At 37.2% G+C, this 57,671-nt stretch carries 58 protein-coding genes, 1 pseudogene and 1 other annotated feature; of the genes and pseudogenes, 41 read left to right on the top strand and 18 right to left on the bottom strand.

Annotated elements, in window-relative coordinates; translation table 11 throughout:
• Nucleotides 1-158: 158 nt before the first annotated feature.
• The 6 genes from J2Y03_RS13305 (at nt 159) to aspA (ending at nt 5,894) form a co-directional block, all read left to right on the top strand.
• Entirely contained in the window at nt 159-647 is a 489-nt protein-coding gene (locus J2Y03_RS13305; RefSeq protein ID WP_310194857.1) for a TVP38/TMEM64 family protein, read from the top strand.
• A gap of 117 nt (nt 648-764) precedes the next feature.
• Nucleotides 765-1,490: a 5-oxoprolinase subunit PxpB gene (pxpB, locus tag J2Y03_RS13300; RefSeq protein ID WP_132090997.1), complete on the top strand. Its 726-nt coding sequence runs from the start codon at nt 765-767 to the stop codon at nt 1,488-1,490.
• A gap of 4 nt (nt 1,491-1,494) precedes the next feature.
• Nucleotides 1,495-2,262 carry a LamB/YcsF family protein gene (locus tag J2Y03_RS13295; RefSeq protein WP_310194853.1) on the top strand — a complete coding sequence of 256 codons (768 nt, stop codon included), beginning with the start codon at nt 1,495-1,497 and terminating at the stop codon, nt 2,260-2,262.
• Nucleotides 2,259-3,209, top strand: a complete 951-nt coding sequence (locus J2Y03_RS13290) for a 5-oxoprolinase subunit C family protein (protein WP_310194851.1) — start codon at nt 2,259-2,261, stop codon at nt 3,207-3,209. Before J2Y03_RS13295 ends, J2Y03_RS13290 begins: the two co-directional genes overlap by 4 nt.
• A gap of 157 nt (nt 3,210-3,366) precedes the next feature.
• A complete protein-coding gene (locus J2Y03_RS13285; RefSeq protein WP_132090988.1) occupies nt 3,367-4,257 on the top strand; it encodes a YitT family protein in 891 nt (296 codons plus the stop codon).
• Nucleotides 4,258-4,469: 212 nt separating this feature from the next.
• A complete protein-coding gene (gene aspA, locus J2Y03_RS13280; RefSeq protein ID WP_310194848.1) occupies nt 4,470-5,894 on the top strand; it encodes an aspartate ammonia-lyase in 1,425 nt (474 codons plus the stop codon).
• A 74-nt stretch (nt 5,895-5,968) separates the two neighbouring features.
• Here aspA and J2Y03_RS13275 read toward each other — a convergent pair whose 3' ends face one another.
• A complete protein-coding gene (locus J2Y03_RS13275; protein ID WP_310194845.1) occupies nt 5,969-6,439 on the bottom strand; it encodes a CBS domain-containing protein in 471 nt (156 codons plus the stop codon).
• Between the two features lie 149 nt (nt 6,440-6,588).
• On the opposite strand from J2Y03_RS13275, the gene J2Y03_RS13270 reads away from it, so the two are divergent.
• On the top strand, nt 6,589-7,008 hold the full coding sequence (locus J2Y03_RS13270) for a MarR family winged helix-turn-helix transcriptional regulator (RefSeq protein WP_132090979.1): 420 nt from the start codon (nt 6,589-6,591) through the stop codon (nt 7,006-7,008).
• A 159-nt stretch (nt 7,009-7,167) separates the two neighbouring features.
• Here the strand turns inward: J2Y03_RS13270 and J2Y03_RS13265 are convergent, their stop codons facing one another.
• The 3 genes from J2Y03_RS13265 to J2Y03_RS13255 form a co-directional block, all read right to left on the bottom strand.
• Nucleotides 7,168-7,521: a hypothetical protein gene (locus J2Y03_RS13265; RefSeq protein WP_132090976.1), complete on the bottom strand. Its 354-nt coding sequence runs from the start codon at nt 7,519-7,521 to the stop codon at nt 7,168-7,170.
• 81 nt (nt 7,522-7,602) lie between these two features.
• Nucleotides 7,603-8,616 (bottom strand): aspartate--ammonia ligase, encoded by a 1,014-nt coding sequence (gene asnA / locus J2Y03_RS13260; RefSeq protein WP_310194840.1) that lies wholly within the window; start codon nt 8,614-8,616, stop codon nt 7,603-7,605.
• A 182-nt stretch (nt 8,617-8,798) separates the two neighbouring features.
• Nucleotides 8,799-9,005, bottom strand: a complete 207-nt coding sequence (locus J2Y03_RS13255; protein ID WP_310194837.1) for a methionine aminopeptidase — start codon at nt 9,003-9,005, stop codon at nt 8,799-8,801.
• Nucleotides 9,006-9,120: 115 nt separating this feature from the next.
• Here J2Y03_RS13255 and J2Y03_RS13250 point away from each other — a divergent pair, with 115 nt between their 5' ends.
• The 4 genes from J2Y03_RS13250 to J2Y03_RS13235 all read left to right on the top strand — a co-directional run bounded on the left by J2Y03_RS13250 (nt 9,121) and on the right by J2Y03_RS13235 (nt 11,888).
• Nucleotides 9,121-9,288, top strand: a complete 168-nt coding sequence (locus tag J2Y03_RS13250; protein ID WP_165903099.1) for a hypothetical protein — start codon at nt 9,121-9,123, stop codon at nt 9,286-9,288.
• Nucleotides 9,289-9,391: 103 nt separating this feature from the next.
• A complete protein-coding gene (locus J2Y03_RS13245; protein ID WP_310194833.1) occupies nt 9,392-9,739 on the top strand; it encodes a PadR family transcriptional regulator in 348 nt (115 codons plus the stop codon).
• Nucleotides 9,720-10,358, top strand: coding sequence for an HAAS signaling domain-containing protein (locus J2Y03_RS13240; protein ID WP_310194831.1), 639 nt, complete (start codon nt 9,720-9,722; stop codon nt 10,356-10,358). Before J2Y03_RS13245 ends, J2Y03_RS13240 begins: the two co-directional genes overlap by 20 nt.
• 69 nt (nt 10,359-10,427) lie before the next feature.
• The gene (locus J2Y03_RS13235) at nt 10,428-11,888 is read left to right on the top strand and encodes a DUF4153 domain-containing protein (RefSeq protein WP_310194828.1); all 1,461 of its coding nucleotides are present in this window, start codon (nt 10,428-10,430) and stop codon (nt 11,886-11,888) included.
• A 68-nt stretch (nt 11,889-11,956) separates the two neighbouring features.
• On the opposite strand, the gene J2Y03_RS13230 is transcribed toward J2Y03_RS13235, so the two are convergent.
• The gene (locus tag J2Y03_RS13230) at nt 11,957-12,748 is read right to left on the bottom strand and encodes a TIGR00266 family protein (protein ID WP_132090958.1); all 792 of its coding nucleotides are present in this window, start codon (nt 12,746-12,748) and stop codon (nt 11,957-11,959) included.
• A gap of 713 nt (nt 12,749-13,461) precedes the next feature.
• On the opposite strand from J2Y03_RS13230, the gene J2Y03_RS13225 reads away from it, so the two are divergent.
• The 7 genes from J2Y03_RS13225 (at nt 13,462) to J2Y03_RS13195 (ending at nt 22,464) form a co-directional block, all read left to right on the top strand.
• Complete coding sequence (locus tag J2Y03_RS13225; RefSeq protein ID WP_310194824.1) at nt 13,462-15,210, top strand: SulP family inorganic anion transporter; 1,749 nt, start codon at nt 13,462-13,464, stop codon at nt 15,208-15,210.
• 23 nt (nt 15,211-15,233) lie between these two features.
• Complete coding sequence (locus tag J2Y03_RS13220) at nt 15,234-15,590, top strand: ArsR/SmtB family transcription factor (protein ID WP_310194823.1); 357 nt, start codon at nt 15,234-15,236, stop codon at nt 15,588-15,590.
• Nucleotides 15,591-15,726: 136 nt separating this feature from the next.
• Entirely contained in the window at nt 15,727-16,167 is a 441-nt protein-coding gene (locus J2Y03_RS13215) for a cobalamin-dependent protein (protein WP_310194820.1), read from the top strand.
• 5 nt (nt 16,168-16,172) lie between these two features.
• Nucleotides 16,173-17,552: a radical SAM protein gene (locus J2Y03_RS13210; RefSeq protein WP_310194817.1), complete on the top strand. Its 1,380-nt coding sequence runs from the start codon at nt 16,173-16,175 to the stop codon at nt 17,550-17,552.
• A 237-nt stretch (nt 17,553-17,789) separates the two neighbouring features.
• Nucleotides 17,790-17,990: a cold-shock protein gene (locus J2Y03_RS13205; RefSeq protein ID WP_007083969.1), complete on the top strand. Its 201-nt coding sequence runs from the start codon at nt 17,790-17,792 to the stop codon at nt 17,988-17,990.
• A 171-nt stretch (nt 17,991-18,161) separates the two neighbouring features.
• Nucleotides 18,162-19,367: an exonuclease SbcCD subunit D gene (locus tag J2Y03_RS13200; protein ID WP_310194815.1), complete on the top strand. Its 1,206-nt coding sequence runs from the start codon at nt 18,162-18,164 to the stop codon at nt 19,365-19,367.
• Nucleotides 19,368-19,371: 4 nt separating this feature from the next.
• The gene (locus J2Y03_RS13195) at nt 19,372-22,464 is read left to right on the top strand and encodes an SMC family ATPase (RefSeq protein ID WP_310194813.1); all 3,093 of its coding nucleotides are present in this window, start codon (nt 19,372-19,374) and stop codon (nt 22,462-22,464) included.
• A 71-nt stretch (nt 22,465-22,535) separates the two neighbouring features.
• On the opposite strand, the gene J2Y03_RS13190 is transcribed toward J2Y03_RS13195, so the two are convergent.
• Nucleotides 22,536-22,853, bottom strand: a complete 318-nt coding sequence (locus tag J2Y03_RS13190) for an antibiotic biosynthesis monooxygenase family protein (protein ID WP_310194810.1) — start codon at nt 22,851-22,853, stop codon at nt 22,536-22,538.
• Nucleotides 22,854-22,953: 100 nt separating this feature from the next.
• Between J2Y03_RS13190 and J2Y03_RS13185 the strand changes: the two genes are divergently transcribed.
• Nucleotides 22,954-23,676 (top strand): YwaF family protein, encoded by a 723-nt coding sequence (locus tag J2Y03_RS13185; protein WP_310194808.1) that lies wholly within the window; start codon nt 22,954-22,956, stop codon nt 23,674-23,676.
• A gap of 109 nt (nt 23,677-23,785) precedes the next feature.
• On the opposite strand, the gene J2Y03_RS13180 is transcribed toward J2Y03_RS13185, so the two are convergent.
• The gene (locus tag J2Y03_RS13180; RefSeq protein WP_310194806.1) at nt 23,786-24,208 is read right to left on the bottom strand and encodes a hypothetical protein; all 423 of its coding nucleotides are present in this window, start codon (nt 24,206-24,208) and stop codon (nt 23,786-23,788) included.
• A gap of 165 nt (nt 24,209-24,373) precedes the next feature.
• On the opposite strand from J2Y03_RS13180, the gene coaW reads away from it, so the two are divergent.
• Both coaW and selB read left to right on the top strand, forming a co-directional pair.
• The gene (coaW, locus tag J2Y03_RS13175; RefSeq protein ID WP_310194804.1) at nt 24,374-25,180 is read left to right on the top strand and encodes a type II pantothenate kinase; all 807 of its coding nucleotides are present in this window, start codon (nt 24,374-24,376) and stop codon (nt 25,178-25,180) included.
• A 71-nt stretch (nt 25,181-25,251) separates the two neighbouring features.
• Nucleotides 25,252-27,150, top strand: a complete 1,899-nt coding sequence (gene selB / locus J2Y03_RS13170) for a selenocysteine-specific translation elongation factor (protein WP_396954204.1) — start codon at nt 25,252-25,254, stop codon at nt 27,148-27,150.
• 23 nt (nt 27,151-27,173) lie between these two features.
• On the opposite strand, the gene J2Y03_RS13165 is transcribed toward selB, so the two are convergent.
• Complete coding sequence (locus tag J2Y03_RS13165) at nt 27,174-28,622, bottom strand: TerD family protein (protein ID WP_310194801.1); 1,449 nt, start codon at nt 28,620-28,622, stop codon at nt 27,174-27,176.
• 227 nt (nt 28,623-28,849) lie between these two features.
• Here J2Y03_RS13165 and J2Y03_RS13160 point away from each other — a divergent pair, with 227 nt between their 5' ends.
• The 4 genes from J2Y03_RS13160 (at nt 28,850) to J2Y03_RS13145 (ending at nt 33,939) form a co-directional block, all read left to right on the top strand.
• Nucleotides 28,850-29,554: a sigma factor-like helix-turn-helix DNA-binding protein gene (locus J2Y03_RS13160; RefSeq protein WP_310194799.1), complete on the top strand. Its 705-nt coding sequence runs from the start codon at nt 28,850-28,852 to the stop codon at nt 29,552-29,554.
• Between the two features lie 30 nt (nt 29,555-29,584).
• Nucleotides 29,585-30,172: an ATP-dependent Clp endopeptidase proteolytic subunit ClpP gene (clpP, locus tag J2Y03_RS13155; RefSeq protein ID WP_310194798.1), complete on the top strand. Its 588-nt coding sequence runs from the start codon at nt 29,585-29,587 to the stop codon at nt 30,170-30,172.
• A 149-nt stretch (nt 30,173-30,321) separates the two neighbouring features.
• Nucleotides 30,322-30,783: a MarR family winged helix-turn-helix transcriptional regulator gene (locus J2Y03_RS13150; RefSeq protein WP_310194795.1), complete on the top strand. Its 462-nt coding sequence runs from the start codon at nt 30,322-30,324 to the stop codon at nt 30,781-30,783.
• A 3-nt stretch (nt 30,784-30,786) separates the two neighbouring features.
• Nucleotides 30,787-33,939: an MMPL family transporter gene (locus J2Y03_RS13145; protein WP_310194794.1), complete on the top strand. Its 3,153-nt coding sequence runs from the start codon at nt 30,787-30,789 to the stop codon at nt 33,937-33,939.
• 35 nt (nt 33,940-33,974) lie between these two features.
• On the opposite strand, the gene J2Y03_RS13140 is transcribed toward J2Y03_RS13145, so the two are convergent.
• Nucleotides 33,975-34,853: a cupredoxin domain-containing protein gene (locus J2Y03_RS13140; RefSeq protein ID WP_310194791.1), complete on the bottom strand. Its 879-nt coding sequence runs from the start codon at nt 34,851-34,853 to the stop codon at nt 33,975-33,977.
• Between the two features lie 148 nt (nt 34,854-35,001).
• The gene (locus tag J2Y03_RS13135; protein ID WP_310194788.1) at nt 35,002-35,133 is read right to left on the bottom strand and encodes a hypothetical protein; all 132 of its coding nucleotides are present in this window, start codon (nt 35,131-35,133) and stop codon (nt 35,002-35,004) included.
• A 160-nt stretch (nt 35,134-35,293) separates the two neighbouring features.
• Nucleotides 35,294-35,513 (top strand) — a binding site (T-box leader).
• Nucleotides 35,514-35,560: 47 nt separating this feature from the next.
• Here J2Y03_RS13135 and proS point away from each other — a divergent pair.
• From proS to J2Y03_RS13105, 6 genes are all read left to right on the top strand, one after another.
• Nucleotides 35,561-36,991 carry a proline--tRNA ligase gene (gene proS / locus J2Y03_RS13130; RefSeq protein ID WP_310194785.1) on the top strand — a complete coding sequence of 477 codons (1,431 nt, stop codon included), beginning with the start codon at nt 35,561-35,563 and terminating at the stop codon, nt 36,989-36,991.
• Nucleotides 36,992-37,374: 383 nt separating this feature from the next.
• A complete protein-coding gene (locus J2Y03_RS13125) occupies nt 37,375-37,938 on the top strand; it encodes a GNAT family N-acetyltransferase (RefSeq protein ID WP_310194955.1) in 564 nt (187 codons plus the stop codon).
• A gap of 132 nt (nt 37,939-38,070) precedes the next feature.
• Complete coding sequence (gene hmpA, locus J2Y03_RS13120) at nt 38,071-39,312, top strand: NO-inducible flavohemoprotein (protein WP_310194784.1); 1,242 nt, start codon at nt 38,071-38,073, stop codon at nt 39,310-39,312.
• Nucleotides 39,313-39,403: 91 nt separating this feature from the next.
• Nucleotides 39,404-40,180 carry an SGNH/GDSL hydrolase family protein gene (locus J2Y03_RS13115; protein WP_310194780.1) on the top strand — a complete coding sequence of 259 codons (777 nt, stop codon included), beginning with the start codon at nt 39,404-39,406 and terminating at the stop codon, nt 40,178-40,180.
• A 13-nt stretch (nt 40,181-40,193) separates the two neighbouring features.
• Nucleotides 40,194-41,105 carry an ABC transporter ATP-binding protein gene (locus J2Y03_RS13110; protein WP_310194778.1) on the top strand — a complete coding sequence of 304 codons (912 nt, stop codon included), beginning with the start codon at nt 40,194-40,196 and terminating at the stop codon, nt 41,103-41,105.
• Nucleotides 41,098-42,078, top strand: coding sequence for an ABC transporter permease (locus J2Y03_RS13105; protein ID WP_310194775.1), 981 nt, complete (start codon nt 41,098-41,100; stop codon nt 42,076-42,078). The genes J2Y03_RS13110 and J2Y03_RS13105 overlap by 8 nt, the downstream gene beginning before the upstream one ends.
• Nucleotides 42,079-42,116: 38 nt before the next feature.
• On the opposite strand, the gene J2Y03_RS13100 is transcribed toward J2Y03_RS13105, so the two are convergent.
• Together J2Y03_RS13100 and J2Y03_RS13095 are read right to left on the bottom strand one after the other, a co-directional pair.
• Entirely contained in the window at nt 42,117-42,323 is a 207-nt protein-coding gene (locus J2Y03_RS13100; protein WP_396954203.1) for a YheC/YheD family protein, read from the bottom strand.
• Nucleotides 42,324-42,536: 213 nt separating this feature from the next.
• Nucleotides 42,537-43,760, bottom strand: coding sequence for an NAD(P)/FAD-dependent oxidoreductase (locus J2Y03_RS13095; RefSeq protein WP_310194771.1), 1,224 nt, complete (start codon nt 43,758-43,760; stop codon nt 42,537-42,539).
• Between the two features lie 288 nt (nt 43,761-44,048).
• Here J2Y03_RS13095 and J2Y03_RS13090 point away from each other — a divergent pair, with 288 nt between their 5' ends.
• Entirely contained in the window at nt 44,049-44,636 is a 588-nt protein-coding gene (locus J2Y03_RS13090; protein WP_310194769.1) for a hypothetical protein, read from the top strand.
• Between the two features lie 63 nt (nt 44,637-44,699).
• Here J2Y03_RS13090 and tatA read toward each other — a convergent pair whose 3' ends face one another.
• Together tatA and J2Y03_RS13080 are read right to left on the bottom strand one after the other, a co-directional pair.
• Nucleotides 44,700-44,915: a twin-arginine translocase TatA/TatE family subunit gene (gene tatA, locus J2Y03_RS13085; protein WP_310194766.1), complete on the bottom strand. Its 216-nt coding sequence runs from the start codon at nt 44,913-44,915 to the stop codon at nt 44,700-44,702.
• 32 nt (nt 44,916-44,947) lie between these two features.
• Nucleotides 44,948-45,970 carry a M42 family metallopeptidase gene (locus tag J2Y03_RS13080; RefSeq protein ID WP_310194954.1) on the bottom strand — a complete coding sequence of 341 codons (1,023 nt, stop codon included), beginning with the start codon at nt 45,968-45,970 and terminating at the stop codon, nt 44,948-44,950.
• A 235-nt stretch (nt 45,971-46,205) separates the two neighbouring features.
• Between J2Y03_RS13080 and J2Y03_RS13075 the strand changes: the two genes are divergently transcribed.
• Entirely contained in the window at nt 46,206-46,517 is a 312-nt protein-coding gene (locus J2Y03_RS13075) for a hypothetical protein (protein WP_310194764.1), read from the top strand.
• A gap of 34 nt (nt 46,518-46,551) precedes the next feature.
• On the opposite strand, the gene corA is transcribed toward J2Y03_RS13075, so the two are convergent.
• A complete protein-coding gene (gene corA, locus J2Y03_RS13070) occupies nt 46,552-47,511 on the bottom strand; it encodes a magnesium/cobalt transporter CorA (protein WP_310194953.1) in 960 nt (319 codons plus the stop codon).
• 141 nt (nt 47,512-47,652) lie between these two features.
• Entirely contained in the window at nt 47,653-48,816 is a 1,164-nt protein-coding gene (locus J2Y03_RS13065; protein WP_310194951.1) for a TIGR04053 family radical SAM/SPASM domain-containing protein, read from the bottom strand.
• Nucleotides 48,817-49,174: 358 nt separating this feature from the next.
• Here J2Y03_RS13065 and J2Y03_RS13060 point away from each other — a divergent pair.
• A pseudogene (locus J2Y03_RS13060) lies at nt 49,175-49,318 on the top strand (NlpC/P60 family protein); the annotation flags it as partial.
• A gap of 135 nt (nt 49,319-49,453) precedes the next feature.
• Nucleotides 49,454-50,083, top strand: a complete 630-nt coding sequence (locus J2Y03_RS13055) for a TVP38/TMEM64 family protein (protein ID WP_310194761.1) — start codon at nt 49,454-49,456, stop codon at nt 50,081-50,083.
• Here J2Y03_RS13055 and J2Y03_RS13050 read toward each other — a convergent pair.
• Entirely contained in the window at nt 50,080-50,430 is a 351-nt protein-coding gene (locus J2Y03_RS13050; RefSeq protein ID WP_132090818.1) for a hypothetical protein, read from the bottom strand. The genes J2Y03_RS13055 and J2Y03_RS13050 overlap by 4 nt on opposite strands.
• Nucleotides 50,431-50,545: 115 nt before the next feature.
• Here J2Y03_RS13050 and J2Y03_RS13045 point away from each other — a divergent pair, with 115 nt between their 5' ends.
• From J2Y03_RS13045 to trhA, 3 genes are all read left to right on the top strand, one after another.
• Nucleotides 50,546-50,989 (top strand): GNAT family N-acetyltransferase, encoded by a 444-nt coding sequence (locus tag J2Y03_RS13045; RefSeq protein WP_310194758.1) that lies wholly within the window; start codon nt 50,546-50,548, stop codon nt 50,987-50,989.
• A 244-nt stretch (nt 50,990-51,233) separates the two neighbouring features.
• Complete coding sequence (locus J2Y03_RS13040) at nt 51,234-51,407, top strand: hypothetical protein (protein ID WP_165903095.1); 174 nt, start codon at nt 51,234-51,236, stop codon at nt 51,405-51,407.
• Nucleotides 51,408-51,426: 19 nt separating this feature from the next.
• Nucleotides 51,427-52,074 carry a PAQR family membrane homeostasis protein TrhA gene (gene trhA / locus J2Y03_RS13035; RefSeq protein WP_310194757.1) on the top strand — a complete coding sequence of 216 codons (648 nt, stop codon included), beginning with the start codon at nt 51,427-51,429 and terminating at the stop codon, nt 52,072-52,074.
• A gap of 157 nt (nt 52,075-52,231) precedes the next feature.
• Here trhA and J2Y03_RS13030 read toward each other — a convergent pair whose 3' ends face one another.
• Nucleotides 52,232-54,298 (bottom strand): peptidoglycan D,D-transpeptidase FtsI family protein, encoded by a 2,067-nt coding sequence (locus J2Y03_RS13030; RefSeq protein ID WP_310194754.1) that lies wholly within the window; start codon nt 54,296-54,298, stop codon nt 52,232-52,234.
• Nucleotides 54,299-54,802: 504 nt separating this feature from the next.
• Here J2Y03_RS13030 and J2Y03_RS13025 point away from each other — a divergent pair.
• The 3 genes from J2Y03_RS13025 (at nt 54,803) to J2Y03_RS13015 (ending at nt 57,500) form a co-directional block, all read left to right on the top strand.
• Nucleotides 54,803-55,591 (top strand): TerC family protein, encoded by a 789-nt coding sequence (locus J2Y03_RS13025; protein ID WP_132090806.1) that lies wholly within the window; start codon nt 54,803-54,805, stop codon nt 55,589-55,591.
• 163 nt (nt 55,592-55,754) lie between these two features.
• Nucleotides 55,755-57,092 carry a hemolysin family protein gene (locus J2Y03_RS13020; RefSeq protein ID WP_310194751.1) on the top strand — a complete coding sequence of 446 codons (1,338 nt, stop codon included), beginning with the start codon at nt 55,755-55,757 and terminating at the stop codon, nt 57,090-57,092.
• Nucleotides 57,093-57,236: 144 nt separating this feature from the next.
• Nucleotides 57,237-57,500 (top strand): hypothetical protein, encoded by a 264-nt coding sequence (locus J2Y03_RS13015; RefSeq protein WP_310194749.1) that lies wholly within the window; start codon nt 57,237-57,239, stop codon nt 57,498-57,500.
• Nucleotides 57,501-57,671 lie beyond the last annotated feature (171 nt).

Genomic DNA, 57,671 nt, shown 5'->3' with positions numbered 1-57,671 from the left:
GGAAAAAAATCATTTCTTTTATAGCTATCATATTTGCCATTTTTTTAGTGGTTCAAAATACCGAGGTTTTCCGATTACTTAGAAACGGAGATATAGACTCAATCATACTTTCATTGAAAGATACCAATTTTTCAAAATTTTTCTTTACCTTTTTCATCATGGTAATCCAAAATTCATTTACGATTATTCCACTGATTATTATCATCACTTTAAACTATGCATTGTTCGGTTTTGTTAATGGTCTAATTTGGAGTTGGTTCACAAGTATTATTGCTGCGGGTATATGGTTTTTTGGAAGTCGTTATTTTTTTAATGACTGGGTTCAGAAAAAATCAAATCCTGAACTATTAACGAAGATGGAGCAGAATGGGTTGCTTTTTGTGTTCCAGGCGCGAATTATTCCATTCGTTCCTACAAGCCTAATCAATATTCTTAGTGGATTAAGTTCGATTACATTTAAACATTTTATTATCGGGACAATGTTTGGGAATCTTATCTTTTTCTTTGTGTTATCCCTCATACCTGCAGGATTAATGGAGGGTAATATGGAGCAAAATATTCTCCTAGGTATAGCAATCATCCTGGTAGGATTTGTGTTTTTCTTTCGGGTTAAGAAAAAACAGAAAAGAAGAAAACAAGTCAATTAAAATAAGCAAATGCTCTGGGCTATGAAGTCTAGAGCATTTTTTTATTGCATTATCTCAATGTATTAAATAAAGTAAATAGTGATATCAAAAATTTCGAATGATAAAAAGGTGAAGTAAATGAGTGTTGAAATCGTTCCGTTAGGGGATTCAGCGATTACGATTACTTTTGGCAATGAAATTAGTGAACATGTACATCAACAAATCAATCAATTTTTACATATTTTTAGACAATCGAAGATAGATGGTGTGATTGAATGTGCTCCAGCATATACCTCCGTATCCATTTTTTATAACCCTGTGATCGTTACATACAGTCAATTAGAAAAGAAGGTATATTCCATCTATCAATCTGCTATGGAAACTCCTAAAATTGATTCGATTGTCTATAGGATCCCCGTTTATTATGGTGGGGAAACTGGACCAGATTTACCGTTCATTGCGGAGTATAGTAATTGTACTGAACAGGAAGTTATAGACTTACATGCAAACAAAGAATACTTAATACATATGATTGGATTTGTGCCAGGTTTTCCATACCTAGGTGGTCTAGCTAAAAAAATTGCAGCTCCTCGTTTAGAAACGCCACGAGCAAAAATAGCAGCAGGATCTGTTGGAATTGGCGGTGACCAAACAGGAATTTATCCTGCGGAAGTTCCTTCAGGCTGGAGAATTATTGGTATAACCCCTTTGCCGTTATTTAACCTTGAAAATGAAAAACCATCATTGTTGTCGGCAGGAAATTATATTTCCTTTTTCCCTGTTGAATACGAAGAATACTTTTCCATTAAAGAACAGGCAGCTGCTAAAAAGTATGAAGTACTGACATACAAAAAGGGAGAGTAGAGGCATGAACTATATTGACCTTAATTCGGACATTGGAGAGAGCTATGGGTTATATAAGATAGGAAATGATAAAGAAGTCTTGAAACATATTTCATCTGCCAATATTGCCTGTGGCTACCATGCTGGGGATCATAATGTAATGATGGAAACAGTGAAAATGGCAAACACCAACAAAGTTAAAATTGGTGCACATCCAGGATTACCAGATTTATTGGGGTTTGGCCGTAGGGAAATGAACATCTCTCCAAAGGAAATCTATCATCTTACACTCTATCAAATTGGTGCCTTAGCTGCGATTACTCAAGCACATGGTACGCATTTGGTGCATGTTAAACCACATGGTGCGTTATATAATATGGCTGCTAGTAGTCGTCCAATAGCAGAGGCTATTGCCCAGGCAGTAGCAGATTACAATCCTAGCCTGATCCTTTTTGGTTTATCCGGTAGTGAACTTATCCGAGCTGGAAAAGAAAAGGGTTTATTGACTGCCTCAGAAGTTTTTGCGGACCGAACCTATCAGCCAGATGGAACTTTAACCGCTAGAAACGATGAGAATGCTATGATTCATGATGTGAAATTTGCAGCGACTAGGATTATTCGAATGGTGAAGGAAGGAAAAGTGACTGCAACAGATGGAACGGATATTGATATTACCGCTGATACTGTCTGTGTGCATGGAGATGAACCTGCCGCATTAGAATTTATAAAAGAATTAAAAGCTGCTTTAACAAAAGAAAATATAAAGATAAGAAGGCGTTGGTCAGGAAGATGAAGACTGCAATATTTAAGATTTTAAAACCAGGATTGCAAACAACTGTTCAGGATCTGGGGAGATATGGATTCAGAGAATACGGAGTGAGCCCATCAGGTGCTATGGATTCTTATGCCTTACAGATGGGTAATTTGTTAGTTGGAAACGAATTGAGTGAAGCAGCACTTGAGGCACCGCTAATTGGACCAGTCCTGGTGGCATTACATGACATTTCTATTGCAATTTGCGGTGGCAACCTTTCGCCAAAGATTGATGATCGAGAGATTCCACTTTGGAAAAGTATTGTAATTCAGAAAGGGCAGACGCTCTCGTTTGGTAACATAAAAGAAGGAGCTAGAACGTATATTTGCATTGCAGGTGGTATCAATGTCCCATTTGTTCTAAATAGTAAATCTACATATATAACAGGGAAATTTGGCGGCTTAAAAGGCAGGGCACTAAAAGAGGGGGATGTTTTGTATGGGAACCCACTTGTCAGAAGGAATAAATTTCTGCATTCAAACCTTATTCCAGAGTATAAGACGAATCCATTATCTGTTAGAGTATTATTAGGTCCTCATAAAGAAAAATTTACTCCTTTAGGAATCAAAACATTTCTGAATGAAGAATATATCCTATCTCCGCAATCCAATCGAATGGCGTGCCAGCTTATGGGCCCTAAAATTGAGCATAGCAGTAGCGCTGATATTATTTCTGATGCTATCCCTTTAGGGGGAATTCAAGTACCAGCAAGTGGACAGCCAATTATCCTTATGGCAGAACACCAAACAACAGGAGGGTATTCTAGAATAGGTACGGTTATTTCAACAGATATCCCGTTTCTAGCACAGGCACTTCCGGGGACACAGATAAGATTCAAGGAAATCTCCCTCCAATCTGCTCAAAAAGAGCTTATTGAAAAAAATGCTATGATAAAACATTTATATTTATTGTCTAGAAACATATAAAAATGAACTCGAGTTCATGATTTACTAGATTTTATGGTATAATTATAGTATTCATAAAATTTTTAATGATGGTAATAATAACCTAGTCTGAAATCATTGATAGCTAATACTTTTCAGTTATGGTTTTATAATAAACTTTTTTATAAGGTGTGGTTTTGTGACAGAATTGGCAAATGAACATGTTAAGGTGCAACATCGGAAACTTCCTCTAAGTAAAAAAATCTTCCGAGCAATCTCCATTACTCTCGGTGCCATACTAATGGCTACCGGACTAGAAATATTTTTAGTTCCAAACAAAGTAATTGACGGTGGCGTAACCGGTATATCGATTATGCTTTCTCACTTAACGGGTCTTGAACTCGGTATATTTCTATTCCTATTAAACCTGCCATTTGTTTATTTAGGTTATAAACAGATGGGAAAAACGTTCGCCATTTCCACTGTTTACGGAATTATTGTTTTATCTGTTTTCACTACACTCTTTCATCCAATACCTGCTTTTACTGATGATATCCTTCTTGCAACTATTTTTGGGGGGATGATATTAGGAATAGGTGTCGGAGTTGTCATACGAAATGGCGGTGCCTTAGATGGTACTGAAATACTTTCGTTGGTGATAACCAAAAAGGTTCCGTTTTCAGTTGGTCAAATCATTATGTTTATCAATATCTTTATTTTAGGTGCAGCGGGATTTGTCTTTAGCTGGGATCGGGCAATGTACTCCTTACTCGCTTATGTGATAGCTGCGAAAGCCATTGATACGGTAGTAGATGGCTTTGAGGAATCTAAGTCTGTTTGGATTATAAGTGATGTAGCAGAAGAAATAGGAAATGCAGTAAATGCGCGTTTAGGTCGTGGTGTTACGTATCTAAATGGACAAGGTGCTTATACTGGTGACGATAAGAAGGTCATTTTTAGTGTCATCACTCGACTAGAAGAATCGAAACTGACAACCATTGTTGAAGAAATTGATCCTTCGGCCTTTTTAGCTATTGCTGACATATCTGAAGTTCGGGGTGGACGCTTTAAGAAGAGGGATATCCATTAATTCATAGGTATAAAAAAATCTTAAGGAATCAATACCTTGAGATTTTTTTATACTTTCAACTTAAATGTAAGGTTATAGTTATAGGATTTTAAAGTTTAGAAACAGCAAAAAATAATGCAGTCATGATATGATTTAGTAGAACAAACATTTTCAGTTATTCATGCTGAAAACATAGGTGGAGAAATGATAGCCATTCAGAAAAGGGGATTCATATGGTAACTGACAAGAAAAGAATCGAAAAGGATTTCCTAGGAGAGAAAGAAATACCGTTTGAGGCATATTACGGCATTCAAACGATGAGAGCCGTGGAGAATTTTCCGATTACAGGATATCGTATTGATGATTCATTAATTAAAGCTTTGGCAATGGTAAAAAAAGCAGCGGCAATTGCAAATATGAATACAACACGGTTGTATAAAGGTCTTGCTAATGTCATTATTCAGGCAGCAGATGAGATTATTGCTGGAAAGTGGGACGACCAAATTATTGTGGATCCGATTCAGGGTGGCGCTGGAACATCGATGAACATGAATGTGAATGAAGTCATCGCAAACCGTGGACTTGAATTGCTCGGTCACCCAAAGGGCGATTACTTTCATTTAAGTCCAAACACACACGTGAATATGTCTCAATCCACGAATGATGTATTCCCAACAGCAATCCATATTGCAACGCTAACACTTTTAGAAAAATTATTAGTAACAATGGATGACATGCAAAAGGTATTTAAACAAAAAGCCGTTCAGTTTGAGAAGGTCATTAAGATGGGGCGTACACATCTGCAGGATGCCGTTCCTATTCGTCTAGGACAAGAATTTGAAGCTTACTCAAGGGTTCTATCCCGTGATATCAATCGAATTAAACATACACGTGAGCATTTATTAGAAGTAAATATGGGAGCTACTGCTGTAGGAACAGGGTTAAATGCCGATCCAAAATATATTAAAGATGTTGTCACTCAACTCGCTGGGATCAGTGGCTTTCCACTTGTTAATGCTGAGCACCTTGTGGATGCCACCCAAAATACGGATGCATATACAGAAGTTTCGGCTACATTGAAAGTCTGTATGATGAATATGTCGAAAATAGCAAATGACCTTCGCTTAATGGCATCTGGTCCTCGTGCAGGTTTGGGAGAGATTCGTCTTCCCGCTCGTCAGCCTGGTTCATCGATCATGCCAGGTAAGGTGAATCCTGTTATGCCAGAGCTTATTAATCAAATTGCTTTCCAGGTAATTGGGAATGACAATACGATTTGTCTTGCTTCTGAAGCTGGGCAATTAGAATTAAATGTAATGGAGCCGGTTTTAGTATTTAACCTGCTTCAATCTATCAGTATTATGAACAACGGTTTCCGTGCTTTTACCGAACATTGCTTAGCTGGTATTGAAGCCAATGAAGAGCGTTTAAAAGAATATGTAGATAAGAGCGTGGGAATTATTACAGCTGTAAATCCACATCTTGGATACGAAGTGGCAGCAAGAATTGCCAGGGAAGCAACGATTACTGGAAAATCAGTTCGTGAATTATGTTTACAGTATGATGTTTTAACTGAAGAGGAACTAGATATTATATTAAATGTTTACGAAATGACCAAGCCGGGAATTGCAGGAGAAGCACTTCTTGATAGAGATTAATTCATAGCAAGAACAAAAGTCGCCATCCTTTAGGGATTTGGCGGCTTTTTGGAATTATAGGATTAAATCTTCCTTTAATTGGCTGTAATAGTGTGTAATTCTTTAAAGCTATTTCGAATAATATCACCGCGGCTTATAATCCCAACTAAAATACCATTCCGTTCTACTGGGACTTTTTTAATCTGCCTTTTTCCTAAGATTGCAGCGATGTTTTCGATATCGTCATCCCATGATACTTTAATAACCTTACGTTTGGCTAATTTCATTACATTTAAATTTAATAGTCTTTGTTCTCTTTCCTCAAAATTTTCATAATCACCCATTATCACGATTGGATAGTAAAAAGTATCCATCACTTTGTCTGTATGCTTTCCAATATATCGCATAATATCTCCATCACTAATAAATGCGATCACTTCATTTCTGTCATTAACAACAGGTAGACCGCTAATCCGATAATCTATAAATTTTTCGATTACCGATTTTACAGTGTCTTTGTCCTTTACCTTGTGAACTTGACTGACCATGATATCATTTGCTTTCACAAAAATACCTCCTAAAAAAACTTGTATAATACAATTATATACCATTATGTCAATATAGGATTACTTCGGTCAGGGTAGTTTAGAATATAGAAATTTTTTCATTTATGATATGATGGGCTTAGTAATAAGGATAACAGTGAGGTAGTAAAATGAATGAACATCATTTGGAAATGATCGAACTTGAACTGGCCATTCTCATCCGAAGAACGACCACTAAAAAAACAGGTAATCTTGAACGGTCTGCCTACTTATTATTACACCAGATTAATTCTCATGGAGCAGCAGGAGTAAAAGCCTTGGCTGCCGAATTTGATTTAGATATTTCCACAGTAAGCAGACAAGCTGCTGCCCTTGAACAAAAAGGGTATGTAACCAGAGTGCCCGACCCAGTCGATGGAAGAGCCTATTCATTCCAAATAACAGACTTAGGGATAAAGGAGCTCCTTGATGAGAAACAGGCTCGGAAAGCTAAAGTGGGAAATGTTGTCAAGAATTGGTCAGATGAAGAAAAGCAAATTTTTGGGGAGCTTCTAAAAAAGTTTAATATTGCTGCAACAAATAAACGTTAGAAAGGGTGCCCTGAAAAATGGGCACCCTTCTTTGCTTAAATCCGTATAGAGTGTAATCAATTAAGTAATTCGGTTAGAGTGACTATGTTATGGCCCATTCTTATCAAATCAATGAAGAACCGCACTGAGACTTTCTCCAGTACAGCGTAATTCACCTTATTATTTGTCTTTCTTTTTATTGTCGTCCTTTTTATCTTTCTTTTTATCACTTAATCCTCGGTATATTTGAGTATACATACTAGCTTCACTAATATTCTCTAGAAAAAAGGGACCGATAAGTTCAATATATTCTTCATCGTCAAACAGCCTTTTGTTTTCTAATTCCATTTCTCCTAAGCCGTCATATGTAGAAAGCAGTGCATAGGTATGATCTTCGCCCGAAATAGGGGTAAGAATTTCAACGTGATGGTTATAATTTTCATTTCGAAATTTTTTAATTTCTCTTAAATTGTCTATTGCTTCTTTAAATTTATCCTGTTTAATAACAAATGTCTGATAAACAAATACAGACATTTTTACACCCCCTAGAGAAATACAAACATACACATGTTTATAATTCTCCAGAAGGTTGGTTAATTATTCGAGGAATGAAACTTACAACAGAGTAATGTTTTCTTTATTACAGTTTTCAATGGTTTCATCATTCCAAACAGAAACCTGAACCTCGCCAATATGAACTTTTTTAAGAAAAAACATACAAATTCTTGATTGGCCGATTCCTCCACCGATTGTATAGGGAAGCTCGCGATTCACAACTGCTTGATGATATTCTAAGGATAATCTATCCTCAAGCTGTGCAATTTTTAATTGTTTCTTTAATGCCTCTTCGTCTACCCGAATTCCCATCGAGGAAACTTCAATCGATTGATCTAATGGAGGATAATAAAAAATAATATCGCCATTCAAAGTCCAATCGTCATAATCTGGTGAGCGTCCATCATGCCTTTCTCCTGAGAGTAACTTGCCTCCAATTTGCATAATGAACACAGCCCCGTGCTCCTTAGCAATGGCATCTTCTCTTTGTTTTGCTGAAAGATCTGGATACTTGTCTTCAAGCTCTTGAGTAGTAATAAAATGAATAGCTTCAGGCAGGACTGGCTCGAGGTCAGGATAGAGCCCGTATAAATTAGATTCAGTGTTTTTAAAAACCTGATAGATTTTTTTTACTTCAGCTTTTAAAGTCTCCAAGTTCCTCTGTTCTTTTGAAATGATCTTTTCCCAATCCCACTGATCTACATAGATAGAATGTAGATGATCTAAAACTTCATCTCTTCGAATCGCATTCATGTCAGTGTATAGTCCTGCACCAAGATTGAAACCGTATCTTGCTAATGCCATCCTTTTCCATTTTGCTAATGATTGAACAATTTCAATATTGGCATTTTTAATATCTAAAGCCTCAAAGGAGACCATTCTTTCTACACCATTTAAGTCATCATTTAAACCTTTTCCAGATCTTAGAAGAATGGGAGCGGAAACTCGTGTTAAATTTAACTTCTCTGCTAAGGAATTTTCAAAGTAATCCTTCGCTTGTTTTATAGCCACTTCTGTTTGTAGAAGATCTAATTTTGAAGTGTAACCCGTTTTTGTAGAAAGTGAGTTCGACATATACTATAAAAACCTCCAGTAAAAATAATTTCAGTGTTGCGCCATGTTTATTTATACAATTAATCGTATCTCAAACGAATATTCTGAAATTATAACAAAACTATTGTGTCCTTACCAGAATTTTTGGTCGGGACTAATAAAAAAATCCCTTTACCTGCTAAACCGTGAAGGGATTTTTTCCATTATTTTAGTTGTTCCCAAGCAGAAAAAGCTCCGCTTCCTTGACAACCAGGACAATCTACTGAGTTATAAAAGGCAAACTCATTATAGGGATAAACCGTAAAGCCTCTCCCATAACAATCAGGACATTTGTCTTGATTCCTCATTTGAGATACATGATTTTGATATCTAGTTTCTCTCCATTGATTAAAGGAGTTAATTAATCCCATGTTTTCACCTCACCGTTTTTTACTTATTATGCCGAGAAACTGGAATATTTATGCAAATGCAAATTCGTGTATGTTTTTAAACATGATTTCCAAACTAAATTAAAGAGGTGATAGTATGAGTGATTGGAATGAACAAGCAGCGCCTAATAATAATATTCCACCAAGAATGGTGAGACCCTATGAGCGCCGTGATCAACAAGTTGAACATGAGTTTTCAGAGGAATTATCAGATGGCGGGGAACGTAACGACTTTATCCAACATCAGAAAAAAGTAAAGAAATAGTCAATATTGGTGGCGATAATAAAATCGTCACTTTTTTATTTTACAAATATATTTCTATAGTGTAGAATTTCTATGTACCTAATAATTCTAGGTAGGTGATGAAATGTTCAATCGTGAATTGGTAAAAGGAAGTACATCTTTAATATTGCTACAATTGTTAAATGAAAGAGATATGTACGGCTATGAATTGGTAAAAGAACTTGAGCAGCGAAGTGATAATGGCTTAAGTGTAAAAGAGGGTACTCTATATCCGGCCCTGCACAAGCTTGAAAAACAAGAATATATTGAATGTTATTGGCAGGAGCAGGAGAAGGGGCCTGCTCGAAAATATTATCAAATTACTGAGGCGGGAAAAGAAGTACTAAATGAAAAAACCCGTGAATGGCAAGATTTTGTGAAGGTGATGAACAAGGTTATAGGGAGATCGAAACATGGAACGGCCGAAGAATAAGTTTCTAGAAGAGCTGGGAAAAAGGCTAGGAAACCATCATGATAAGAAAAGTATTCTGATGGAATATGAAGTGCATATCGAAGAAATTATGATTGAATCTCAAGATTGTAATGATGAAAATGAAATGATGGAACGTATTACTTCCAGATTAGGAAGCCCTGAGGAAATTTCAGCAATGTGGAAAGAGGAGCTCTCCGTAACTCCAAGTAATATGAAATGGCTTTTTATCGTAATGAATATCCTCTTTTTTGGAGGAGGAAGCTTGTTAACCTTTTTCCATAATGTATTTCAATGGAACTGGCTTTCGGTTGTTTGGAGCCATTTAACAGCTATCCCAACCTTAATTGCTTTTATCTATATGTTTTTTTGGGCTTTACTGGGCTATGAAATTGGAAAAGGCTTTGGTCATAAAGGAAGGAGTCTTCTAAAGAAGACATTTTTACTTTCACTTATTCCAAATTTGTTGTTAATGGTCTTAACGGTTTTTGGAATTATCCCGCATTCTTGGTTCGAGCCATTATTAACGAAAACATTTATACTTGCTTGTATCATTTTTACCATCCTCTTATATCCAATTAGTTGGCTTGGATATCGATGGGGTAGGAAGGCATCGATATGAGCAGCTTTTTTTACCTATATACCTAGTAAAACTATGTATATAGAGATTCTATATGAAAGAGGGATCATAATGGAAATGAAAATAGGCAAATCTGATTGGATATTTTTATTGTTGTGTTTGGTGTTAGGGATTGTAGCGGAGGAAGCTTTCTTTCGCGCTGAAATCGGGATTTCCTATCTTGTATTTACTATCGCTTTTTACGCTTTATTCTTTTACCGCTATCGACGATTCTCATTTTCCCACCAGCGATTGGGTTATCTTATACTCATCTGTATCTGGCTGATGGCTGCAGGCTATTTTTTGAATGATAATCTTTTCTTTTATGCATTAAATATTTTTGTAATTCCAGCACTAGTTTTTTTTCACCTGATATTGATTACAAGTCAGAAAAATATTCGTTGGAATAAACCAGTCTTTATTACCTATTTGTTTTCAAGATTAGGTGCAGTATTAAAGTATAATTTTATATTTGCTTCTCTAATCGGGAAAGTTCTGAAACAGGGAGTAGACGAAAATAAGTATCTTGTTTGGAAAAAAGTATCGATTGGAATTTTGATTTCCCTTCCCGTTTTATTTGTGGTATTACAGTTGCTCATGTCTGCCGATTCACAATTTGAAAGGATGTTAGGGGGGATTCCACAGTGGTTTCAATTACTCAATGGTGAAAATATATTTAGAATCATCGCTGTTTTGTTCTGTACCTTAACCTTCTTTGCTCTTATGCAGGCTCTAATGAAGAAACAAATAAATGCAATGATTCAGAGTGGTGATAAACAGACATTTAAAATCGATGCTATCATAACTATTACTGTACTTGTTTTAATAAATGCTGTGTATGTCCTCTTTACCATTGTGCAATTTAAATACTTTTTTAGTGGGACACTGCAAGCAGATCTCACTTATGCGGAATACGCAAGAAAAGGGTTTTTTGAACTATTATTTGTGACACTTATCAATCTTACCATTACCATTCTGGTGTTAACTTTTGTTGATAAAACAATCGGTTTTATAAAGAGATTTATGCAGTTGCTGCTTACAACTCTTGTCCTTACAAGTGCTGTCCTATTAAGTTCCGCTTTCTTGCGGTTAAGCATGTATGAGGACGCCTATGGATTTACATTTATCAGAGTGATGGCACACTCGTTTATGATTTTTCTTGTCGTCATATTCATGTATACATTAATAAAAATATGGATTGAAAAACTGTCTCTATTCCACTTTTATTTTATTAGCGGATTACTCTACTACACTGTAATGAACGTGATAGATGTTGAGCAGATGGTCGTGTCAGAGAATATAGAACGCTATGAACAAACTGGGAAAATTGACATCCACTATTTAAACAGCTTATCTTACACAGGTGTACTAGGGTTAATAGATTTATATGAAGAAAATAGTCAGCTTCCAGGATTAAAGAATATCTTACTTGAGCGAAAAAACGCAGCGAATTTTGATATGATTCCATGGCAGTCCTATAACCTGAAAAGAGTTCAAGCAAATCAGGAATTAAATAAAATACAATTGGAATAGCAGAAAAAAGATATCCTGAAAAAAAAGGCAAGATCTGTTCAGATCTTGCCCTCGATTTTATTAATTACTTAATCCCCATTGAACATGTCAAAAATCCCTCTTGCGACGCTGCCTTCATCTTTTCCCCCACCACGGTGTGGTGCTGCTGCAAAGACTCTGCTAGCAAGCCTGCTAAATGGAAGTGATTGTACCCAAACCGTACCAGGCCCTCTTAGAGTTGCAAAGAATAAGCCTTCGCCGCCAAAAAGGGCTGTCTTGACTCCTTTAACAAATTCAATATCATAATCAACACTGCTAGTCATTGCAACCAAACATCCTGTATCCACTCTTAATGTCTGTCCCGGGAGCAATTCTTTTTTTGTAATCGTTCCGCCGGCATGAACAAATGCAAGGCCATCACCTTCAAGCTTCTGCATAATAAAGCCCTCACCACCGAAGAACCCGGCACCAATTTTTCTTTGAAATTCGATACCAACTGATACTCCTTTAGCAGCAGCAAGGAATGCATCCTTTTGACAAATGATTTTTCCATTTAGTTCACTTAAATCCATTGGAATGATTTTACCAGGGTAGGGTGACGCAAAGGAAACATGTTTTTTACCAATGCCTTGATTCGTAAATGCGGTCATAAACAAGCTTTCACCAGTAATAACTCGTTTACCAGCACTGAATAATTTGCCCATCAGTCCGCTGCCAGAGTTACCAGAGCCATCTCCAAATATCGTTTCCATATGTATGTCATCATCCATCATCATAAAGCTTCCTGCTTCAGCAATAACCGTTTCTTGAGGGTCAAGCTCAACCTCAACGAACTGCATATCATCGCCATAAATTTTGTAATCAATTTCATGGTTATTCATCCTTCATTCCTCCTCTTTAAATAGAATCCCTAATAATTCCATTTTATAAGATTAAGGAAAATAGTGCTAATTTAAACAGGGCTAGGTGAAAATTTAAAGTTCATCTGCGTTTATATCAACATCGCTCATGATTATGATATTTTTCAGGACTTCAGGTTGGGGGTGGTGTTCAAAGCTGGATGATGACATTTTATAGGATTATTGAACAGTGGTTTGGTCTTCATAAGAGTGATGATGACCCTTTTTAAGGTTATCGGAGGTGGTTTTGGTTATCATAAGCTTGATGATGACCTTTTTTAGGGCGGTCGAGAGTGGTTTTCGTCATCATAAGCGTAATGATGACCTTTTTCAGCGCAGTCTAGTGTAGTTATTGTCTTCATTATCATAGTGGCATTCATTTCACAAATAAAAATAAAAAAGACGTCTGCATACACAGACGTCTTTGCGTATTGAGGCGAAAAACCACACTCCACATAGTGTGCTCCATAAAGGAATGTTTCTCGACTTACACAACTCAGCTCATCGCTAGATTAATATAACACAGGAACAGGGGACAAAACAACTGGAAAATTTTAATTAGGCGATTTTGCTATTTTCCTCCATTTCCTCCACCAAAAGTTCTCAAACCCAAAACAAAAGACTTGCTTATTACTTCGTATTCCTCTATATTCAAATAATCAGATATACAAATTTAAAAGATAAGAAGGGTGTATATGTTTAGTGACAAAAGATTCCATCAATATTCCTTACGTAATGTGCCAAAAGATGTCCTATCGGGACTAATTGTCGGTGTTATTGCCATACCTCTTGGAATGGCCTTCGCGATTGCTTCAGGGGTGAAGCCGGAATATGGAATCTATACAACAATTGTTGCGGGAATCCTGATTTCCCTATTCGGAGGATCGAAGTACCAAATCGGTGGTCCAACAGGTGCATTTATTCCAATACTATTTGGAATCGTTATGACGTATGGGTATGAAAACCTTTTAATTGCTGGCTTTTTAGCTGGGGTTATGCTCGTCTTAATGGGGATATTCAAGCTGGGATCGTTAATAAAATTTATTCCAAGACCCGTAACAATAGGTTTTACAACAGGGATAGCTATCACTATTTTCACAGGACAAATTGCTAGTTTCCTAGGGTTGACAGGTATTAAAAAACACGAAGAATTTATTCAAAATCTTAACGAAATTATTATCAACATGGACACCATTAACCTTTTTAGCATCTTAACAGCGGTCATATGTTTAGCAACGATTATTGTGACACCAAAGATTGCACCTAAGGTTCCGGGTCCTCTGATTGGATTAGTGGTTTCAACATTGATTGCAACCTTGCTTTATCCCAATCATATAGCCACGATTGGAACGGCTTATGGACAGATTCCAAGTTCATTGCCACAGCTGCAAATACCGGATTTGAGTGTTGAGATGATTATTACTCTATTAAAACCAGCGTTTATCATTGCGATGCTTGGTGGAATCGAATCCTTGCTTTCTGCGGTGGTTGCCGATGGTATAACAAATAGCAAGCATAACAGCAACAAAGAACTTATAGGTCAGGGGATTGCCAATATGGTTACTCCGCTTTTTGGGGGAATTCCAGCAACAGGGGCTATTGCCAGAACAGCAACTAATATTAAAAGCGGGGCTATTTCACCGTTATCTGGTATTATCCATGGGGTAGTCGTTTTACTTGTACTAATGTTTTTCGCTCCCTTTGCATCCTATATTCCACTAGCAAGTATGGCACCTGTTTTAATGGTGGTTGCCTGGAATATGAGTGAACGGAAAGTGTTTGCCCATATATTAAAAACAAAATCTACCGATTCCCTAGTCTTAGTTGTGACCTTTTTACTAACGGTTTTTGTTAATTTAACCACTGCAGTTGAAGTGGGGTTGGTACTGGCGGCAATTCTTTTTACGAAGAGAATGAGCGATGTAATGAAGACATCAAAAGCATTGCCAAACCTTCAGCATAAACATGAAAAGGTCGAGACTCAAATGGTAACTGATTCGCATGATTGTCCTCAGGTGAGTATTTATAATGTAGAAGGACCATTATTCTTTGGAGCAGCCCAAACGTTTGAATCATCCATAATGAACACGATTAACTATCGCCCTAAGATTCTTTTATTGCGGATGAGTAGAGTTCCATTTATGGATACAACAGGTGAAGCATACTTGACTAGCATTGTGTCCCATTTTTCTAAAAGTGGTATAGTAATTATATCGGGAATAAACGAACAGCCGAAGAATGTTATGATAAAAACAGGCTTATATGATGTGATTGGTCAGGATCATTTTTTTGAACACACGGGTGACGCCATTCAGTTTGCGTTATCGCAGCTGGATCGTAATAAATGTCTTGGGTGTAAACACTTCGCATTTAAGGAATGTAAGAAGCTTTCGGCGCAAGGAGAAATGGTAAGCAGCAATACAAAGCTCACGGCTACTTACTAGAATGGATTAAGGAAGTGAATGGATTGAATCTTGAAATGCAGCAATTTAAGGCGGAATTTTTCAAAGCGCTGGCACATCCTTTGAGGATCCGGATATTAGAGCTGTTAGCAGAAGGGGATAAAAATGTTAATGAAATCCAAACCCTTGTTGGCAGTGAAGGATCTGCTGTTTCACAGCAGTTAACCATCTTGAGAGCAAAAAATATTGTTACGGGCACAAAAGATGGGAATAAGGTCATATATACTTTAAAAGATCCCATGATTATTGAATTATTAGCGGTTGCTCGGCAGATTTTTAATAATCACCTGGTTGATACAATTACTATATTAGATAAATTTAAAGATGAAGATGAAGAAGTAGCGGCAATACCGAAGAATTAAAAATCTTCGGTATTTTTTTATGTTTATAACAAGGAAAATGTTGTTATTTTATTTGTAATATTTTAACCATCATTTACGACGATACTTATATTACTATAAAGGTATAAACAAATAAAAGGAATCTAGGAAGTATCAAATGGTTTACGACTTGGTACTACTGCATCCGCCAACTGTCTATGATTTCAGAAAAGAAATGCTTTTTACCGGTCCAATCAGTGATGTTGTTCCATCCTCTCCTGTTTTTGAAATGTACCCCATTGGTTTGACTAGTATTGGGGATTATCTTGAACGCTTTGGTTTGAAAGTAAAGATTATTAATATTGCGAATCGCATGCTTTTAAATCCCAACTTTGATGTTGAAAAGAAAATCCGGAAAATTAAGGCGAAGGCATTTGGGATTGATCTCCATTGGCTTCCACATGCACATGGCAGTATAGAATTAGCAAAAATCATTAAGAAATATCATCCTGATACTCCAGTTATGTTCGGAGGACTATCCAGCACATATTTTCACAAGGAATTAATTGAATATCCTTGTATTGATTATGTTGTCCGCGGTGATACCACAGAAAAGTAATATTAATGCTATTAAATAAATTGGAGAAAAAAGATGTATCGGGATTTGCAGATATTCCAAACCTAACCTGGAAGCGAAATAATCACTATTTTTATAACGAGATTACTTATGTTCCAGACAGTCTAGATGAGTTTAACTTACCAGGGTACCGTTATATTATCGGATCAGTCTTTAAATATTTTAATCTATTAGATGCATTACCATACAAAGGATGGCTGCAGTATCCAAACACAGCAATCTTAACCTCAAAGGGTTGTAATTATAATTGTTTAATCTGTGGTGGTTCTAAAGATGCCTACGAATTAAACTGCAACCGGAAAAAGCTGGTTATGCGTTCCCCTCAAAGAATGCTTGAAGATATTGCCTTGATTCAACGATTTACTCGAGCCCCGATATTTCTATTAAATGATATCAGGCAAGGGGGAAAAGAGTACGTTGATGAGTTCCTAGAGGGCTTAGCAAAAATGAAGCTAAAAAATGAGATTGTATTTGAATTATTTAATTATGCAGATGAGAAATTTTTTGAAAGTTTAAACAAAGCAATGCCTAAATACAGTATCGAGCTTACTCTTGAATCAGCAGATGAAGATATCCGGAAATATAATGGAAAGCTGCCATGTACAAATGCCAAAGTCATCGAAATGCTTCAATTTACATTAAAACATGGCTGCGCTAAAATAGACTTATTTTTCATGACGGGTATCCCTAATCAAACGTATGAAAGTGCGATGAGAAATGTTGATTTTTGTGAAATTATTCACAAAGAATGCGACGGAAGTTCTTTAATTTCGTATTTTGTTGCACCATTGTCTCCATTCCTTGATCCAGGCAGCCCTGCGTTTGAAAATCCTGAGACATATGGGTATAAAAAGTTCTGTCACAAACTAGAGGACTTCCGGGAAGCTATGAAGCAGCCATCTTGGAAAAATATGCTGAGCTATGAAACGAACAGCATGACAAGAGAGGAAATTGTAAAAGCTACCTATGACTCAGCTCTGAAGTTAAATGAATTTAAATACAAGAATCATATTATTGCCAAAGATGTTCATGATGAGGTAAGGCTGAAAATAGAAAAATCAGTCGAGTTTCTTGCCAGACTCGATGTAATTGAGACCTTGCCTCCAGATGAAAAACAGGTAGAGCTGTCCATCATTAAGTATGAAGTGGACCATATCAATCGCCACAGTATTTGTGGTGAGAATGAACTGAAATGGGAGGTCAAAAAACTTTTTGCCAACATCCCATCACTTACTTATATTGGTCTAGAATTACTTATTAAAGACATCATAAAAGATATTAAATGTAAATTTGGAAAAATAGACAGGAATACTGTGATGCTCACAAAATCACAGGGAAGCAAGAGCAAAAGTAAAGGTGTACTGTAAGCGCCTAACCCCTTGTAGAATCTGATTTTATAGGTGAAAAGCAGTGGTAATATCTTTACAATTGGCCCAAATAATGTTAAAATTTAGTCAGCCGTTGCATCGAGATTAGATTTATGATACAAAGCTTATTCAAAGTTATAGATGAAGTTTGGATGAGATAGTGAAAATAAAGCTATCACGTTGTAATTTGGTGAATTACACATGGCTTTTTATAAGCCAATAGGAGGATTTTTTTACATGAAAAACGGTAAAGTAAAATGGTTTAACTCTGAAAAAGGTTTCGGATTCATCGAAGCTGAAGACGGAAACGATGTATTTGTTCACTATTCTGCTATCCAAACTGAAGGATTCAAAACTCTAGAAGAAGGTCAAGAAGTATCTTTCGAAGTTGTTGAAGGTGCTCGTGGACCACAAGCAGCAAACGTAACTAAAAAGTAATCTATGAAACCAATTATCTAACAGCCCGACCAATGTGTCGGGCTGTTTTTTGTTATTAAACTAAAAAACTTCTACCCAACATTACCTGTAATTTCTTGGATTTCCATCCTCAATTAAATTAGTATTTTGCTATAATAGAAGTAATGAGTCTAAAAAGGATGGGTGAATAGGATGAAGTTTTTCCATACTGCGGACTGGCATTTAGGAAAGCTGGTTCAAAATGTGTATATGACGGAAGATCAGCGACTTGTTCTTCAGGAGTTTGTCAAGGCGATTGAAGAAGAAAAGCCGGATGCAGTCATTATTGCCGGGGATTTGTATGACCGCGGAGTACCCCCAACTGAGGCAGTGAATTTATTAGACGAAGTACTGGAAACGATTGTTTTAAAATTAAACACGCCTGTGTTGGCGATTGCAGGAAATCACGATAGCCCGAGCCGTCTTCATTTTGGCAGCAGAATGATGAAGTCAAACGGTTATCATATGGCAGGGCAGATTTCCAAGCAGTTAGAACCGGTTGTTCTGAATGATGAGCATGGTGAGGTACATTTTCATTTAATACCATATGCAGACCCAAGTGTCATTCGATATGTATTTGAAGATGAGGAAGTCAAGACTCATAATGATGCGATGAGAAAAATTACTGATGAAATTGCAGCAAGAATGAATGCGAATGCTCGACACGTTTTTGTTGGACATGCGTTTGTAACTCCAACGGGAGAAAAAGAGGACAATACGAGCGATTCAGAACGTCCACTATCGATTGGCGGAGCAGAGCATGTGAGTGCCACCCTCTTTGAAAAATTTCACTATACTGCACTAGGACATTTGCACCAGGCCCATTTTGTTTTAAATGAAACGATTCATTATGCAGGCTCACCACTTAAATATTCCATTTCAGAGGAAAAACATAAGAAAGGGTTTTTTATCGTCGAAATGGATGAAGCTGGTAAGGTTACGATTGAAAAACGGTTGTTAACACCCGCTCGTGATATGAGAACAGTCGAAGCGAAAATGGACGAGCTTTTAAAGCATCCCATAAATGAAGACTATGTTTTTGTTCGTTTGCTAGATGAAACACCTGTGCTCATGCCAATGGAGAAGGTTCGATCCGTTTATCCAAATGCGATGCATGTCGAGCGTGTTATTCAAGCCCCAATCGTAAAGGATGGAGAAGCTACTGAAAAAGTAGCTAGAACGAAAATGGACGATTTATCCCTATTTAAAGCTTTTTACCAGGAAGTAAAAGGAACTGCTCTGGCTGAGGAAACAGAAGAGATATTTCTAGAAGTCCTTCAAGAGCTCTTACAAAAGGATAATGAGCAATCCGCTGTAAAGATTGCAGTCACCACAAATCGAGCAGCGAAAGGAGTGTAACCTTTTGAGACCGCTAAAAATAACCATTACTGCATTTGGTCCATACAAGGATTGTGAAGTAATTGATTTTACTGAGTTAAAAGATAATCGTTTATTTGTTGTTTCAGGTAACACGGGTTCAGGAAAGACGACCATTTTTGATGCCATTTGTTTTGCTCTTTACGGATCTGCCAGTGGCGAGGACCGTAGCGATTCGAAAATGATGCGCAGTGACTTTGCTGATGATGATGTTCACACCGCCGTCGAGCTGGAGTTTGAACTTCACAATAAGCATTATCGGATTAAGAGACAGCTGCCGCATGTGAAAAAGGGAAACAAAGGGGCGACTGGAGAGCAGTACGAATTTTACGAAAAAACAGAAGACGGTGAGATTCCTTGTGTGGACCGACAAATCGTTTCTGAGATTAATAAAAAGGTAGAAGAAATTGTTGGTTTAACACAGGATCAGTTTAGTCAAATTGTGATGCTTCCACAAGGAGAATTTCGTAAGCTATTAACCTCCCAAACGGAAAATAAAGAAGAAATTCTAAGGAAGATTTTTAAGACGGAGCCATATAAATGGATTAGCGAACGGTTAAAAGAGCGAAAAAAGGAAGCGGAGGAAGAGTATAAAAGAGAAGCTCAAATGATTGATCGGTATATAAAAGATATTCAAGCCACTCTTCCTATTAGAGAGAATTCAAAACTATCTGAAGTGTTCTCACAAGAACATTATAATACCCATCAAATCATTGACGCCTTGGAACTAGAAACTGACTTTTACCAAATAGAAATGATTGAAAATAAGAAACAGTCAGAGGAAGCAGAAACCACATATAATCAAAAGCTTGAGGACTATCATCATGCAAAAACGTTAAATGACCGGTTCCATGAGCTTGATGAAAAAGAAGCAAAACTTCAAAAATGGTCCCTGCAGATTCCGAACTTTATGGAAAAAGAAAAACAATTTGAAAAAGCGGAACGGGCTAGTAAAATTGTAGCTTACGAAAACCAATTGAATGAATGGCGTGCGGATGAAAAGTCGAAAGAACGAGCACTGCATGATGCAGATTTAGCACGAAAAAATGCGAAGGAACAGCGTGAAAAGGCGCAAAACTTTTATGAAATCGAAGAGCAGCGGAAAGGGGAACGCGAGGAAATTGCCCGGACCGTTGACCGCTTGAAAGACTTCTTGCCGACTGTCCAAGCGATTGATAGTAAAAAATCAGAGCTTCTAAGGATTAATAAAGATGTTCAGAAGCTAGCTAATGACCTTGAGGTAAACCGTAGAAATATGGATACAAAGACTAGTGAAAAGGGAAAAACCACTGCGAACATTAAAGAAATAGAAAAGCTAGTCGATGAATTACCTGCTAAACAGCAAACCCTACATGAGCTAAGAGAACAGGCGATGGTCATCCAGGAATATCTAAAATCTCATCAAAAACAAGGAAAGCTGCAACAGGATTACACAGTAAAGCGTAATGATTATCTTGAAATGAAAGAGAAATATGAAAAGCTAGAGGAGTCCTGGATCAGTGGTCAGGCGAGTATTCTTGCTATGCATTTGCATAATGGAATGCCATGCCCTGTGTGTGGCAGTAGTGATCATCCAAACAAAGCAGATGGTCAAGATGTGGTTCCTACAAAGGAAGAGCGAGAAGCAGTTAAAAAAGATTTAGACCGTTTAGATAATCTGTATCGTGATGCCGGAGCAAGCTTGAAATCGAATACTGAACAGCTTGAAACAAAAGCCAAAGAAGTTATAAACAGAGGATATCCAGTTGTAGATGCAGACCAAATTTACACGCGTATCGTTAAACAGGGTCAAGAGCTTAAGAAAGAAGTCGATGCCCTGCTAGCAGGTAAGGAAGAGATAAAGAAATTAAAGGAATCTCTTGAAAACATAGAACAAGAATTAAAGCAACATGAAGTGAAAAAGGAACAAATCTCTTCTGAACATCAAGAAAAACAAACTGTATTTGTAAGAGAAAAAGCCATTTATGATGAAAAAATTGGTAGAATTCCAGAAGAAATTCGAAATCTTGCTGCGTTACAACAGAAAATAATGGAGGCACAAAAACATAGAGAAAAGCTTGAGAGGGATTGGGAGACCGCTCAAAAGCAGCTGCAGACTGCAAAGGATGCTGAAACAAAGGCAACTGCGTTTTATGCGAGTGCCCAGACACAATTACAGGAAAGTACCGAGAAAAAGAATCGCTCAGAAATCCAATTTGCCTCAGAATGGCAAAATGCTCAGTTTGCTTCAGAGGAAGACTATTTACGTGCAAAACTGTCAGACACAGTTCGAAAGCAATTAAAAGATTCAATCGACGATTTCAAGAAAAATTTAGAAACCCTTAAGCAGCAAATTACCGAGCTTAAAGAGGAATTGAAAGATAAAGTAAGAGCAGATTTAGATCAGCTTACGAGTGAATTAACGCTTATGAAAAATAACCGTGACCTTGTCCTAAAACGATTGAGTGAGTCTGAAGGTTATCAGAAAATGGCAATGGAATTAAAGAGGAAAATACTAAATGCTGAGGAAACCGTTTCGGCTTTGGAAAAGCAAAGGAATAGCATAACGGATTTATATGATGTCGTTAGAGGTCAAAATGGCAGTCGGATATCATTTGAACGATACTTACAAATTGAGTACTTAGAGCAAATTATCATTGCAGCTAATGAGCGATTAAAACATCTATCAAATGGCCAGTTTATTTTGGAACGAAGTGAACGTCAAGAGGCCCGCGGCAGACAAAGTGGTCTTGGTCTCGATGTGTTTGACGCGTACACTGGACAAACACGTGATGTAAAAACCCTGTCAGGCGGGGAAAAGTTCAATGCTTCATTATGCCTTGCGTTGGGTATGGCTGATGTCATTCAGAGCTTCCAGGGTGGAGTGTCTATTGATACCATGTTCATCGATGAAGGATTCGGTTCGTTAGATGAAGAATCATTGAATAAAGCAATCGACACATTAATTGACCTGCAGCAATCTGGGCGTATGATTGGCGTTATCTCGCACGTGCAAGAGTTGAAAAATGCAATACCTGCAATTTTAGAAGTAAAAAAGACGAGGGAAGGCTATAGCCGAACAGAGTTTGTGATTAAATAGCTTTCTAATAAAAAGAAAAGTGCCCATCTCTAAGAACAACGTGGAGATGGGCAATTGCGTTTTGTAAGTATCTAAATAGCTTTGAAATTTGGAAAAGGATATTGCGCTTCTGCAAGGGATGATAAATTAGTGAGTTCAGCTGTAGCACCAATTTGATCCCAAACTGCCATCACTTTTTCAGATTGATGTGCCTGGTCTATTGCCTCACTAGACTTCCATTCCGCTATTTCAATAATTGTTCCGTCCTCAGCTTGTAGTGTTAATAATTCACGTTCGGTTATGAAGCCCTCTTCGCGAAGGACGGGAATATGTAATTTAAGGATTTCTCTTAATTCATTCTCTTTTCCAGGCTTCGGACGATACAGAGCCATAAAAACTAATGCAGACATGAAATAGCCTCCTATATTTTATAGTAATTATGATAACGGTAAATAATAAATGGCGTCAACAGATTGTTAATTTTAAAAGACACATTACAATGGTGATAGAATGGAAATATATTTTCAGGCTGATGGTGGAGATTCCTTTATTTTATTTTCAAAAACACACTGGATGACGTTGTTTGTTATAGTTGGAATCATTGTCTTAATCTTTCTATTTCGGAGAGTTTTAAGGAAGCAGCCAATTAATAACATTGTCAGAATATGGTTGGCAGCGATTTTAATTATTTCCGAAATAAGTCTTCATTCATGGCTATGGCGTATCGGGGAGTGGACGATCCAATATTCTCTGCCATTCCACCTAAGCAGTATTTCCATCCTTCTATCAGCGGCTTTATTGCTTACAAAGAGCTATAGTCTCTTTGAATTTACCTATTTTGCAGGCGTTGGCAGTGCGTTGCAGGCAATGATCACGCCTGATATAAGTGCCTATACGTTTCCACATTTCCGGTATGTTCACTTTTTTATTTCACACGGCGGCATTGTAGTAGCAAATCTATATATGGTCTTGGTAGAAAAATATAAACCAACTGCAAAGAGTGTATGGAAAGCTTTTTTGTATCTAAATGTTTATACTATCTTTGTATTTTTACTGAATTATTTTATTGAAGGTAATTATATGTATATCTCCAAAAAACCAGTAAACCCATCCATTTTAGATTATTTAGGACCATGGCCATTGTACATATTACCACTGGAGGTCATTGCATTTATCACTTTTTTAATACTTTATGTACCATTCTGGTTATTTGATAGATTTGGAAAAAGATGATCACTTTCATTTACTCCATCTGTATTTATCTTCTGACTCAAACCATTCTTATTGCCTATTATCGCATGGTCGAAATGAAAAATTAAAAAACCAGAAAAAATTCTGGTTTTTATTTTGGATTATTTTGTTCTAGGTAAATTGTGAGCTCTTTGATATCTTTTGATTGATGTATCACCCCAGCCTGATCAAAGAGAATATACGCTGGTTGTGTTTTAATGTTAAGTTCTGGATATGCATTCTGAGCCATTTCAAGTTCGGGCAGGCTTAAGATATCATCCACCTTATCAGTAATCTTTGTATTTTTTTCAATCGGATTATCCTGATCATGTTCCCCAATGACTAAAAGTGAAAAGGATTGTTCACTTTCAGATAATAAATTTGGATAAGGGAAGGTGGTGTCTTTATTGGCCGCGGCTTCTTGTTGATTTAGTTCTGTAGATTGCTTTGCTTCTTCTTTTACCTTTGGTTCAGTGTTCTGACATCCCACTAACAGGGTTAGTCCTAAAACACAAGGCCAAACAAATCTCTTCATAGGTAATCTTCCTTCGTTGTAAATAGAATCTTTTCCTACACAATAGCACAATAAGAGAGGCTTTGGACGGGACGATTGTGGAGGATTCGTGAAATGAAAAGCAGGATAATCTGAGATTATTGTCAAATAAGTAATTAAATTATTCGTTTTGAAGGAGTGGGAGGAATGCAACAGATAACAGCAGGAATTGATGCTGGAGGTTCGTTAATCAAAATCGTTTATCAGGAAAAAGGAAGAATGCATTTCAAAAAATTTTCAATAAACAAGCTGGATTCTGCCATTTCATGGCTAAAAACGGTTGCTCCCTCTTTAAAAGTTTCATTAGCTGGTGGTAAAGCCATGGCTATACAAAATAAATATTTTCAAGACAGTATTTTGATTCCTGAATTTCAAGCTACATGTGATGGTGCTCGTTTCTTACTAGCAAAAGAAAATATAAGTATCGAAGAAAACTATTTGATCGTAAACATTGGTACGGGAACCTCGTGGCATGTGGTGAACGGAGACAAGGCGGAGCGAATTCTTGGCAGTGGAATGGGCGGAGGCACCTTCACCGGACTCGGTTCCTTATTAACGCAAGTACAGGACTATCAACTGCTTACCATTCTTGCAGAAGAAGGAAATAAAGGAAAGGTGGATATGCTGGTTAAGGATATTTACGAAACAGCTGCCAGTCCCATTAATGGAGAATTAACGGCTGCGAATTTTGCTAAGGGTAAAAAACTAAACCATACAGAAGCAGATCGCCTGGCCTCACTTTCCAATATGATTGCTGAAACGATTGTGTTGTTAACGTCACAAGCAGCCGCCATTCATCACGTTAAAAGTGTGGTCATCATCGGAACCTCAATTATTGGTAATCCTTCATTAAAACGAGGTCTAGAATTCTATTTGAATATGTTAGGTTTATCTACAGTATTTCTAGAAAAGGGAGAATATTGTGGAGCGATCGGAGCCTATTTATCTGTCTAAAAATGTTCCCTTGAACTATGTGTTCTTTAAAGATAAAGTAGAAGAGGAAGATTGAAAAAGTAGGTGGCAATTTGGAAAAACGTTATTTTACAATTGGCATGGCAGGACATATTGACCATGGTAAAACTTCTTTGACAAAAGCACTGACTAATGTGGATACAGACAGATTAAAAGAAGAAAAAGAGCGACAAATTTCAATAGAACTTGGATTTGCTCCATTATATGAGGATGAGGATATTCAAATTTCGGTTATTGACGTTCCTGGACATGAACGCTTTATCAGGCAAATGATTGCTGGGGTAGCTGGAATTGATCTTGTTGTACTCGTTGTTGCGGCCGATGAAGGTGTCATGCCGCAAACAAGAGAGCATCTTGAAATCCTAAAATTTTTGGGAGTCAAAAACGGACTCATTGCGATTACTAAAATTGACCGGGTCGATGAAGAATTTATTGAACTTGTTAAAGATGATATTTTAGAAGAACTTACAGGAAGTGTCTTTGAGGACGCCCCCTTCGTATTAGTGGACAGCCTCTCAAAAAAGGGAATAGAAGAATTAAAAGATTTAATTATTAAAACACTTAAAGAACAAGAAATGAGAGATGCGAAAGGGGCATTCCGTCTGCCCATTGACCAGGTGTTTACTGTTAAGGGGCAGGGGACTGTTGTCCGGGGCACGGTTTATGAAGGAACAGTGGAAGAGGGGCAAACCCTTAAAATCATGCCAGAGGGATTGGAAGTCAAAGCTAGGCAAATTCAGGTGCATCATAAGCAAGCCCAAAAGGCCTATGCGGGACAGCGTACTGCTATCAATCTCTCCGGTGTTTCGAAGGAAGACCTTGAACGCGGGAATGTCTTAGTTTCATCGGAGCATTTTATTGTAACAAAAACTGTTGATGTAGCCGTTCGGGTAGTAGAGGACCTCGATCATATGGTGAAACAGAGGATGCCAATTAAGCTCCATATTGGAACGACTGAAGTAATGGGACGTATTGTCTTTTTTGACAGAAACGAACTTAAAGAGGAAAACGGCGAAATTCTTTGTCAGCTTCGCTTAGAAGAAGAAATTTTGACGAAACGCGGTGATCGCTTTATTTTACGACGCCCCAGCCCGCAAGAGACGATTGGCGGCGGCTGGGTAATTGATCCACGAGGAAATAAATATCGTTTTGGCAATCAAACAATAGAAGAACTTGAAAAGAAAAAAGTCGGCTCGCCAAAGGAACGGATTACTGCAGCTATCTTTGAGGCAAAAAGTATATCAGTAAGTGAATTAATAAAACACACTGCGCTTGATGAAGAAACCTTGAATGAGTTTTTAGAGGATGATATTTTTGTTTTATACAATGGTAAAGAGTACACACTCAAGATGTTAATAAATTCCATTGAAGAAGACATCTATGATCGCCTACAAGCGTTCCATCAAACTCATTCTATGAAACCTGGCTTAAATAAGGCTGAGCTGCTGCAATCCATGCAAAAAAGATTCCCTAAATCGCTTCTTGATTTCGTAGTTGAAAACGGGATTGCAAATGGAGTATTTAATCGAAAAGAACAGTTTGTTTCACTTTCAAGTTTTGTGCCGCATGTGTCGAAAAGCTGGCAAAAGCGGGCTGAAAACATGCTTGCTGACCTGGATAAGGATGGACTCAAGGTTCGTTATTATAAGGACTATTTTTCAGATTCTGGTATTCCAGAGCATTTAGAGGCTGATTTAAGACATTTTCTTGAGGAACAAGAATTGGTTGTCCATTTGGATGAGCAATTTGCTTATCATGGGGAAGTCTTTAACCACGCCGTCGAAAAACTTAGAAGTGGTACAGGGGAAGAGTTTGAAGTGGGAAATGCAAAAGATATCCTCGACCTTTCGCGAAAATATATGATTCCTTTTTTAGAAAGATTAGATTCTAAGGGTCTAACAAAACGTGTGGATAATAAGCGAGTTTGGCAAGAGCAAAAACCTCAATCCTAGTGAACGGATTGAGGTTTTTACTATTAAGATAGGAATTCACCAGGATTTAAACCTAGCTCACGGCAAATATCACTGACCATTTGCATTTCATTATGGTCAAAATTTCCATCTGCATACCCGATGGCAATACAGTAACGAGCCACTAAACGGGCGATTTCTGGCTTTGATCTTATTTTTCCTAATGCTCGGAAGGCTTCTGCTTTGCCTATCATCCGATCTGCTTCAATACGTGATACAAAGTAATTAAATCTTTGGATGACTTTATTACTATCAAATACCCTTAACTCTTCGCTGGAATTTACGAATTCAATCATTTTTTGTCGTTCCGTAGCATCCAAGTATCCGTCTGCCATGGAAACCAATGCACACGCAGCTACAACTGCTTCTAATACATCTTGGCTCTTGTAACGAGTAAACAATTCTTGAGCCTTTCTCTTTGATTGATTTGCCCATTCAGTATAGTCCGTTTGATTAGGGGACCAATTGTTGCCACAGCTGTTACAAGTAAACTTCAATTGGTTTTTTCCGATAAACCCGCCAAGCAATCCAACTGGTCCAAGAATTAATCCGCCAATCGCTGCTTTCCCAAGACCGAATCCCTTTTGTCCTGTCCGGACATTTGATGAATTACAACGTGGACAAAAAATATCATCCCCATATGTACGATTGGTGCTCGAATGAGAGGTTTGTGTTGGATATCCGAAAGCTGGCTGAGAATGGGAAGATTCCGGCTGTAAATGAATTCGTTGCTGTTGGTTTTGTTGATATTGGTTAGAATTATATTGATTTTGATTAAATGAATTTTGATTTTGATACTGGTTCTGATTATTAAATTGATTTTGGTTGTTATTAAATAAATTTTGTTGAACAGGCGGTGGTGTTGGCGCTGGTGCCGGGTCATCCACACTGACACCAAAATTGCGGCATAATGCTGCTAGTCCACCTTGAAAACCACTGGCGATGGCATTAAACTTCCATTCTCCGTTATGGCGGTAAAGTTCTGCTGCGACAATTGCAGTTTCGACTGTAAAATCCCTTCCAAGGTTAAATCGTAGTAACTCCTCATTCGTTTGTTCATTAAATATGCGCACGTAGGAGTTGGAGATTTGTCCAAAATTTTGCTGTTTTACTTGGGCGTCATGAATGGTAATCGTAAACGCAATCCGGTGAATGTGATTAGGAACCCTTTGTAAATCAATTCGGATTTGTTCATCATCTCGTTCTCCTGCACCATTTCGATTATCTCCACTATAGTTGATTGAGCCATTACCTCCTGATGGATTGTTATAAAAAATAAAATCTTGATCACCTTGAACCTTACCTGTTTGTCCTAATAAAAAGGTCGAAGCATCCAAATCAAAATTCGAGCCATTATGTCCAATATCCCATCCTAAACCAACGACAACGTTATTCAGACCAGGATGTGACTTTGTTAAATCGACTTTTTGTCCTTTACTAAGCGTAACTCCCACGTGTTTCACTCCTAATCATGTTTACTATTCTTATCTTATTATAAAACAAAGTATGTAGAAGAAAGAAATGTTAGACATGCGAAATTTCTTATATGTAACAATACGAAGACATGGCGAAAAAGTTTCATAATTGTATATAGTAGAAAATAAGAAAAAGTTTTTCTACCCGTATCTTTTTAAAACGTTGAAACGTTTATAGTGTAGAGAGTGTTAAGGGAGTGAAAATAATGTCTAACAAACTTAGCCTGTACACCATAGAAGCTGTGCAGCATAATGTAAGATCAGAGGATTCTTTTTGGGATAATTATTACCCGAGACTACAGAAATATTGTTGCTTTCTCGCTCAAAGTAAATGGGATGGAGAAGATCTTGCACAAGAAGCAACGGTAAAAGCAATGACCTATTACAGCAGAGATAAAATTACTTCAGCGTTATTAAATAAAATAGCCCATAATCACTGGATGGATACTCTTCGTAAAAGGAAAAGGGAAAATTTAGGTAATAGAGAAATTGGTGACAATACCTTTTCACCAATGGGAGATACTGCTTGTTCTGTGGACTTGTTACTAGACCGTTTTACTCCAAGGCAAGCGATCATTTTTATCTTAAAAGAAGGCTTTCAATATCAATCGAAAGAAATTGCCGAGATATTAAATACTACAGAAATGGCTGTAAAATCAAGTATAAACAGGGCAAAAAAACGCATAGAAAATCAAGGTGAACTCCATTCTCTAGATTCCTTTTGGGAAGACAAGGAACGAGAACAGCTTTGGCATCTTTTTTATGATTCTCTCGTCAGCCAAGACCCAACAGTCCTGATTAAAGCCATTCCGTCAATACGTAGTATTATGGATGTCCCTCAGGCATTCTCTAAAAAATCAATCCCATTCACTGCTTCAAATCCTTTAAGCACTCTCTGTATGGCTGCATAGGCAATTAATCGCTTATTAGGAGGATGGAATATGAGTACGATTCCATATGTTATTGAACAATCCAACCGTGGTGAACGGTCCTATGATATTTATTCACGTCTACTAAAGGATCGAATTATCATCATCGGGGATGAAATTAATGACCACGTGGCAAACAGTGTAGTTGCTCAGTTGTTATTTTTAGCAGCGGATGCCCCGGATAAAGAAATTTCTCTTTATATCAATAGTCCTGGAGGTTCCACTTCAGCTGGATTTGCCATTTATGACACCATGCAGTACATTAAGCCAGATGTTCGGACAATTTGTACTGGGATGGCTGCATCGTTTGGGGCAATGCTGCTTCTTGCAGGAACGAAAGGGAAACGATATGCCCTGCCGAATAGTGAAATAATGATTCACCAGCCACTAGGCGGTGCTAGAGGGCAGGCAACGGAAATTGAAATATCGGCGAGGCGAATCTTAAAGTTGAGAGAACATATTAATCAAATCATTGCGGAACGTACAGGTCAGTCGATTGAAAAAGTTGCGAAAGATACCGATAGAGATTACTTTTTAAGTGCGGAAGAAGCCAAAGAATATGGAATCATTGATGAAATTCTGTATCCTGAACAGTCATAAGGATATAATAAGCAAAATAACGGAAAAAGGTTAGCGCTAATTGCTGACCTTTTTTTATTGACACATATAACCACATGAAATATAGTTAAACAGGTGAATAGTTTAACAGTTGAACCAATATTATTGAAGAGTGAGGTGAGAAATGGACGATGGATAAAAAAATCATTCAGGAACTAATCAACCGCTACGTGTCCGTTTCTTTTGAGGTAAATAAGAAGGCAGCTTCACTAATTAAATGTCAAATAGGAGAAGATTTAACGATTGACCAACACTATATTTTGGGATACATTCAGCGTTCCTCCGAGTGCACTTCAACTGAATTGGCAGAGGCCTTTGAGGTAAATAAAAGTGCGATTACTGCAATCATCAACCGGTTAGTTGAGAGAGGAATCATACAGAGGACTCGTGACGAAAATGATAGAAGAGTTGTTTACTTAACCTTAACGGAGAAGGGAAAAGAACTGCACCATAAAACCCAGGAAAAGGTGCACCTGTTAGTAGAGTCTTTTATTACCCAATTCGATGAAAAAGAAATAACAAATTTCATTAATACGTATGAAAAATTAGCCCTTATATTAACCAACATGAAAAAGGCAGAAGTGGGGGAATAACTTGTGAAATCAATTTTAAAAAGAAAATGGTTTATCCTAATAGCATGGGTAGCATTTATTGCCGTTCTCTTTATGGCTGCACCAGATATGGAGAAGCTAGTTCGTGAGAAAGGTCAGATTAATGTCCCTGATGGCTATTCTTCTACTTTAGCTGAAGAAATTCTTAATGATGTTCAATCGAGTGAGAATAGTGGGAATGATTTACAAACCGCTTTAGTTTTTCATAGTGACAAGAAGTTAAAACAAGAAGACTTTGACACCGCTGAAAAAGCGGTTACCGTGTTGGAAAATAAAAAGAGTGAACTAGGTATCACCTTGATCCTTACACATTTCAATCAAGAAGAATTAAAGGAACAGCTTGTATCTGAGGACGAAGATACCATCCTTGTTTCTGTAAATGTATCAGCAGATGGAAGAGAAGGAAAGGAAATATCGAAAGCATTATATAATGCACTTGATGATGTAGAGTTAGAGCATTATTATACGGGGAACTGGCTGATAGCCGACGATCTTGTTACAAACTCTCAAGAAGGCCTTAAGAAGACAGAAGGTATCACGGTTGTTTTCATCTTAGTTGTACTACTCCTTGTATTTAAATCTGCTGTTGCTTCTATTATTCCGTTAGTAACGGTAGGATTCAGCTATCTGGCTGCACAATCGATTGTTGCTATTTTAGTAGATAAAGTGAATTTCCCGTTATCAACCTTTACGCAAATTTTCTTAGTTGCTGTATTGTTTGGTATCGGAACTGACTATTGCATATTGCTGCTAAGTCGTTTCAAAGAGGAAATGTCAAAGAATGATAGTGTAGTAGAGGCAATTATTATAACGTATAAGAATGCAGGTAAAACAGTGTTCTTTAGCGGATTAGCAGTGATGATTGGATTTGCTTCGATTGGTTTTTCAACTTTTGTTCTGTATCAGTCGGCAGCAGCGGTAGCGATTGGGGTAGCATTATTGCTGCTTGCACTGTTTACAGTTGTTCCATTTTTCATGGCTGTACTAGGCAAGAAATTATTCTGGCCATCAAAAGGAAAACTTGAACATGGTGAAAGTAAAATATGGGGATTTGCTGGTAAATTTGCATTGGCACGCCCATTAATCGCTCTTCTGATTGTGGCAGCTATTTCTGTGCCTGCTTTATTTTCCTATGATGGAGATTTGTCGTTTAATTCATTAGAAGAAATTGGTGATGATTTTAATTCTATTAAAGGATTCAATATTATTTCTGATGCATTTGGTCCTGGTGAATCCATGCCAACGCAGATTGTCATTAAAAATGATGGTGAGATGAATACATCCGAATACATTGCTCTAACTGAAAAAATTAGTCAAGAACTAAGTAAAATCAGTGATGTTGATTCGGTTCGTTCTGTTACACGTCCGACTGGTGAAACCATTGACGAATTATATATTTCAGAGCAAGTGAAAAGTCTTGAAGACGGTCTTGGTCAAGGGAATGACGGAATTCAGAAGATTAGCAGTGGTCTTGCCGAAGCTGGGAGCCAGCTCGCTGCCAATCAGCCGAAAATGGAAGAAGCAACGGCTGGAATCAGCGAATTGATTACCGGAACAAATAAGTTACAGACTGGAATGGGAACGATCCAACAGAACCTTGCTAAAATTGAAGATGGTTTAAAACAAGGCGCAGCAGGATCGACTCAAGTAAAAGAAGGTCTTGAAGTCATAAAAACGAAATCTGCTGAAGTGTTAGCCGGCAGTAAACAATTGCTTGAAGGTTATAAACAGGCAGCTGGCGGACTTTCAACTCTTGCTGGAAATTACGAACAAATTACTATGGGAGTCAGCAGTTTACACGATACCTTAGCATCAACAAATCAATATTTTGCTAATTTAGAAAGTGATTATAGTGATATTGGGCAAAATGAAAATTACCAAGCTATTAAAATGACCATTCAAGGGTCTCAAGCTGCAACAGCAGAATTAGCTGGAAGCCTAAACCAATTAAATGCTGGATTAACGGATGCGCAGCAAGGTATTGATTTTGCGAATGGTAAATTTTCAGAAGCTATTGCTGGTCAGGGAGCCCTTGTTAAAGGAATGGAGGATCTTTTAAAAGGTCTCACTGAAATTGAAACAGGACTTTATACGATGGGGAATGGCCAAGGACAAATCGTTGATGGCCTGCCACAGGTCACAAGCGGTTTAAGCGGGGTAAACAATGGACAGCAGCAGCTCCTGACCGGATTTAAGGACATGAGTGGTCAAATTACTCAGTTGACAGATGGGTTGACGCAAAGTTCTGATGGTCTAAATCAAGTCTCTGATGGTCTAGAATCTGCACAAGAGTATCTTGCTGGTGTATCTAAGCAAGAAAAAAATGGTTTTTATATTCCTCAAGATGTTCTCAATGGCAAAGACTTTGAGCAGGCATTAGATGTGTATATGTCAAAAGACCGAAAAGTCATGACAATCGATGTGGTCTTTACTAAAAACCCATATTCTAACGATGCATTGGATCGTATTCCAGAAATTAAGGAATCAGTGGATCGAGTGGTTAAAGATACAAAACTTGAGAATGCTGAAGTAGCTGTAGGCGGAGTATCAAGTATGCACCATGACCTAGATGAAATTTCGCAAGCGGATTATTCAAGAACGGTCGTACTCATGCTAATTGGGATTACCCTTATTTTAATCATTTTGTTCCGTTCGATTATTATGCCTCTATACTTGATTGGTTCTTTAATATTAACCTATTATACTTCGATGGCACTTGCAGAGGTTATCTTCGTAAATTGGTTAGGCTATACTGGTATTAGCTGGGCGGTTCCGTTCTTCGCATTTGTTATCTTAATCGCCCTTGGAATTGACTATAGCATTTTCTTAATGGACCGTTTTAACGAGTTCAAACAAATGCCAGTAGAACAAGCGATTCTTGAAGCTATGAAGAAAATGGGGACCGTTATTATCTCTGCAGCGGTTATTTTAGGCGGTACTTTCGCTGCAATGATGCCAGCTGGTGTGTTATCATTGCTTGAAATTGCAGCAATTCTTTTAATAGGGCTTTCACTATATGCACTCGTGATTCTACCATTGTTTGTACCAGTAATGGTAAAAACATTCGGCAAGTCAAACTGGTGGCCATTTAAAAAGAATAACGATTCGGTGATAGACAATCATTCTACTCATATGTAAAAAGAAGCACGCTGATTTCTCAGCGTGCTTTTCACTTATTCAACTATAACGGTTCCTTTAAACATATTCATTCCACAGCTAAAAGTGTATTGACCTGCTTTGTCGGGTGTAAAGGATAAATTTGTTTTGCCAGCCTTAAGATTAACATTATCCAAACCAAAATCAGGCATCATAAAGGTTGAAAAACAGCTATTATCACCTGGATTTGTAATATTTAATTCAACGGGTACGCCTTTTTTTACTTTAATTACATTGGGAGAATAACCAGTCGGAGTAACCATCATCTCAATTTTAGGCTTTGATTCCTTTGTAAGATCGAGTTCTGTTTTTTGTGGCGCAGCAGCCTCCTCTTTTGCTTGAGCCGCTTCACTTTTACCGGGTATTTTGACAAAATCACTGCTGTATAAAAATAAGAATAAAGCAATCAGAACTAGTCCGGCTGACAAAATATTAAAAGGTGAAATTCCTTTTGTATCAAAAGAAAGTTTTCCATTTGTCTCTACAATTATAAATAAAATGACAAGACCAAGTATAATAACATATAAACCTAGAAAAATTCCTAGCATGATGGCAGGATTATCAAATTGAAGGATTGCCCCTAGGAGAGCACCGACGATTCCGCTTAAAATCCCAGAGACAGAACCGCCCAGTATTGCCAATATCCCAACTGGCTGGCCTGAAATAAATCCAAGTATAAAGCCAATCAGTGTACCCAAACCAACGGGAAGAAATAACGATCCTGACAGAATTCCGCTAATATAGCCAGCTAATAGCCCGCCCATCATTGTAATCACGATGACTACCATAATTCCAGACAAGTTTGCCAGCTTCTTTTTATGGCGGTGTAAAAGATAAATAGAATAACCTGTAATCAAACTAATAATTGTTATTGTAATAATCGATAATATATACATCTGAAAATCCCCTCTAAAGTTAATAAACAATATAGGTACATTATAAATGTATTCATATAATAATAAATTGTATTTTTGGTGGCTTTTATGAACGTTTGATGAAAACTTAGGGGAAATAAAAAAGACGTCATAAACGTCTGGAGTGGGACTACTCTTTTTTATCGGGATCTAATGTATTTTTATAGATTCTTTTTAAGGCTTCATTTTGCATTCTCATTAGGTCCAGTAAGTGTCTTTTTTCTTCTTCCTTTTCCGCCTTGGTCATTTCTTCCTTATTCAAGGACATCACCTCATTCAAGATTAATTGTAACCGATTCGGAAAGGAGAATAAAGATAGCAGATTGAGTATAATTAGAAAAATAGGCAATAATAAGAATTATATTCCAAAAATATAGTTTGACATTTATGTGTGGGAAATATATAATTTTTTAAAAAATACTATTGAAACGTTGATGAGGATTAGTAAAATGAAAGTTGTCTTACAAAGAGAGGAAACCACTGGTGGAAGGTTTCTTAAGACAGACATTTGAACCTGCCTCGGAGTTCTGTATCGGATCATTTTGATGAAGATACATGCGGATAAAATCCGTTATCATGTCGAGAGTATAAAGCATTAGCTTTATGAATTTAGGGTGGTATCGCCAGGTCTTGGTCCCTTTTTGGGGCCAAGGCCTTTTTATATTCAAAAAAAATAATGAGGTGTCAAAATGGCAAAGGAATTTGTAAAAGATGTAACCAGTATGGATGAGGATTTCGCCCAGTGGTATACAGATGTTGTAACAAAAGCAGATTTAATTGATTATTCAAGTGTACGCGGATCAATGATTATTCGCCCTTATGGGTATGCCCTTTGGGATAATATAAAAAATGAATTAGACCGCCGCATTAAAGAAACGGGACATGAAAATGTCTATATGCCATTATTTATTCCTGAAAGCTTACTACAAAAAGAAAAGGATCATGTAGAAGGCTTTGCGCCTGAAGTAGCATGGGTTACTCATGGCGGTTCTGAAGAATTGGCAGAAAGATTAGTAGTCCGTCCAACATCAGAGGTTCTTTTTTGCGAGCATTATAGCAATATCATTCATTCGTACAGGGATTTACCAAAGCTTTATAATCAATGGGCAAACGTGGTCCGCTGGGAAAAAACGACTCGTCCTTTCTTACGGACATTAGAGTTTTTATGGCAGGAAGGTCATACTGCACATGCGACCGATGAAGAAGCGATGGAAGAAACCATCAAAATGCTGAATGTCTATGCAGCGATTTGTGAAGAGATTCTCGCGATTCCTGTATTAAAAGGTCAGAAGACTGAAAAAGAAAAATTTGCAGGTGCAAAAGCTACTTTTACCATTGAGAGCTTGATGCATGATGGTAAGGCACTTCAGTCTGGAACCTCTCACCACTTTGGAACAGGGTTTGCGGAAGCATTTAATATCCAATATACCGACAAAGAAGGCAAGCTTCAGTATGTGCATCAAACATCATGGGGCTTTACAACAAGAATTATTGGGGCATTAATTATGGTGCATGGCGACGACCGTGGTCTTGTTATACCTCCAAAAGCTGCGCCAACTCAAGTTATGATTGTGCCAATTGCACAGCATAAAGAGGGAGTTCTCGATTTTGCATATGATTTGAAAAAGTCTCTAGGTCAAGTTGCCCGAGTGGAAATCGATGCAAGTGATAAAAAGCCAGGCTGGAAATTCAATGAATATGAAATGAAGGGGATTCCAGTTCGTTTAGAAGTTGGCCCAAAAGATATTGAGAACAAGCAGGTTGTGTTAGTAAGAAGGGATACATTAGAAAAGGTATTCGTTCCTTTAGATCAATTAGAAACAAAGCTAACAGAATTACTCGATGATATTCAATCTAATTTATATAATAAAGCATTGAATCACCGTGAAGAAAGAACATCCGTAGCAGTAACGCTTCCTGAATTAAAGGAAAAACTTGAAGCGAAACCAGGCTTCATTAAAGCAATGTGGTGCGGCGAACTCGCTTGCGAGGAGAAAATCAAAGAAGACACAACAGCAACTTCAAGATGTATTCCTTTTGAACAAGAACAGGTGTCAAATACTTGTGTCTGCTGCGGTAAAGAAGCAGACAAAATGGTTTATTGGGCAAAAGCATACTAATTTAATCAATAAGCCCCTTTCATTTTAGGAAGGGGTCTTTTTATTAATAAGGAACTCTTGGTGACCGAAATCTTAAGAAATCTGATAAAGTGGTAACCAAGAAAGGCTCTTGGTGACCGATATCTTAAGAAATCTGATAAAGGGGTAACCAAGAAGGGCTCTTGGTGACCGAAATCTTAAGCAATTCGAAAAAGTGGTAACCAAGAAGAGCTCTTGATTCCCAAAATCAAAGAAAAAATGAAAAAGTGGTATCCAATTAGAGTTCATGAAGCTGAAAAAATTAGAAAAAAACCTCATGAAGGACTTATGAGGCCAAAAGGCGAAAATAAAAGGTAATAAGGAGCATAATGCAAGAAGACCGATTTTCTAAGGGGGGAAACCAACTGAAACCAAGTTTAATAGAGTTTCCAGAGGAGTTTACTACTGAGCGATTATTAATTCGTAAACCCATGCCAGGTGATGGAAAAGCAGTATACGAATCAATGCAAGCCTCACTGGATGAGCTAAAGCCGTGGATGCCATGGGCTCATACCAATCAATCTGAACAGGATGTTGAAGCGAATATACGGGATAGTATTGCTAAATTTATAAGCCGTGAGGATTTAAGATTACATATTTTTAATAAAGATAGTGGGGAATTTATCGGCTCAACTGGGCTTCATAGGATCGATTGGGCTGTGCCTAAGTTTGAAATCGGCTATTGGATTGATACTCGTTTTGCGGGCAGGGGTTATATAACGGAATCGACGCAAGCATTAACAAAATTTGCTTTTAGCGAACTTAATGCAAAGCGTGTTGAAATCCGCTGTGATTCTTTAAATCGTAAAAGCCGTTCCATTCCAGAAAGATTGGGTTATACATTAGAAGGAATCTTGAAGAATAATAGTATCTCAGTTGAAAGTAAAGAACTAAGAGATACATGTATTTTTGCAAAATATAGCATATAAAACCAATGCTTAAGTACTAGTTCGAAATATTCAAATATAATTGTGTGTGATTTGCATCACTTACTTCTAGTGCGTTTTCTCATATAATCACTATATAAACAGTGATAACCACTACATAAGGAGTGATATTTTTTGTTAAATCAAAGAACGATTGAAATCATTAAATCAACTGTACCTGTCTTAGAAAAACACGGAGAAACGATTACAACACGTTTTTATCAATTGATGTTTGGGAATCATCCTGAACTATTAAATGTCTTTAACCATGCAAACCAAAAGCAAGGAAGACAACAAAAAGCACTTGCAGGAACCGTTTATGCGGCTGCTCAATATATTGATAACCTAGAAGCAATCCTTCCGGTTGTGAAACAAATTGCTCATAAACATAGAAGTCTTGGCATTAAAGCAGAACATTATCCGATTGTTGGAAAATACCTATTATTAGCGATTAAAGATGTACTTGGAGACGCTGCAACAGATGAGATTATCAATGCCTGGGCAGAGGCTTATGGAGTAATTGCCGATGCCTTTATTAGTGTTGAGGCAGAAATGTATGATGAAGCAGAAAAGCAAATAGGTGGATGGGATGGTTTCCGCAACTTTGTTGTGGACCGTAAAGTAACAGAAAGTGATGTTATTACTTCCTTCTATTTAAAACCGGAGGATAAAAAGGCACTTGCTCATTTCCAACCAGGTCAGTATATCAGTATTAAACTTGAAATCGCTGGCGAGAAATTTACCCATATTCGTCAATATAGCTTGTCTGATTCTCCTGGCAAAGATTATTACCGCATAAGTGTAAAACGTGAAGCAGGCACAGTAAACCCAGATGGAATGGTATCTAATTACCTTCACGATGGCGTAAAAGAAGGAGATATCCTTAAGGTAAGTGCTCCGGCAGGGGATTTTGTACTGGATACTGGAAAAACTACACCTGTTGTGTTATTAAGCGGCGGTGTAGGTTTAACACCGATGTTGAGTATGTTAAAAACAGTAGTTGAGGTTCAGCCGCAAAGAAAAGTAACTTTCATTCATGCCGCAGCAAATGGTAATGTCCATGCATTGAGAGAAGAAGTAGAAACATTAACTTCGCTCGAAAATGTAAACTCATTCTTCTTTTATGATTCACCGACGGAAGATGATCGTAAGAACAATACTTTTGATGTTGAAGGATATGTGACTCAGGAGTGGTTAGTAAGGAATATCCCAAAGTTTGAAGCAGACTTTTATTTCTGTGGTCCTACACCATTCATGAAATCGATTAACAGTTCATTAAAGAATTTAGGAGTTACCGAAGACAGAATTAACTTTGAATTTTTTGGACCAAAAGGCAGTTTAGAAGACAGTGTGAAGAAAGAACCGGTTTCCATTTAGGAAATCGGTTTTTTTTATGAGTTGAAAGTTTGATTCATCCAGTAATTGTGATTAAATAAAAGGTAGAAATAGCCAGAAAGGATGAATCTTTTTGAACAAGAGCGTCATACGGTCTATAACCATTATATCTGTGTTTTTTTGTCTCCTTTGGCTGGTTGGATTGGGCTGGGCAGTAGGCGAATATTATGCAGGTAAGCCGGATACAATCCCAGAGAAAACCAACGTTGAAAAGAAAGCAGAAAAAAAGGAAGAACTTCATATTGTTGCTATGGGTGATTCCTTAACAAGAGGAACAGGTGATGAAACCGGGAAAGGATATGTAGGTGTCCTGATGGATGAAATAAAAGAGAAATCGAAGCAGGATGTAGTGCTAACGAATCTTGGAATTACCGGGCAGCGGTCGGACCAACTAAAAGAGCAAATTCAGCAGACTGAAGTTAAGCGGCAGCTTCAAACTGCAGATATGATTGTTATAACAATGGGTGGCAATGATTTGTTCCAAGGCGGCCAAGGGTTACTAGAGTTTGATACAGTAGACATCTCTGGGATAGAACAAAAATTTCTTGAGAATATGAATTTTACTTTTCAGCAGATTCGAACAAGTAACCCCAAAGCAAATGTCTTTTTTATTGGTTTATATAATCCCTTTAGTGATTTAGAGCAGGGAAAAGAGATGTCTAAGGTAGTTCGTCATTGGAATTATCAAAGTGCTGAATTAAGTGCAGCATACCCTAATATTGTCTTTGTGCCAACCTTTGATCTATTTGAGTTGAAGGTAAATGATTATCTGTATACTGATAAGTTTCATCCTAATACAAAAGGGTACCGTTTAATAGCAGAACGAGTTGCTTCGTTGCTTACCTGGTAAGGAGACCGACCAAATGGAGAAAATAACATTATCCGTACATAATTTAAAGAAAGTAATCGGTAAAAAGGAAATCATTAAAGGGATTAGTTTTGATTTAAAGGAAGGAGAGGTATTTGGGTTCTTAGGCCCGAATGGTGCAGGGAAAACGACAACTATCCGAATGCTGGTGGGATTAATTAAGCCTACATCTGGAAAGATTCAAATTGGCGGTTTTAACATCGTAGACAACTTCGAGGAAGCGATGAAGAATCTTGGCTGTATCGTTGAAAATCCAGAATTATACCCGTATTTGTCTGGGTATGACAATCTGCTGCATTTTGCACGTATGCTAGATGGAATTGGCGAAGAACGAATTAGAGAAGTTACAGAGCTTGTGGGCCTAAAAGATCGAATTTATGACAAAGTAAAAACCTATTCGCTTGGGATGAGACAAAGACTAGGAATTGCTCAAGCGTTATTAGGAAGACCCAAAGTATTAATTCTCGATGAACCAACGAATGGATTAGATCCTGCCGGGATCAGAGAAATGCGGGGATTTATCCGTTTCCTTGCCGAAGAAGAAGGACTAAGTGTGCTTGTTTCCAGTCATTTATTGAGTGAAATTCAATTATTGTGCGACCGAGTGGCGATTATTTCAAGGGGAACCGTTATTCGAACAGATACGGTTCAACACTTGTTATCAAATAGGGAACGAGTAGTTTGGCGCTTTCATCCGACTGAAGAGGGGAAGCGAGTTTTAAGTGAGTTCACGACCATTGAAGAAAAAGATGATGGTTCCATTTTAACGGAATACGATGAAATGAAGACGGCAGAGTGGAATAAAATGCTCGTTGAATCAGGAGTATCTGTGACAGAGATGAATCGCAAAATGCCAGTATTGGAAGATTTATTCCTCGAACTAACCGGGGGTGATTCAATTGAATAAACTGATTCAAAATGAAATGATGAAACTGATTGCCAAAAAACGCCTAGTTGTAATTGCAATTATTATCGGCATATTGGTTGCATTATTCACCTATGCACAATTCAAAGAGGTTGAAAGGCAAAGAGAAAAGTTAGGAACGGATGATTGGCGGACGATTATCCAACAAACAATTATTGATCAGCAAAACCGGATAAGCAGCCCCCGTATTTCAGATGAATGGAAACAACAGCTGCAAATTGCAATGCAGCAAAATCAATATTATCTTAATCACGATATCAACCCGTCAGAGCCAGGTGCCCCGACGTTTATGAGAATCTTCTTAGAGAACTCCATTGAATTATTTATTCCATTAATGGTTATGGTCATTGCTAGTGATTTAGTATCTTCTGAGCATAGTCAAGGCTCCATTAAGTTATTGTTGACGAGACCGGTAAAAAGGTGGAAAGTCCTACTGAGTAAGTATATTACTCTCACCCTTGCAATATCGTTGATTGTTGCGATTACAGGAATCCTTTCCTACTTAATCTCAGGTTTGGTTTTTGGCTATAAAGGCTGGGGAGCACCAGTTTTAACTGGTTTTAGTGTCACTGATGCAGGATTAAATACTGCAAGTGTGAAATTAATCGACCAATGGCAGTTTTTATTAATGGACTTTGGACTAGTTTGGTTTGTGGCTATAGTAGTCGGGACACTATCCTTCATGTTATCGGTTCTAATTCGCAGCACGGCTGCAGGCATGGGTGTTATGTTGGCAGCCCTTATATCTGGAGCCATTCTAAGCAATATGGTTTCATCTTGGGAGTCTGCGAAATACTTTTTTATGGTGAATTTAAAGTTAACCAACTATATGAATGGAAATCCTCCACCAATCGAAGGGATGACACTTTCCTTTTCGATGATGGTCCTTCTTGTTTGGTGGGCTGCTGGATTATTTGTTTCCTTTGTTGTATTTACCAAAAAGGATGTTTATTAGAATAGAAAAGAGTTATTCCTGAAAAAGGAATAGCTCTTTTAGTTTTCCTCAGACTGTTTTTTTCCAGCTCTAATATATTCTTTTATTCTGTTTAACATGGTTTTGTCAGAAAGATAGCGGAAAATCGATATGTCTGGAACGAGATTTGCTTCAATAAACCATGGTTTTCCGAATTGATCTATGCCAATATCCAATCCCCACATTCGTGCATTAGGATAAACCTTTGCCATCTGCTTTGCAACCAATAGGAGTTAGATAAGCTGTCGGGTATAAGTCCTAAGATTGGAAAAATTATTCTATAAGAAAAACCACCCTTCAACATGAAAGATGGTTTTCGATGCCTTAATTTGGGGGATTAAGGCAACTGGTATCAATAAGGGATGTTCTAATCAATGGGAAAAGGGGAGGGAGTCCTTTTACCCGGGTAAAAAGGAAATCTTTTTATTAGTGGTCCATAGTTACTGGTTAGCAGTTACTTTTACTGGTTCTTTGCTGAAGCCAAAGTGCTGTTTAATGATAAGGGAAGGACCGCCAAGATTTAACAAATATCGAGCTTCAATTACTTGTTTCATAAAAGCTCCAAATAATCCAGAAAGTCTAAAGCTTCCAACCTTACCAACTGCAGCAAAGGTACCAATAGATGCTACAGATCCTTTATGATGATATTCAAAAGCTTTTAAGCTTCCTCCACGGATGGTTGCGACGATATTTTTCGCGCAAACATCTGCTTCCTGAAGGGCTACCTGTGCTGTTGGAGGTAAAGCATTTTTTTCATCCTTCATGAATAAAGAACAGTCACCGATACTAAAGATGTTTTTCATATCCTGAACGCGGAGGAATGAATCGACTGGCAGTTTGTTTTTTATAACCGGTAAACCACAGTCTTGAACAATCGGATTTCCTTTTACACCACAAGACCAGATTAGTGTACGAGTTGGGATCTCTATATCGTTTTCAAGTACAACCTTCTCGGGTGTACACTCAAGTATTTTTGTAGACATATGAAGTTGAATATTAAAATTTTCTAAAACCTCTGTTGTATATTGGATGGATTCCTTAGGGAAGAACGGAATGACAGATGCAGCCGCCTCTACTGCTACAATTTTAACTTCATCAAATGGAACATCATACTTTTTACATAGTTTAGGAAGTCCTTCAGCTAATTCCCCTAACATTTCAACTCCCGTAAATCCGCCACCAGCCACAACAAAAGTAAGGCGTGAAGGGTCTTTGTCTTCTTTATAAAGAGATAATTGTCTGATGATTTGATTATAAATTGCTTTTGTACTTCTAAAGCTGCGAATAGCAAAGGCATGTTCCTTAATACCTGGGATTCCAAACGTTTCAATATCAAATCCTAAAGCGATTAATAAGTAATCATAGTCTACTGATTCTCCACCCTCAAGGTGTACAGCTTGTTTTTGAACATCTACTCCAGTAACACTGGCTTTTTTAAAGGTTGTTTTATCAGGATCAATTAAGTCTGGAATTTCCATAGCAATCTGACGATCTACTGCAGTACCAGCTCCAGTTTTATGTAGTTGGGTAGTGATGTAGTGGTATTCATGTTTATTGATTAATGTAACATCTGCTTCCCCTGACTTTAGTAACTTTTCCAGCTTCTTACTTGTAATAATACCACCGTAGCCTGCTCCTAAAATCACTATTTTTGGTTTTCTCATATAAATCCCTCTCCTATCCATAAGTAAATTTATCTACGATTATTATTGTGAAGTATTTCACATTCAATTCTAAAAAAATAAAGCATTTGCTTGTTTGTATTGTGAAATATTTCACATAACTTCTATATTCATAGAATACGATATTTATTATTAATTAACAAGTAGTATTTTTGAGATAAATTTGTCGAAATGGTAAATTTTTTTTCGACATACAGGGCATGATAAATGCGTGCCAATTAAAGACTGATAAAATTTTGAAATAAATATAAAAGAAAGAAGGAGATTAGAATGAAGGTAAGAATAATGACGATCATGCTAGGATTACTTCTAGCCATGCCAGGTTTCACTTCAGCGCATGTTCAGGTGTCGGATTCAAATCAAAAACCAACTCCACCAAAATCCCATGAAAAGGATGGAGAGAAGGGGTCGGAAGAAAGTGATTGTGATGAAAAACATGAGCATAACCATAAAAACTGGCAGGCAAAAATGGCTGAACGTGAACAAAAACTGCTAGTATGGGTTGATCAATTTACCCCTGATAAAAAAGCGGAGTGGACAAAGGTATTAGCGGAAAAAAAGGAATTACGAAATAAGTGGTTAAGTCCTGAAAATGCAGCGAGGCGAGAAAAGTGGAAGCAAGAAAAAATGGGGAAAATTCAGGAGTTAAAGAAACAATTAGACGAGGGAAAGATAACGAAAGAGGAATTTGTACAAAAGGCACATGGCGGAAAAGCGATGGGTCATTGGAAAACATTCCATGATTTAAAAGCTGCCGTTGAAGCGAAAAATGATAAGCAGGCTGCAGAACTTTTAAACCAATTGTTAGAACAGTCAAAACAGCACAACGAAAAGATAAAGGCAATGGTAGCGGAATAACGCTGGGAAAGTAAAAAGGTAATGAAAAAATGCAAGCTGCGTTTGCAGCTTGCATTTTTTCATTTATTTTTTCAAATCTACCTTTTCCTTTTGTACTTCTTTAAGGTCATCTTTGAACTCTTCTTTAATATCATTGGTTATTCCATCTGTAGCACGCTTGAATTCACGTATGGATTTACCGACAGCGCGACCAATTTCAGGCAGTTTATTCGGACCAAAGATAATTAAAGCAAGGACAAGTATTAAAATTAATCCGGGTATACCGATGTTTGAGAACATTCCCCAGCCTCCTAGTTAAATTTTTTATAGGCTTATAAGACTAAATTTGACTGGACGTAATGAAATAAGAGCTTGGCTGTATTTACAATCGATGATTCGTGTGTCCGTTCAAATGCATGGGAGGAATCAATCCCAGGACCGATTAAGCCATGAACGATATCGTGACCAGAGCGTATCGCTGCAGAGGCATCAGAGCCGTAGAAGGGATAGATATCTAATTTGTATTCAATATTGTTTTCTTCAGCAAGTCGTACTAAATTCTTACGGAGTCCATAGTGATAAGGTCCGCTTGCATCCTTCACGCAGATCGATACAGTATACTCATCAGTTGTTTGTCCATCACCTATTGCACCCATGTCAACCGCTAAATACTCCACCGTTTCTGGAGTAATATTGGAATTTCCTCCGTAACCAATTTCCTCATTATTAGAGATTAAGAAGTGGGTGGTGTAAGGTAACTGTATGTTTTCATTTTTTATTTGTTTTATCAATTGGAGTAAGATGGCGACACTTGCTTTATCATCTAAGTGACGGGATTTAATAAATCCACTAGGAGTAACTTCAACCCGTGGGTCAAATGAAACGAAATCTCCAACCTCAATTCCAAGTGCTCTAATATCCTCTGCATTATGTACTTTTTCATCGAGCCGAATTTCCATATTTTCTTGATTTCTCTCAGCTTTTCCAGCGTCTTTATAAACGTGGACAGAGGTTTGGTGCATTAAGATGGTTCCTGTGATTTTCTTCCCGCTGCTTGTTTCAATTTGGCAGTATTCTCCTTCAATTGAGTTATATTTAAAGCCCCCAATCAAATCAATTTTTAGCCTGCCGTTTGATTTAATCTCCTTAACCATTGCTCCGAGAGTATCGACATGTGCAGTAAGCATGCGGTGCTGGCTTGAATCCTGTCCTTCTATAGTTGCGATAAGTCCGCCTTTACGGTTCCTTTTTGTTTCAACTTTTAATTCTGCAAGATATTTTTCAACGTAGGAAATTACTTCATTTGTATTCCCAGATGGACTCGGAATCGACACTAAATCCACCAGTAATTTCATCGTTTCCTTTGTATTCTTGTCTGCCAAAGTTAAATCCCCTTTCTAAATATTATTCTTTCCTATTATAACATCTTACAGAAAAATCAATCGAAACAAAAATCTGCAACTTTTTTTATGGGCGTGCATAGTCTAGGTAGTGTTGGATGTTTCCGTAACAAGATAAAAAACTTGAGAAATTGGGAATAAAGGGAATAATTGGAAAAGTAAAATAATTATAAGCTAATGGGGGAGAAAAGTGACCAGAATAGAACTATATCACCAAAAAACGAAGCAAATTTCATGGAAGTGGCCATTTTTTTTCATACTAACCTTCATCATACTTACAGTGGGTTTTTTCGTGTTTCAGCATTATTATCAAAGTACAATAAAAATTGAATCGCCAGAAGAAAATGTTGGTTCCCAAGTGGTGATTCATCTTCCAGATGGAAAAGAGCTATTTACGTATGAAAATTATATTTTTGAAAAGGATGGAAGGACTTACTATAAGGGAGAGCGCAATACAATAGATGTAACAGGCGGTACGGTTACTTATGAAAATTGGGAGTAGCAAAGAAAAAGACTAGCTAGTCTTTTTTCTTTGGCTATTTAAACCAACCTTTTTTCTTGAACCATATTAGCATGGATAATCCAATAACACTCATTAACAAAAGAGAAAGGGGATAGCCATACTCCCATGATAATTCGGGCATGTTTTGAAAATTCATTCCAAAAATTCCTGCAATAAATGTTAACGGGGCAAAAATAGAAGTCATTATGGTTAGAACTTTCATCACATTATTTGTTTGGTGAGAATTTAAAGAAAGATAATTATCTCGTATGTCAGCAGTGATTTCTCTATTAGCCATCAGCATTTCCGATAATTTTAAAAGATGATCGTAGATGTCAGAGAAATATTCTTTCCGTTTAATAATGTGTTTCAAATGTTGAGAATTTAGCATTCGGTAGAGAAGATCACGCATTGGATTAACTGTATGCGTTAGATTTAATAACATATACCTAGTTTCAAATAATTCTTTTAATAAATTGTTCATTGGCTTATTAAGAGTGTTATCTTCAAGCTCATCTAATTTATCCTCAATGTTGTAAATAATCGGGAAGTAGTTGTCTACGATTTTGTCCAATATTTCATAGAAGACATGATGACTAGTAAATTTCTCAATGTTTTTCCGAGTCATTAATCGTTCCGCCACTTGGTCAACCTCCATTGAGGGCATAAGGTGGAAAGTCACGATAAAATTTTCTCCTACAAAAAAATCCAATTCTTCTTTTATGATTTCTTTTTCATCCTCACGAACAATATGCGTAATAAAGAAAGTATAGTCCTCGTAATAATCTAATTTAGGTCTTTGAGTTGTTTTATATAAACAATCTTCAATCGCTAATGGGTGGAATTGAAAAGTTTCTGCTAAATGTTTAACTTCATCATCATTTGGCTCATTTATATCAACCCAAAACCATTTATATTTAGTGAAATTTAGTTTATCAATAAAAGCCTGTTTTTCAATTTTATTTTCTTTCGTTATACCCATAAAGCTAATCATATTTAACACCTTTTTTCATACATAATGATTTTAAAAAATGCAATTCCTACCTTTATGATAACGAAAATGAACCGAATTTCAAAATTTGAATTACCTGGAATAAAAAAAGCATTCCATTTTACGGAATGCCTTTTTTTATTTCTAGACTGTCTGTTCGGATTTCTTCCTCATTGCTTGTGGAATATAAACACAGAATGGTTCACTTTCCATATAATCACCAGTTACTGCATATGTTCTTGAACGGGAACCGCCGCAAATTTTATTGAATTCGCAGACACCACATTTACCTTTATAATTGTCTGGTTGTCTTAGGTCCTTAAATACTTTTGCTTCGCGGTAAATTTCTGCTAACGGGGTATCACGGATGTTACCGCCAACGATTGGGAGCAAGCCGCTTGGCATTACATCGCCAATATGGTTAACGAATGCAAAGCCATTTCCATCATTTACACCTTTTGGAGCACGCTTTAAGCCATCGTGCATCGAAGCAAAATCAGTTGTGATCGAATCTTCGTAGCGAATTTCGCCTTTTTCAATAACATGATCACGCGCTTTCTCTTGTAAAACGACACGGCGGTAGTGTTGAGCAGCAGTTGTTTTGATGTCATAAGGTGCTGTCTTACTTAACTGATATAACCAGCGGAATACTTTTTCATGCTCTGCTGGCGTGATACAAGCATCCATTTGGCCTCTTCCGGTTGGAACAAGTAGGAAAATATACCACATTACAGCCCCAAGCTCTTCTACAAGTTTGGACATTTGCTCAAGGTGGTCATAATTGTAACGAGAGATAACGGTATTTATTTGTAAAGGCATTTTTAATTCATGTAAGTATTTAATTTTTTCAATTGTCAGGTCGAAAGATCCGGGAACTCCACGGAATTTATCGTGTATTTCTGCAGTTGGAGCGTCAAGGCTGAAGCCCCAGCGTGAAAGACCGACTTCCTTTGCACGTTCCATTCTTTCTTTTGTTACATTAGGTGTAGCACTCGGAGTCATGGAAACACGCATTCCTTTTTTAACTGCGTAATCAGCCAAATCAAAAAGGTCTTCCCTCATCATACAATCTCCACCTGAGAATACTAGCATTGGATTATCCATTTCATAGATTTGATCAAGTAAATTTATACCCTCTTCATGTGTTAATTCACGAGGATCTGGAGTTAGCTGGGCGTCTGCACGGCAGTGTACACACTTCAATTCACATGCTCGTGTTACTTCCCATATTACAATAAACGGGTTCACATCATAATCAATTCCTTTGCTCACACCATGAGGGTGGCCATTTGTATGAGGATGTCCCATTCCATGTGGATGCCCTTTACTTATTCCTTGCATTATCATCACCAAGATTCATTATATTTTTATTACTATTTAAAACCATTAAAAATGTATCTATAGGTTAATTATAATTTTCTCTTTTGGTTTTGGATGAAAGGATTGTTACAATATTTCATAAGGTTTGTTACAATATTTCTACATTCCTCTTTTCATAAGGAATTATTGGAACAATTTTCACCTAAAAACTACCAAAGGATTTGCGTATCTTAAAAAGTTGCTAGATAAATAGACTTAAAATCCTTATTTAATCTGGGTTTGCAGCGTTTCTAGCTATTGTTACATAAGGGTTTTCATTACCTGAATAGGGGCTTATTTCCATTTCATCCAACCTGGTCCAACCCATCTAGGCATTTATATTGGCGATAACAAATTCATCCACGCCGGAACATCAACGGGTGTAACGATTACGGATAGGAACAATCCATATTGGAAACCTCGATATTTAGGTGCTAGAACAGCATTTTAATAGATTGGAAAAACCTTTGTCTAACGATAAAGGTCTTTTTTTGTTCAAAAAATCAGACAATTTATGGTTTAAGTAAGGGGCATTTACCTTTATACTTAAGTAGAAAGAGTACTTCTTAAAGATTAGGAGTTAATGATGGGGAAAAGAATTCTGAGTATATCTATGTTAATCATAATCGTGACTATTGGTTTATTACAAAAAGATGAGTTACTTACTTTAATAAAAGAGGGTGGAATACTTTCCCTTTTTATTAGCATGCTGTTTGTAGCTATTTGCGTCTTTTTTCCTGTTATTCCTTTTCCTGTCCTAGCTGGTATCATTGGCAGTGTATTTGGAACCACTCAAGGAGTGATTGTGTCATTAACAGGTGCAATGGCTGGAACAATGGCTTTCTTTTTCTTAAGCAGGTATGGTTTTCGTGACTATGCACAGTCAAAGTTAATGACCAAACCAAAAATCCAGGAATACGAATCCTTTCTTAACCGTAATTCTTTCTTGGCTATCTTAACCTGCCGTTTGATTCCGATTATTCCTGCACCGGTTGTCAATATCATTTGCGGTTTAAGCAAGGTGAATGGGCTTGTTTTCTTTAGCGCTTCAACCATCGGTAAATTACCTAATATCCTAATCTTGTCTTACGCTGGGGCTTCTTTTAGCAGCAACAAGCTGTTTTCCTTTGGTTTATATGGCGGGTATATTCTTGTGATTTTTCTAATTAATTTTGTGGTCATGTACCGAAAAATGTCAAAGGGATCAGCAAACTAAACAATAAACTTAATAGGAAGATCTTTTCGCTCTTCCATAGTAACAATCTCTTTAAAAAAGCTTTTTAAAATAAACCATCTAGCTGGATAAGAATTAATAAATTCTTCCATAACTTGTGGAGAGAATTGGATGAAACAATCGAGATAGTTTCTATGTTTTTTTAGATCATGTAAAAGGGCATGAGGAATGGTGTAATAGTCGTATAGTTGGTGCGGATTCAACTTTACCACTTCGATTTTGTATTTTTGAAGGAAAGGCAGAATGGTTTGTTCTTGAAGTTTAAAGCTTTCTTCCTTTGAAAGACCGTTTATATTTATCCGATCATTGATAAAATAGATTCCCTTCATACCAAGGCACCTCTTTCAATTTAGTGATTGGTATTGTTATTGACAGGGAAGGCAGGAAGTATACTTCATTGTAAATAAGATAGTAAGATTTCAAAAAATTTGGAAGGTGAAGCTAATGTCTAGTTGGGAAAAGGATGGTTTTACTCTTAGTACGGATAAACAATATCTTGATAGCAATGTGATTCACCATTTTTTGAGTGCTAATTCATACTGGGCTAAAGGAATATCGATGGAAAAAGTAAAGAAGTCAATCGAAAAATCTTCGATATGTTTTGGGATGTACGAGGGAAACCCTGCAACTGGTGAAGCAAAGCAGATAGGCTTTGTTCGAGCGGTAACTGATTTTGTTAGGTTTGCATGGATTATGGATGTATTTGTTCTCCCTGAATATCGGGGCAGAGGACTATCAAAATGGATGATGGAAACCATGGTTGAGCAGTCAGAACTGAAAGAGGTTCGGAAAATGATGTTATGTACGTACGACGCACATGGTCTATATGAACAATACGGTTTTCAGACACTAGATGATCCCGAAATATTTATGGAAAGAAAAATATAACGGTTGCGAGTTAGGCTGTCTGCTATATATTAGTGGACAGCCAGTTTTATTGTATTTTTAGAAGCGATAAAAATTTTTGTATAAAAAATTACCCGGCAAAGTGCCGGGTATCGGATGGTATCTATAAAATAAAAGGGGCGGAGGTAGGTTCTTGTTATGGAACCTATAACTATCGCAAAGGAAAAATATGAACAAACTATGAAGGAATAGTTAAAATAATGGTAAATCTGTGGAGGGGAAAATAATGAAGGATTTCCATTGCTGTGCTACCTGCAGACATTTTCAAGCAGAGAAAAAATTAGATGGAATGGTTTATTTTTGCAGTCGGTTAGGATTCGAAACAAAAACAAATTATAAATTTAACTGTTGGAGTCCAAAAGAGAGCATAATAGAATTAATGGAGAAATTAAAGAAGTGATGAAAAGGAGTATAAGGTAATGGCAAATACACATGTATTTTCACGGAAAGAGGAGGTTGCCAATTCGATTACGCATGGGATTGGTGCAGCGCTAAGTATTGCCGCTTTGGTTATTTTGATTGTTTTTTCCTCCCTGTATGGAAATGCTTGGCACATTGTTAGCTTTACAATCTATGGAGTATCCATGTTCATTTTGTATATGTCCTCGACATTGGTACATAGTTTTCCAGAAGGGAAGGTCAAAGATCTATTTGAAATTTTTGACCATTCATCTATTTACCTATACATTGCTGGAACATACACACCATTCCTGCTCGTTGTGATTAGAGGTTCTTTAGGTTGGTCTTTATTCGGGATTGTTTGGGGATTAGCCATTGCCGGAACCGTATTTAAATGCTTTTTTGCAAAAAAATATCTTTTTACCTCGACCATTCTGTATGTTGTTATGGGCTGGATGATGGTTTTCGTATGGAATCCTTTAGCTGATAAACTCCCATCACAGGGGATGACTTTATTAATGATAGGAGGACTGCTCTATACGTTTGGAGCTGTTTTTTATGTATGGCGGGGCTTCCAATATCACCATGCCATATGGCACTTATTCGTAATCGCGGCAACTGTGCTACACTTTTTCTGTGTCTTGTTCTATGTATTGCCTATTCAATAGGGAAGCAATGTACAGCTCCTGCAAAAAAGTGTACAGTTTCAACAATAAAGTGTACAGCTTCTACAAAGAAGCATACAGTTTCAGTATAAAACCGTACATTTTCTACAATAAAGGCAAAAAGGCGTCTGGTCAGAAATATGCCAGACGCCTTTTTTGTTTAGTTTTTCTTCATTTCAAAGTAAGTATCCATAACTCTCCGACCGATTCGGAAGTTTGCTCCATTATCTGTAGTTCCTTGGTAGGCCCAAGGGACAATGACAGCCATGGCAACATCAGGATTGGAGCTTGGTGCGTATGTGACTAAACTTAGGTTCATAACGGGTGGTGGTTCCTTCCCGAACTTAGCGCGTTCTGGACCATCATAAAACGCCTCCGCTGTTCCAGTTTTTCCGGCGGGAGAGTAGGATACACCTGCAAACCGTCTAAAGGCTGTTCCACCCGGCTCTTGATAAACCTTTCTAAAGCCTAATTGAACCCGTTCCATCCAGCCCGGTTGGGTATCAATGGTATTTAGAACAGTAGGTTGAATCTCCTGGAATACAGGTCCAAGTTGGTCTGTATCATCGATTGGCTCACGGATTTCTTTGACAATATGTGGCTTCATTCGATTGCCGCCATTGGCAATCGTTGAAATATACTGCGCTAATTGCATCGGGGAATAAGTGTCATACTGTCCAATGACTAAGTCCATGATATGTCCTGGCAGCTTGCTTGTTCCCTTTAAACCACTTGATTCGTTTGGAAGGTCAATCCCAGTCCTAGTTCCAAGGCCAAAGCTTGCAAAAGAATTTCTAATAATTTCACCTGTGTTTGAAGCAAGATTTAACGGCTGATCAAATTGGTAATTTCCTTTACCAATTCTAATTGCTGTATGGAACATATAAACGTTTGAAGACAATTTTAAGGCATCCACGTCATTTAATGTGCCTAAATATGAATATGACTGTTTAATAGGGGTATCCTTAATTTTTATCCCTTGATCATTAATTGGAGTGCCCGGTTTAATGACCCCTGTCTTAAAGCCTGTTAAAATGGTTGCACCTTTCACGGATGAGCCGACATTGTAAGTAGTGGTAATCGTACCTAGAGCATCATCCTGCATTTCTAATTTCCCCGTTTCAGAATTTTTAATGATTCTTTTACCAGCCATAGTTAAGACTGCACCATTATTCGGATCCATTAAAACGACATAGGCGCGATCCAAAAGAGCGGTATTAGGAGTTTGCTTCAAGGCCCAAAGCTCTTCTTCGATGATTTTCTCTACGGCCATTTGTAAATCCATATCAACAGTAAGGACAAGGTCTTTCCCTCTTTTTCCGTCAGAGACAACTTCTGTTTCAATGACATTCCCTTGCTTATCTGTTACTGTTTTAACCTTCGATTTGTGTCCATGAAGGATGTCTTCATATTGTAGCTCAAGCTGGCTTTTTCCAACTCTGTCATTACGGTTATACCCAAGTGATAAGAAATGATCTAGTCGATCTGCCGGAAGTCCTTCTTCTGTTTTTGTAACGTTACCTAGAATCGATTTTAATGTTTGGTCAAATGCATATGATCGATCCCAGTCTGTGGTCGTATCAACACCAGGGAGCATTTGCAGATTTTCACTAACAATCGCAAACTCCTCAGGCGTAACATCTTCATTTTTGACAATTTGCGGGGTGAATTTATAGCCGCTTGAAAATTCACGATAGATGGCGAGCACTTCTAGTTCTTCAGGGGTAAATTGAGACAATTCCTCCTCGGTAATTCGATCAAGCTTTAGTTTATAAAGATCATTATCTTTTAATTTTTTTGCTTTAAATAAAGCGTTTTCTTTTTCAGTGATTTTTGTATCGGCTTTTTCGGGATTCTTAAGGATCCAAAAATCCTTTTTATCTCTCGCCGTCACTTTATCGGGATTTTTAACGATCAATTGTGCTAACTTTTCTGCTGTCTCAAGCATCTCTTTCTGACTTGCGCCCATATTGGTAAAGGTTATCGCCCGTTTCGGTACATTATCAACGATCACTCTGTGTTTACTATCAAACATTTTCCCTCTCGGTACAGGATTATTGATGGTAATATCTTCTTTTCTTTCTAATTCACGTTTGAAATTTTCCCCATAGACAATCTGAACAAATCCTAACCGCAAAATCAGAATGGAAAATAACATAAAAACGCTGAAAAATAGCAGGTTTAAGCGAAACGGGAAATGTGATTTTTTCTTTTTCTTTTTCTCCAACTGCTGACACATCCTTTTCAACTAACAAGAGCGATGTTCCATCGTTAGTATGCTTAATAAATATATGTAATTATTTATTATTTTACGGTAATATTCTCAAAAATGTAAAGGATTTCCTACTAATTCAATATGTAATCTATAAAATATAAAAAAATAATTTGAAGTCAATGGTCTCATGGTGGAGAACGTTTACATTTATTTTACGGGGAATTTTGTTATTGACACAATGACGCCAATATCATATATTACTAGTAATAAAATATTTCCTTTTAAAGGGGAGTAGCTGGACAATAAAGTCGTCATTCCGAGAAACATGTTTCTCCGGCTTTATTGGCAACGTGATGTTGTTAGCAAGACCTTTACTGCATAGTGGTAAAGGTCTTTTTGTTTGCTTTTTTAAGCCTTTACCACTGGAGAAAGTTCAACTTTTTCCTTGGTAAAGGCTTTTTTATTTGCAGCAGAGGGATATTTTAGACAAAACTTACTTTCTAGGAGGACTTATTGATGGACTTTTCTCTATTGCTGGAATACGGATGGGTGCTACTTGTACTAATTGCATTGGAAGGGTTGTTAGCTGCAGATAATGCTTTAGTACTTGCAATTATGGTGAAGCATTTACCTGAAGAAGATCGAAAGAAAGCTTTATTTTATGGATTAGCTGGTGCGTTTGTATTCCGATTTGTTTCTCTCTTTGTCATTTCGTTCCTGGTGGATGTGTGGCAAGTTCAAGCCATAGGAGCATTATATCTTTTATTTATGGCAATCAACCATATTGTTCGTAAAGTGGCTATTAAAGGAAAACCGGGAAGTAATCAGAATGAGAAGCCTGTTAAGAAAAGTGGATTTTGGACTACCGTTTTTAAAGTCGAATTAGCAGATATAGCATTTGCGGTAGATTCCATCTTAGCAGCTGTAGCACTTGCAGTTGTGCTTCCAGAGACACCGCTGCCTAATATCGGAGGACTTGACGGCGGGAAATTTTTAGTTATTTTTGCCGGTGGGATTATCGGTCTAATTATCATGCGTTTTGCAGCGAATCAATTTGTTAAGTTATTAGAAAGAAGACCTGGTCTAGAAATCGCTGCTTTCGCTATTGTTGGCTGGGTGGGCGTAAAGCTTGCCGTATACACACTTTCACATCCATCACTTGCAGTTTTAAGTGAAGAATTTGCGCATTCAACTGAATGGAAGTTAACATTTTATGGTGTATTAGTTGCAATTGCTGCTGCAGGTTGGTTCTTATCAAAGGATCAGGTAATAGAAGAGGGTAAAATTGATACAAAAGTCTCATAATATACTCTCAATAAAGGAAAACTTAGAATAGGAAGATTTGATGGGAAGCTGCATTTAATGGAAATGCAGCTCCTTTCAGTAAAAAGCGATGATTAGGGGAATGAATAACCTATACATACATTTATTATGGAGGTGTAAACCTTACATCATGTAAGGTCAGCTATTGACAATTATAAATCTTTTTTTAATTGCGTTACTAATTGCGCTAACTGGATTTTTCGTTGCTACTGAATTTGCTATCGTAAAAGTAAGGGGATCAAGAATTGAACAGTTAATAGCAGAAGGCAAAAAAGGGGCAGATGCGGCAAAACATGTGACCACACACCTGGATGAATATTTATCCGCCTGTCAGCTTGGAATAACAGTTACGGCATTAGGTCTCGGCTGGCTGGGGGAACCAACGGTTGAAAGTTTGTTGTTCCCATTATTTAAGAGGATGGAGTTAAATGAAGCAATATCCCATGTTTTATCGTTCGGAATAGCCTTTGCTTCTGTTACCTTTTTACATGTTGTCATTGGTGAGTTAGCTCCTAAAACAATAGCAATCCAGAGGGCGGAACAAATTACACTAGCGACGGCTAAACCATTGATTTGGTTTTATAAAATTATGTATCCATTTATATGGGTATTAAATCATTCTGCTCGAGTACTTGCGGGTTGGTTTGGATTCAAAGCTGTTTCTGAAAATGAAATAGGTCTTTCGGAAGAAGAACTGCGAATCCTTCTGTCAGAAAGCTATGAAAGTGGCGAGATTAATAAAAGTGAATTAGAGTACGTAAATAATATTTTTGAATTCGACGAAAGAATTGCAAAAGAAATCATGGTACCTAGAACGGAAATGATTACGATTGATATGAACGATAGTATTGAAACTGTGAGAGAAATCATCAAAAAAGAAAAGTATACACGATATCCAGTTGTCATGGATGGTGATAAGGATAATATTTTAGGACTAATAAATATAAAGGAAATTTTAACTCAAGAAATTACTAAAGAAGAACTTTTGAAAAATACGACCTTAAAACCAATTTTAAAGCCAGTTATCCGAGTTATTGAAACGATTCCAATTCATGACTTATTAGTGAAAATGCAAAAGGAACGGTCACATATGGCGATTCTTCTTGATGAATATGGCGGGACATCGGGGTTAGTAACGGTTGAGGATATTTTAGAGGAAATCGTCGGAGAGATACGAGATGAATATGACATGGATGAAGTAGCAGAAATACGAAAAATAAATCATGATCATTACCTATTCAATGCTAAAGTATTGGTAGGTGAAGTAAATGATATGCTTGGGACAAATTTATCGGATGAAGAAATGGATACGATAGGCGGCTGGTTTCTAACACGAAATTTTGATGCTAAAAAGGGAGATGAAATTGAAGAGGAGGGGTTCATTTTTACTGTTAAGGACATTCAAGGACATCATATTTTGTTTATTGAAGCCAAGAAGGTTTTTAATGAAGAAAGAAAACCAAAGACAAGCAGTTCCTCCTAATGGTGGAATCGCTGGTCTTTTTTAAAGTATAATGATGTTCATAATGAAAATGTCAAGAATAATGGGTGGTATTTGCAGAAAAAGTTTGACAATTTTGTGAACACGGTTAATAATTAATAATATAGAGAAAGGGGATACGTTGTTATGGTGAAAAGAGAGAAATTTTTAAATGCAGTGACATATGTTGGTTTAACCATTCTTACTATTGGAATTCTGGCATTTATTTTAGGATTACTTGTAACCGGTTTCAATATCTTAGTTCCGATTGGAATCGGTACAGTTGTAGGTGCTGTCTTTATCTTTTTGATTGGTGTCTTTTTGGTCGTGACAGAAGAAATGTTAGAGAAATCAAATAGGGGAACAAAGGTAGTTCCCTTTAACTCAAAAAAAGGAGCACCTTTGCAATAACGGGTTCGATATAGGCTGTAAGAAGTAATAGACAGAACATTTTTAGCGTGAGTTCAAATTAGAATTCATGCTTATATTTTTGAGATAGCAATACTTATATGAAACCCTATTATGAAATCGCTTTCACGAAATTCAGAAAACTGCTTGACTACGATGAAATATTTAATATAA

The organism is Neobacillus niacini, assembly GCF_031457145.1.
In the GTDB taxonomy this organism is placed as follows: domain Bacteria; phylum Bacillota; class Bacilli; order Bacillales; family Cytobacillaceae; genus Neobacillus; species Neobacillus niacini_J.
Note: the sequence above shows the minus strand (reverse complement) of the source record. Positions and strands in the feature narration are given on the sequence as shown.

Excerpts from the sequence above, each read along its gene's own strand:
- J2Y03_RS13305 (WP_310194857.1), top strand. The coding sequence starts at position 159 with ATGGTAATCCAAAATTCATTTACGATTATTCCACTGATTATTATCATC.
- pxpB (WP_132090997.1), top strand. The coding sequence starts at position 765 with ATGAGTGTTGAAATCGTTCCGTTAGGGGATTCAGCGATTACGATTACT.
- J2Y03_RS13295 (WP_310194853.1), top strand. The coding sequence starts at position 1,495 with ATGAACTATATTGACCTTAATTCGGACATTGGAGAGAGCTATGGGTTA.
- J2Y03_RS13290 (WP_310194851.1), top strand. The coding sequence starts at position 2,259 with ATGAAGACTGCAATATTTAAGATTTTAAAACCAGGATTGCAAACAACT.
- aspA (WP_310194848.1), top strand. The coding sequence starts at position 4,470 with ATGGTAACTGACAAGAAAAGAATCGAAAAGGATTTCCTAGGAGAGAAA.
- J2Y03_RS13270 (WP_132090979.1), top strand. The coding sequence starts at position 6,589 with ATGAATGAACATCATTTGGAAATGATCGAACTTGAACTGGCCATTCTC.
- J2Y03_RS13265 (WP_132090976.1), bottom strand. The coding sequence starts at position 7,521 with ATGTCTGTATTTGTTTATCAGACATTTGTTATTAAACAGGATAAATTT.
- asnA (WP_310194840.1), bottom strand. The coding sequence starts at position 8,616 with ATGTCGAACTCACTTTCTACAAAAACGGGTTACACTTCAAAATTAGAT.
- J2Y03_RS13255 (WP_310194837.1), bottom strand. The coding sequence starts at position 9,005 with ATGGGATTAATTAACTCCTTTAATCAATGGAGAGAAACTAGATATCAA.
- J2Y03_RS13250 (WP_165903099.1), top strand. The coding sequence starts at position 9,121 with ATGAGTGATTGGAATGAACAAGCAGCGCCTAATAATAATATTCCACCA.
- J2Y03_RS13245 (WP_310194833.1), top strand. The coding sequence starts at position 9,392 with ATGTTCAATCGTGAATTGGTAAAAGGAAGTACATCTTTAATATTGCTA.
- J2Y03_RS13240 (WP_310194831.1), top strand. The coding sequence starts at position 9,720 with ATGGAACGGCCGAAGAATAAGTTTCTAGAAGAGCTGGGAAAAAGGCTA.
- J2Y03_RS13235 (WP_310194828.1), top strand. The coding sequence starts at position 10,428 with ATGGAAATGAAAATAGGCAAATCTGATTGGATATTTTTATTGTTGTGT.
- J2Y03_RS13230 (WP_132090958.1), bottom strand. The coding sequence starts at position 12,748 with ATGAATAACCATGAAATTGATTACAAAATTTATGGCGATGATATGCAG.
- J2Y03_RS13225 (WP_310194824.1), top strand. The coding sequence starts at position 13,462 with ATGTTTAGTGACAAAAGATTCCATCAATATTCCTTACGTAATGTGCCA.
- J2Y03_RS13215 (WP_310194820.1), top strand. The coding sequence starts at position 15,727 with ATGGTTTACGACTTGGTACTACTGCATCCGCCAACTGTCTATGATTTC.
- J2Y03_RS13210 (WP_310194817.1), top strand. The coding sequence starts at position 16,173 with ATGCTATTAAATAAATTGGAGAAAAAAGATGTATCGGGATTTGCAGAT.
- J2Y03_RS13205 (WP_007083969.1), top strand. The coding sequence starts at position 17,790 with ATGAAAAACGGTAAAGTAAAATGGTTTAACTCTGAAAAAGGTTTCGGA.
- J2Y03_RS13200 (WP_310194815.1), top strand. The coding sequence starts at position 18,162 with ATGAAGTTTTTCCATACTGCGGACTGGCATTTAGGAAAGCTGGTTCAA.
- J2Y03_RS13190 (WP_310194810.1), bottom strand. The coding sequence starts at position 22,853 with ATGTCTGCATTAGTTTTTATGGCTCTGTATCGTCCGAAGCCTGGAAAA.
- J2Y03_RS13185 (WP_310194808.1), top strand. The coding sequence starts at position 22,954 with ATGGAAATATATTTTCAGGCTGATGGTGGAGATTCCTTTATTTTATTT.
- J2Y03_RS13180 (WP_310194806.1), bottom strand. The coding sequence starts at position 24,208 with ATGAAGAGATTTGTTTGGCCTTGTGTTTTAGGACTAACCCTGTTAGTG.
- coaW (WP_310194804.1), top strand. The coding sequence starts at position 24,374 with ATGCAACAGATAACAGCAGGAATTGATGCTGGAGGTTCGTTAATCAAA.
- J2Y03_RS13160 (WP_310194799.1), top strand. The coding sequence starts at position 28,850 with ATGTCTAACAAACTTAGCCTGTACACCATAGAAGCTGTGCAGCATAAT.
- clpP (WP_310194798.1), top strand. The coding sequence starts at position 29,585 with ATGAGTACGATTCCATATGTTATTGAACAATCCAACCGTGGTGAACGG.
- J2Y03_RS13150 (WP_310194795.1), top strand. The coding sequence starts at position 30,322 with ATGGATAAAAAAATCATTCAGGAACTAATCAACCGCTACGTGTCCGTT.
- J2Y03_RS13140 (WP_310194791.1), bottom strand. The coding sequence starts at position 34,853 with ATGTATATATTATCGATTATTACAATAACAATTATTAGTTTGATTACA.
- proS (WP_310194785.1), top strand. The coding sequence starts at position 35,561 with ATGGCAAAGGAATTTGTAAAAGATGTAACCAGTATGGATGAGGATTTC.
- J2Y03_RS13110 (WP_310194778.1), top strand. The coding sequence starts at position 40,194 with ATGGAGAAAATAACATTATCCGTACATAATTTAAAGAAAGTAATCGGT.
- J2Y03_RS13095 (WP_310194771.1), bottom strand. The coding sequence starts at position 43,760 with ATGAGAAAACCAAAAATAGTGATTTTAGGAGCAGGCTACGGTGGTATT.
- J2Y03_RS13090 (WP_310194769.1), top strand. The coding sequence starts at position 44,049 with ATGAAGGTAAGAATAATGACGATCATGCTAGGATTACTTCTAGCCATG.
- tatA (WP_310194766.1), bottom strand. The coding sequence starts at position 44,915 with ATGTTCTCAAACATCGGTATACCCGGATTAATTTTAATACTTGTCCTT.
- J2Y03_RS13080 (WP_310194954.1), bottom strand. The coding sequence starts at position 45,970 with ATGAAATTACTGGTGGATTTAGTGTCGATTCCGAGTCCATCTGGGAAT.
- corA (WP_310194953.1), bottom strand. The coding sequence starts at position 47,511 with ATGATTAGCTTTATGGGTATAACGAAAGAAAATAAAATTGAAAAACAG.
- J2Y03_RS13065 (WP_310194951.1), bottom strand. The coding sequence starts at position 48,816 with ATGGGACATCCTCATACAAATGGCCACCCTCATGGTGTGAGCAAAGGA.
- J2Y03_RS13055 (WP_310194761.1), top strand. The coding sequence starts at position 49,454 with ATGGGGAAAAGAATTCTGAGTATATCTATGTTAATCATAATCGTGACT.
- J2Y03_RS13050 (WP_132090818.1), bottom strand. The coding sequence starts at position 50,430 with ATGAAGGGAATCTATTTTATCAATGATCGGATAAATATAAACGGTCTT.
- J2Y03_RS13045 (WP_310194758.1), top strand. The coding sequence starts at position 50,546 with ATGTCTAGTTGGGAAAAGGATGGTTTTACTCTTAGTACGGATAAACAA.
- J2Y03_RS13040 (WP_165903095.1), top strand. The coding sequence starts at position 51,234 with ATGAAGGATTTCCATTGCTGTGCTACCTGCAGACATTTTCAAGCAGAG.
- trhA (WP_310194757.1), top strand. The coding sequence starts at position 51,427 with ATGGCAAATACACATGTATTTTCACGGAAAGAGGAGGTTGCCAATTCG.
- J2Y03_RS13025 (WP_132090806.1), top strand. The coding sequence starts at position 54,803 with ATGGACTTTTCTCTATTGCTGGAATACGGATGGGTGCTACTTGTACTA.
- J2Y03_RS13015 (WP_310194749.1), top strand. The coding sequence starts at position 57,237 with ATGGTGAAAAGAGAGAAATTTTTAAATGCAGTGACATATGTTGGTTTA.